This window comes from Dietzia sp. NPDC055343 (assembly GCF_053645265.1).
On record NZ_JBSHMJ010000021.1, the window covers coordinates 1 to 56384 of the forward strand.

Below are 56384 nucleotides of genomic sequence, written 5' to 3' on the forward strand. Positions count from 1 at the left end.
GGGCTGACCACCAGAAACGCCCCACCACCCAAGGCCGGCCACCCACCCACGCCAGGGGACTACGCCCCGGGAGGTGACAGACGGTATTGCACGCGTGAGCTGGCCCCAGAACACCCGCACCCGTCGGGCAAATAGTCGTTAAAAGCCCTGTTCACAGGCGATCCCCACGTATTCCACACCGATTTGTCTGGGGGGAGTACAGGTCATGCCGCTTGTGTCGGGGGGTGCCCTTAAACTGGGCGCGCTTCCTTCGATTGGGGGTTCGGCTCACTCATCCGGAGCCGTTGCCTAGATGGAAGGAGGTGATGTGATGGGAACCCGTCGAAATGGCGAGAAGCCGACCTTCTGGGTCGCTGTGGTAGGAGCCACGGCCCAGGTCGGTCGACTTCTCTTGGATCTCATCCGCTTCGGAACTGACACCTAGGTGCTAGTTCCGGGAAGGCGTCGGGGCTGCAACCCCGGCGCTTTCCTTGTGTGGTGATGTTATGTCTGGCCCACCGCCGTGTGCAATAAATCCGGGCCGAGTTCTTCCGCTGTGGCTGTTTCTACGCTGCGGGTCCGACAGTCGGGCTGGCTTAGGGGGTGACGGGCAGGGCCTCGGAGCGGATGCTGATGCCGAGGTTGCGTGCTTTGGCTCCGGTGAGCAGGGGGTGGTCCTGGCCGTTGCTGTCGGTGTAGATGGTGGCGGCGAGGTCGTGTTCGTCGGCGTCGATGATGACGTCGTCACCGATTGTCAGGCTGGCGTGGGCGTTCTCGGCGAGTTGCTTGCGTAGCTCGACGTCGTAGACGACCTGGCCGGTGAACTTGCGGGCGGTGGGGTTGTAGGCCCGGTGGAGGACTTTGATCGTGAGCACGTTCGAGCCGGACTTGAGCTGGTTCAGCGTGCCGATTTCGATCACGTTGCCGTCGATGACCATGTGGGGTCCTTTCTGGTTCGGGGTGACTGCGGTCGAGAGCCCAGCGTAGTCGGCCCTGAGCGCTGCGCCGTGGGCTGAGCTCGGCCGGGTCAGCATCTGGGGGGAGGGGTTGGAGACTGTGGAGATAGCGGGAAGGGTCACCTCCGGTCCCGGTGCTGGCTCGGCAGTTCAGTGTCCCGAGCGAAGCACCGCTCGAGGGGCCCATCAACGATGACGTGCATCGAGTGACTTAGGTGTCGTTAGGGTGTAGCCCGTGCCCCGTTTCCTCCAGCTCTTCCGTCACAGTCGCACGGGAGTGGATGACAGTGTCGACCAGCTCATGGGAATCATGGCATCAGTGCCAGCAGTTGATATAGAACTAGCTGTTCTTCTCGCCGCGGAGCAGCTGTGCAACACGACCATCACACTTTCCGAGCACCCAATGCCGCACGGTCACTACGGCGTTGTACTTCGCACCCGTCAGGGCCACCACATTCGAGTTGATCCCGACTTACCTGGCGATCTTCGGTTCCACACAGTCCTGCACGAGCTCGGACACGTTGTGCTGGGTCACACGGCGACATCGGAGCCGGGAGCGAACAGGCTGGCGCAGATCATGGGCGGTGGACCCCCCGTGTGCTCGGCGTCGCCCACGGCTGGGAAGGCGCCCTGCGAGGCCGAAGCCGAGATCTTCGCTTGCACGATGGCTCGGCGTCTTCGCCGTGGACTGACCACGCGCCACATGTCCCGCCTCGATGAGGCGTTCGGATGATCGTTCTCCTGGTCCTGTTGGCCCTGGAGATTATGATGGCGGGCTACATCGTCACTCGACTTCTGCGGTACCAGGTAGCGCCGACTCCAGTGCTACGGGCAACGACTTTCACGTCCGTAGCGGTCTTGATCGGGTTGCTGTCGGTGACAGAACCGATCGAGGCTGTCCTTCGGGCCGGGGGAGCGCTCGTCTGGCTGCCGACACTGCTGAAACACTTGAGCGTCCTCGGTTGCTGTGCGGGGGTGCTTCTGCTGGCGCTGGCAGAGAGGGGCCGGCTCAACGGTCGTTCCGAATCGGGAGTCTGGGCACTGCTGATCGTCGTCTCGCTGACCGTTGCAGGTCTGCACGTGAGCGCCGGTGGGGGAGGGTTGCTCACCAGCGTGGACTATGTCGAGTGGTCCCACTCCGTCGGTGCTCTACGCGTCGCCATGATCATTACCTACATCGGCGGACTGGGCGCATGTTCCGGTCTGTTGTTCGTGCTGTGGCCACTGGATCTGAGGACGGCGGCCGGGCGGGGCCTGACCATCTTGGCGTCGGCAACGCCCTTTCTGGCGGGCTGGTGCATCCTGCGGATGAGGTATGTCTGGGCTGCTTCCCAGTCGACGACCCTCCCCTCGGAACAGGAGCTGCTGGTAACTCAGCTGCTTTCGCTCGCCGGCGGTCTACTGCTCACTGTCGGACTGATCTGGTCCACAGCAGAGACCGACGTGTCCGCGCTTCGACACTGGCGGCAGTTTCGCAGCCTCAATCACCGTGCCCTGGACGTTGTTCCAGCTGTCCGCAAGCACTCCGACTTCCGTTTCGGAGTGGATATGTGGGTCCACGACCGCGCCATTGAAGTGTTGGATGCGTTGCACCAAATCCAGCGGACGACTGGACACCGCGACACGGGTTTTCCTCGGCCACCGGCCCAGGTGAGCGATTCAGAGCTGACCGCGGTCGTTGCAGACCTCGGCAAGCGCCACTCAGAGAGGACGAGAACGTGACTCCCGAAAAGGTCATCACCGAGGTCTTTGCACCGTGGGTGGTACTCGCTGCTGGAGCGACGCACCTTGGGAGGGCGGTGGACTCGCCCGGTTGGGGTGTGGCAACGGCGACGGGGCTCGGATTGGTTCCGCAGGCCGCGATTGCGTTGCGCGTTCTGCGTAAGAATCTCACCGATCATCACATCACTCGTCGCGAGGATCGACCGCTGGTCATCGCCGGAATCTCGGTATCAGTGACGACGCTGTTGATTGCGCAAAGCAAGCTCGAGGCGCCGGCGGAGCTGCGCCGCACAACTCGAGCAGCTCTGGTCTCATTAGGAGTCGCTGGCGCTGCCACGCTCAAAGTCAAAGTCAGCTTTCACACCGCGGTCCTGGCCGGCGTTGTCACGGTGTTGGCGCGGGAGCTGTCGCCCCGCTACTGGTGGGGCCTCAGCGCGGTCCCGGTCGTAGCCTGGGCACGGATCAAGATCAGCCATCACAGCCCGCTTGAGACAGCGCTCGGAACAGCGTTGGGATTGGCGGGCGGGTACTGGGGCGGCGGCCGGCGTTAGTCGAGACCGGCTCGGCGCCGTTCCTCTTCAACGGCCTTGCTTATCCGTTCGAGGGCATCGGAAGGCAGATCGACGGCCCGGGCCGACACCGCTAGAACTTCGCTGTCGCTGACTTTGCGCAGTAGAGCGATGTAGTCGTTGGTGCGTCGGTACTCGTCGTCATCGACGAAGTACTCCGGTGACACACCGAAAAAGGCTGCGAGATCTCGTACGACTCGCTCGGACGGCTCGTGGGTGCCGCGTAGGAGTTGTGAGAGGTAGGGCTGGCTGAGATCCCCGCCGAGCTCTTTGACTCCCGCGACGATTTCCATCTGGGTAAAGCGCCCGCGTCCCGGGGGATGGGCGGTGGACACGAGCGTCGACAGGCGTTCAGCGAACGTCTGCTTTGTGCTCGGTCGTGACCTCATGAAAGCCAATCTTACATTGATGCTGATGCGTCAAGACGGCGACAACGCCGACTGAGTCCACTCCGAAACTCCGCCGGCGAACCGGGTCTGAGCTGGGGGCAGCCTCAACACCAACACCCGCGTGCTCACTCATGCCTCGGTTGCGCTGACTATCGAGCGAGGTCAAAGCGATCATTCGCAACTGGTCCTCGCTGACGGCGTCGCAGAATCGAGCGGATGGCGTCCATGTGGCGCGACACCTGCTCGGGAGTAGCCGCGCGTTCATCGGCCGCGGCGGCGGCCTCGGCCCGTCGGCGCTGCTCTTCGAGGGTGCGCTGCCGGTGTTGCTCGGCCACCTCGCTAGGCGAAGGGCCGGCGAGCACGTCCCGGAGCCAGGAGAGGCGATGTCGCAGGAAACCGGCTGGATTCTGGATGGTGGAGGGCCAGTCGCGGGGGTTTTCTCGCGCATCCTGGTTGAGGACCGCCACTAGATCGCGGCCTGTCCAGCGGTCGCAGTCGACCATCTCGGCTACTACGTCGACGAGTGCGCCCAGATGCTGGCCGTTGTCGAGGCTCGTCGCTGCGGCGACGAGCTGGGCGGTGACGATGTGTGCCTGGCGAGGTCGCTCTCGCTCTTGGAGTCCTTGTGAGCGCCCGAAGGGCGCCGACGCGCGCTTGCGCGCGTGTGTAGGGGAACATTGCCTACGGGGAGTTTTACTCCCCGTAGGACCCCTACGGGGTAGATACGATTTTGCGTACCACCTGCGGGGAGTCGTCAGAGCCCACGTGGATGCAGCTCGAAGCTGCACGCCGTCGTGGTGCACGGCGGCCTGGAAACGCTCATCGACGGTGAGATACCGGCCCCTCGCGACCTCGACCGCGAGCTCGAGCTCCGCAAGGACGGCGCGGGCGTTGGAGACAACATCGTGGCAGAACGGCCGAGAACGGTCGGCTAGCTCGGCCGCGATACGACCGATGGTCTCGTTGGATGCGGTGACACGGCGACCGGTATCCGCGTCGGCGAGGCGAGCACAGGCCCGGGCGACGAGCAGGGCGGTGCGTGCGGAAACGCGCCACTTGCGGCACAACTGCCGGCCACGAATGCACGCCAGCTCGGCCGCGGTGCCGGCAAGCCACTTGGTACGGGATTGCCACACCAGGGCCGGCTGTCGGCCGTCGAGAGCCCACGAACGCCCGCGCTGACCGCGAAGCTGGTTTTCTTTTTCGGCGTCTTCGATCCGCGTACGGATCACGGCGCCGAGGTCGAGGTCTTCGGTGGTATCGAGGTCTGTTGGCGCACCCTGCGACGCGCCCAGCTTCGGCATGCTGGACACGGCATTTGGGTGTGCGCTACCCTCGGAACAGCTACGCAAGCTGGTTCCGCCTTTCGGGTGGGCACCAAAACCGGGGTTACGAGCGGCTAACTCGTCCCGGTCACACGTTCGCGATCGCCCTTCGGATTCGGCCCCGGGGGGCGATCGCTTTTTTGTGTGGGTGCGCTATGCGGTTGTCAACGACGCTGGTTGAGTCCCGTGCGCCTCCTATCTCTTAGAGTCAGTGATGGTCAGCCAGTGCGACCGAGAAGGTCGAGCGCACTGGGCGCCTCTGCTTCTCGCCGCTTGTACTCGGCGAGACCGTAGGTGACGACGTCTTGCAGCACCTCCCACCGCTTCCGGCCAGATCTGCGCCAGGTCGCGTTGAAGTCGGCCACTAGAGCCTTGTCGATCTCGCCGTTGAGCTGCGTGCGGTGATCGCGGGTCCGCGGGCGGCCGAAGGTCGTCATGGCCTTATTAATAACACGCGTGTAGTTCGGCGTCGAGCATTTGCCGCCACACGGGCGTGTCCGAATATAGCGTGGGACTAGACGAACTTCGCCCCGGACTGCCGTCGTCGGTCGTTTCGGGTGCGGTTCCAAGCCTCGAGGACGCGGGCAGGAGGGACACCATAAGCCGCGGCCAGGGCGTTGCAGAGCTCTTCGCGGGGCGCCGACACTCCCCGTTCCATCTTCGACAACTGCGGCTGGCGCAGGCCCGCCGCCTCGCACGCCTCCTGCTGGAGAAGGCCGGCGTGTAGCCGAAGATCGTGCAGCCGCTCCTCGCCCTCGCTGACCAGGGTGAGGTCCGCCGGCCGGAGACCCAAGGCTCGAGCCAGGCCAACGAGCAGGGGGGCGGATGGGGCGCGAGTGCCGTCCAACCAGCTGTGCACGGTGTTGGGGGAGATGTCCAGGTGGGCGGCGATGTCGTCGACGCTCACCCCTCGACGGGACATGGCGGCCCGGAGGGTGGTGGGGCTGATTTGCCCCGCACGGCGAGGCATCGGCTCCCCTTCGTCGGCGTGTCTTGCTCGACAAGTCTGTCCAACGAACGGCCCTAAACCTTCCACTAGCGGAATATATCGTGGAGTTATAGAGTGTTCTCATGCCGACAGCGGACCAGCCGCTCGCGGCGGGTCGAAGCCCTACGCCGGGATCGTTGGCGGTACCCTACCAATATTGGTACCAATATCGCGCCGGGGAGCAAGGAGCCGAAGTGACAGAAAACGACCAACGGTCCACAGCGGGCCCAGCTCTACGAGGAGCCCTCGTTGGGGCGACAACGGCCCTAATCGCGTTTGGGGGCGTATCGGTAGCCCTGGCTGCGACGCAGTCGGGAATCGAGGAAGCGACTGCGCCCGCAGCTCGCCCGTCGACCACTCAGGCCGGCGTGGACGTGGCCCAAAAGACCAGCGCGACTCCGCGTTCCGCGAAGGCCGCTCAGGCGACTTCGTCTCGGACGGCTACGCAGCAGCATTCTGCCCAGGCCAAACAGGCCGGCCTAGCGAAGGCGGTCCAGCCAACCCGTGAGGTGAAGAAGGAGAACGAGCCCGACGAGCGCCGAGAGTCGGCCCCCAAGGTCGAAACCGCTCCGGCGCCGCAGGCTCCCCCCACACAGCAGGTCCGCTCTCCGCAGCCCGCGCCGGTGCAGCAGTCACCGTCGTATCCCGTTCAGCAAGCCCCGACGTACCCGGTGCAGCAGGCTCCGGTTCGACAGGCACCCGCTCCTGCACCCGCTCCTGCACCTGCACCTGCACCTGCACCTGCACCGCAGGGAATCACGATCGACCTGGGTGGCCGCGCGCCCGTCGTGCCGCAGGCCCCGATCCCCCCGAAGGAACTCCGTATCGGCTGACGACCGCCCGGTCGCCGGTCCCACCCGTAGAGAAAGAGGAAACACAATGCTCACAGCCGCTTCTGCCATCTCCGGCGCGATCATCGCCGCGCTAGCGACCCTTGGCCCGATCGCTGCCCCCGTCATCGGAGCGGCCACCGCCGCCGGTCCAATTGCCACCGCTGGTACCGCGATCGCCGGACTGGCCGGCACCGGAAGCGCCGCCGGTGGTGCCGCCTCGCTCGGTGCCGGCGGGGCCGCGGTCAACGCCAACCCGCACGCCGCACTCGGCGTCCAGAACGGCATCAACGACTCGATCAACCAGGCCAAGGACCACGTTGCCGGGTCGATCAACAACCTGAACATCCCGGGCGTTCCCCCGGTCCACTTCAACTGATCCCGCGCACTGATCGCCGCACCGATCGAGGGGAGTGGAAATGAGCCGCGACGACGATCTGCCCGAGTGGTTCTCAGAGTCGTCAAATTCTGCTGACGACCGCAACGAACCCCGCCACCTAGAAGCCGTGGCCGGAGGCCCGGAGCCCGACGACGAGTGGTTCGACCAAGCAGAGGCCACCCCCTCGGCTGTCGAAACCCCGCCAGCGCGCGATAGCAGCCGGAAGCGGACCAAGCTCCTGTTCGGCGGCACGGTCGCGGCGGTACTGCTAGCGATCGGGGGCGGCGCCTGGATGCTGTCGTCGCTCCTGTCTGGCTCCGAGACGTCGGCCTCCCCGACGTTGACGCTCCCCACGACGGCGACCAGCGCACCGCAGAGCGGCGAGGCGGTGGTGGCCGAATCGGAGTGCGAGTCCTCCGACTCGGCCACCACAGTGTCGGGCAACGGCAAAGGCGACCGAGAGTCCGCCGCCGGCGTGGTCCTGGCCTTCCAGCACGCCTACTACGTCGCCAGAGACGCCGACGCCATCAAGCCGCTGTTGGCGAAGGATTCACCGATCACCAATCTCGATGCTCTTCAGGAGGGCATCGACTCAGTGGCCCGCGGGACAACGCACTGCCTGCATATCGAGCGCGACGGTGACGACGCCGTGGTCGAGCTGACCGAGACCGCTCCTGACGGCAGCGAAACGACCTACTACCAGCGCGTGACGACCACCCGTGAGAACGGGGAGGTCCGGATCGTCTCGATCGAAGAGAACTCTGAAGGAGCCAGCGAATGAAGCCGGGGAACGTGGCAAGGATCGGCGCTGTCATCACGGCGTCATCGTTGGCAGTAGTGGCCCAAGCGGGAGGGGTCCAGGCGCAAACCACGGCTAGCGCTACCCCCTCCGCCACCACGGCTCGACCTTTCACCTCAACCGCTACGGTCCCGACCTCGGCTCGAGGGACCTCGGAGGTGGCGTTGCCCGAGGGCGATGAGTGCCCGCTGGTGCAGCTCGTGGCGATCAACGGCACGACGGAGTCAACGAGAAACTCCAAGACCGACGCGGACACGGGATGGATGGCTCGCGTGGTGAGTCCCACCGTCAGAGCGGCTAACGCCGACGGCCAGGCGCGTATGAGCCGCACCTACGTGCCGTACCCGGCATCCTTCGGAGGCTTCGTCCCCTCAGAGGATCAGTCGAGTTATGCCGAGAGCGTCACCGTCGGAATAGAGAACGGGCGAAAGCTCATCGCCGAGACGGTCGAGCGATGCCCGGAGACCAAGATCTTCGTCTCCGGCTACAGCCAGGGCGCCCAGGTCGCCTCGGCGCTGGCTCGAGAAATCGGCGCCGGCTCCGGGCCGATCACTCCCGAGCAGTTCGCCGGTGCGGCACTGATGAGTGATCCCACCCGCGCTCAGGGCGCTCCGATCTTCCAGGAAGGCTCGTCCCGGACGACTCCGGGGGCGGTGCCGGGCACGGAGGGCGCCGCGGTGTCGGCGATCAACGTGGGTGAAGGTGCCCCGCGGCCGGAGGGGCGCGGAATCTCCCCGAACACGTCGGCACCGGATTTTGGTGCGGTGGCCGATCGAGTCGCCTCGTTCTGCGTACCCGGAGACCTGGCATGCGACACCCCGCCCGACTCCGATCTGTTCCAGGTCGTAGCCAACATCGCCGGACAGAGCGAGACCGGGGGAGACCCGATCCGTGCGCTGGTCAACGTCGCCACCGTGGCGGGGCAGTCGGTACTGTTCACGGCCGCAGAGACCATCGCCGAAGACGTGGAGTACTCCGACGGAAGTGGTTTCACCATCGCCCCGGCCAGCCGGGGCAACACCACGCTGTCGCGGATGGCGCGCTACTCCGATCCGACCCAGGTGCAGAACCCGACCGATCCGACCGCACTGCTGGTGGAGGCCGGGACCAAGCTGGCCGGGATGGCGCTCGGAGCGTCGATCACCGTGGCGAAGAAGACCCTGACGCCGGAGAACATCGCGCAGATCGCGGTGGCCGGCGCAGCGAGCCCGGCAGCGGCAGCAACGGTGCTGGTGGGCCAGCTCGCTGTTGCGGCGTCTGAGGTCATTACTCCCGCAACCGTGGACTCCGGTCTGCAGCGGGTGATCGGCGAGATCGAGCACACGGTGTCCGACACGACGGGCCTGGTCGACCTGGCGACCCAGACCCAGACCTGGAACGCGATCGACGCCCACGGCATGTACGACCGCACCCCGTTTACGGCATCAGGGCAGTCCCCGGCGGCGATCACCCAGCAGTGGGCGCTGGCCGCGGCCAACGACCTCGCCGTTGCCCGGGGGATAGAGCCGGTCAGCGAGATCAGCCACTCCACTGATGCCGACCGCATGTCCCTGATCCGGTCGGGAGCCGGGGACGACCAGCTGTCCAAGCTCCCGGCGACGTCGCAGACCGCCGACATCGCCGGACTCTCCGAGGCCCTGGCCTCGGTGACCGCGTGACGCCCGCAAGGGACAAGACGAAGGAGGCGAGCATGACCAGCGCCCACAAACTCCCACGCCCATCATCGAAGGCGGTTCCCGGGTGGCTGGCGGTGCCAGCCGAAGGGGACCGCGCACCGGTGTGGGACACACCCGTTCCTCGCCCCGCCGACAGTCGAACCCCGGTGATCTGGTTGCTCGGCGCCCACGGAGGGGCCGGGGTGTCGACGTTGGAATCCATGTGGGCGCCGGCCGCGGACAGTCAGCGAGGCTGGCCGTCCGCCGAAAAGGCACCGTTCGTCGTCGTCGTTGCTCGGATGCACACGGTCGGCCTCAATGCAGCGCACCGGCTGTGCCTTCAGCACCAAGCAGGAGAGGTCGGTGGCTGCTCGCTGCTGGGCCTGGTCACCGTTGCCGCCGCCCCCGGCAAACCGGACCTGACACTGTCCCGTCGCCGCGAGCTCGTCGCCGCCGCTGCCGGGGCGAGCTGGCACATCGACTGGGTTCCCGAGCTGCTGGCCTGCGAGCCAACCGAACTGGCGCAGTGGACCCCGGACTACACCCCGCCACCAGCAAAGCGCTTCGCCCGTCCGCTAGCGCCCACCGACGCGGTCCCGGGATCGGTCGCTACCGCTGCCGCAGAGATCTTCGCCGCGGCAGGCGAGCAGTGGCGCAACCGCCCTGGCAAGCCCTAACTCCATCTTCAACCGCATCACTTCACCACAAGGAGCACCACCATGATTGTCGAGACGATTCACGCCGCCGCCCCGGTGGCCGAGCAGATCATCGCCGTCGGAGAGAACCTGTCCCCGATGGAGATCCCCGGTGCCGGCGAGAAGGTCGACACCGCCCTGGCGTACTTCATGTGGGGCTGCATCGCGCTCGGCGTCATGGGCGTGATGGCCGCCGGGGCCTACTTCATCATGGCTCGCCGGTCCGGCAACGGCGACGAGGTCCAAAGCACGGTCGCACGGATCATCGGCGGCTGCCTGCTGATCATGCTGGCCGGCCCCATCGTCAACGCCCTGGTCTCCTAACCGCCATGCTCACCGACGTGGTGACCGTTCTGGCGCAGGACCCGGCGGTAGTGCTACCTCCGACCAGCCCTGTCGGCCCTCCAGCCGAGGCGATGACCCGGTTCACCCAGGCGGTCGGCTGGGTCAAGTGGGGAGCCACCGCCGTCGTAGTCGCCGGAGTAATGGCAATCGGGGCGCTGCTGACGATCGACAACCGCCTAGTCGACCAGTACGGCCCTTCGATCCAGGCCATCACGATCAAGGTCATCCTCGGCTGCGTGATCGTGGCCTCCGCCGGGCACATTGCCGACGTATTCATCTAGAGGGAGTTCCTGTTGTCCAAGATGCGACGCGTTCTCACCGCTGCGGCGGTAACGCTGCTGCTGACGGCGAGCACCGCCTGCTCAAACGATGAGCAGGTCGAGCAGCCGCCAGTTGTGGACACCGCTTCTGCCCCGGCCGATCTGACGTGGCGGAACGTAGCCGGGCTCAAGGTGCCGACCTCCCGCGCCGACGGGCCGGCGCGAACGTCTCCGCCCCAGGGGTACAGCCATACCCCGCAAGGCGCGGCTCTGGCGGCGGCGAACGGGCAGGCGGCTTTGGCCACGGCGCCCGACTCCACGTGGCCCGAAGTGGTGCGCACGGTCACCGCTCCCGGCCCCGGCCGGGATCAGTGGGCGCAAGCCCGCGTGCTGATGAGCGTGTCGGGTGCAGTCGATCCGTCGGTGGCCGCCACCTTCACCGCGTTCAAGGTCACCGACTATTCGCCCGAGAAGGCGATTGTCTTGCTGGCGACATCGACCCCGCCGGCGCCGGGAGAACAGGAGCCCCTGCTGACGGCCTATCCAGTGCAGGTGGCGTGGACAGGGGCGGACTGGAAGCTCGTGCTTCCGACACAGCAGGACGACATCGACGCGGCCGAGATTCAAGCACTCGACGGCTTCACGACCTGGGATGAGGACAGCAAATGACAAAGAAGGCATGGATCAGCGGCGCAGCGGTGCTGATCGTCGCTCTGACGGTGCTGGTCCTGGTCATCGCCATGAGCGGACGCGATGAGCAGAGCGACCAGGCGGCACCTGCGCCGGCCACGCCCACTGCGTCACAGAGCCCGGCGCCTGCGGAGCAGCCAGGGCGGGTGGTCAGCGACCTCGTGGGCCGGCAAGTGACGGTCGTGGACGCTCCCGAAGGCGAGCCTGTTGCACAGACCGGCCAGGCGGGCGCGTTTCCCGGCGGGACCGAGCCGGTCGCGGCGCCAGCGGGTCTAGCGCTTCAGCGTGTCCCGAGCGGGACCACGTTGATGGTCTCGTCCTCGGATGGCCCGACAGCGGTGGAGCGAGGCGTGATGACCGGGTACGCCCGTTCTCCCGTTGGCGCGGCGCTGCTCACGGCCAACTACATCGGTCTGGGGCTGGAGATGGGGCCGGTCTACGCCGACTTCATGCAGCGATACGCGCCTGATCTGGTCGCGGAAGATCCGGAGCTGCTCGAGGAGCTGCGCGCACGCGGCGCGGCAACCCAGGGGCGGGCGATGCAGGCAGCCGAGGGGTTTCAGGCACCCCGGTGGTTCCGCTTCAGTCACTGCTCGCCCGAATTCTGCACCGTGGAGGCGGCGATGCCGTCGGTGTCTGAGGCTGTCGGCCAGGTCGACACCATCGACGTCAGCGCAACAGAGCACCCGGTGATGCGCGTGTCCTTGTCGTGGACTGGCGAGCAGTGGGAGATCGTCTCCGGGCGCTCGCTGCCGCCCGTGGAGGAGCTGGATCGGTCGTGGGTTCTGTGGATCTGACACGCCTCAAGCGACTCGCGATCGCGCTCTTGGCCGCGGTCCTGGCCTCGGTTGCCTTCGCGGCACCGGCTGCTGCTCAGGACACGGACCAGAATGAGTTTCAGTCGTTTTATGAGGACTGCCGCAACGGCGATCTCGACGGTGATGTGCTCGACGGCGGATTGTTCGCCGGCACCGGCGCCCATCAGTGGTTGAGGGAGTCGGCTCAGGCCGGAGGTCTGCGTGAAACGCTCACCGCGCCCGCGCGCGGCGTCGTCTCTGGCGCATGCAACACCGCCGGTGCAGCCCTTCATCCGACCGATGCGATCGAGGCAGTGACGTCCGGCTTCTGGGGCGACCCGATCGGAGACTTCGTCAAGTCCCTCCTGGAGGGAAATGCTCAGGCGTTGTCGCTGATCATGACGATGTGGATTAAGGAGTCACCCTTCTCCGGAGCAGACTTCGAGTCGTCCGTGGCGGGAGTGTTCAACCTGACGCTGTGGGCGCAGGTACTGCTGTTCGTAGTGTCGCTGATCATTGCGGGGGCACGGATGGCGGTCGCCCGGAACCGCGGATTGGGTGATGGGTTCGAGGACGTCGGACAACTCGTCTTCAACTTCATCCTCGCCGGGGCCGCGCTTCCGGCGGTGATCATGTCGCTGCACATGGCCACCGACCTGGTCTCCACGCAGTGGCTCACCGACGGTCTGGGCGGGGATCCAGAGGCCAAGATCAACGCGGTCGCGCTCATCGACGAGGAGACCGGACTCGGGCCGGCCGCGGTATTGATCCTGGTGGTGTTCGCGCTGCTGGGTGCCCTGGCGCAGATGCTGGCGCTAGTGATCCGCGAGGGCCTTCTGGTGGTGGTGGTGGGCCTGCTGCCGCTGGCGGCAGCGTCGTTCGCGCTGAGCACCGGCAAGCAGGCCTTCAAGTCGATGATCGGGTTCGTCGTCGCGGCGCTGCTGTTCAAGCCGGTGGCAACACTGCTGTACCTGGTGGCGTTCTGGCTCAGCTCGGGAACAGAACAGCCGTCGATGATGGAGGCGGTCTCCTCGATGCTGCTGCTGGCCGCCGCCGGCCTCGTACTGCCCGCACTGATGCGCGTCGTCGCCCCGGCGGTGTCTGCCTCGGTGTCCGGCGGCAGCGCCGCAGGCATCGGCGCCGCCGCTGCCGGAGCCACGGGCGCTGTCGCCGGCGCCGCCGGCGCTGCGCTGGGCAACGCCCAGCAGAGCTTTTCCGGCGCAGCGTCATCCTCCGGCTCGGGAAACCAGAGTGCCGCGAACGGCGCGGCCTATCTCGGCCCGCACTCCTCAGGAGGCTCGTCGTCACCGCCGGCGGCCGGCTCTTCGGCTCCGACTCCGTCGGCACCTTCGGGGGGCGGCGCACCAGCTGGAGGCAAGAGCTCCTCGGGCACGGGCACCAGCTCGTCGGGCCGTGTCGGCGGGGCAGTAGCAAGTGCGGCCCGCGGCGCCGGCACCGTAGCGGGCTTCGCCGCCGCCGGCGTGGGCGCGGTGGCGACGGCAGCTCAGACAACGGCTCGAGCGACACAGACGACCGAGCAGATGATCGACGGTGCGCTGGCAGCTCACCCGACACCCCACCACTACCGCTGACGGCAAGGAGATAGCTGGTGTCTGCATCAGGTGAGCAGGCGGACCTTCGGCTCTACACGCTGGGTGAGAAGTCGCAGCGCACCGGCATGTTCGGCCTGCCGCTGCGGGCCACGATCATCGCCGGGATCGCCTTCATCGCGGCGATGTTGGTGCTGATGCAGGGCGGACTAGGCGCGGGAGCGCTCATTGCGGTGCTGGCGGTGGCGTACCTGGCCCCGGCAGTGCTGCGTATCGGTAATCGAACTCTCTACGAGGTGGCTCAAATGCGTTGGCAATTCTGGCGGGCACAGGCCGCTGGCTCCACGGTGTACCGGTCCGGACCCAACTCGCGGGTACCGGGAGGCCGCTACCGGCTGCCCGGTGCCCTGGCCAAGACCGAGCTGCACGTCGGCCGCGACGTGGCCGGCAACGATTTCGCGCTCATCCGAGACCGCGCGCTCAACCAGTACACCGTCCTGCTGGACGCGGCCTCACGCGGCCAGGAGCCGCTGACGGTGGCCGACCGCAACGACATGACCGCCGAATGGGGCGCCTGGCTCGCCGAGCTGTCGCTCAACGACGACGTCGTGGCGGCCACCGTGACCGTCGAGTCGTACCCGACGACCGGGCAGGACCTCATCGCCGCGGTGAAGGACTCGGTCAGCGAGTCCACCCCGGAGATCGCCCGCCGCATCCAGGCGGAGTCGGCGGTGGAGTTCGCTCGCGGCAAGCTCGTCACGCGGTCGTGGATCGCGGTCACCTTCAAGGCCGCCACCGCGATGCAGCGCAAGGACCCCGAGGCGATGGCCACCGATCTGGGTTTCCGGCTGCCCGGGCTGTACCAGCGGCTCGAGTACGCGGGAGTGTCTGCCACACCGATGAACCCGGAGGACGCGATCGGGCTGGCGCTGCGTTGCTACCGCCCCGACCTGGAGGAGACCATCAACAGCGCTCGCCTGTCTGGCGAGCCGCTCGGAGTGGACTGGGACGACGCCGGCCCGGCCGAGGCTGTGGCGAAGTGGAATCACTACCGCCACGAAGACTGGGTGTCCCGCTCGTTCGAGATGGCCGCCCCGCCGGCCGCCGCGTTCCCGGACCACGTCCTGCGGCCCCTGTTGGAGCCGAAGTCAGACATTCCCCGCAAGCGCGTGACACTGATCTACCGCCCGATCGCCGCCGGGGACGGGGTGAGGCAGGTCGAGAAGGAGCACACCGACGCGGTCAACGCTGCGAACAAGACCCGCTCGATCGGCAAGGCCTCTGCCGGCCTGCGCCTGGAGCGCACCGAGGCCGCGCGGCAGGCGCTGGCCCGAGGCGGCCAGCTCGGCGAGTACTCGCTGCTGGTGACGCTCACCCTGCGCAACCCTGAACTGCTCGACCAGGGCTCGGCGATCATCGGCCAGCTCGGCAACCGGTCTCAGCTTCGGCTGCACGCCACCAACGGCCAGCAGGATGCGGCGTTCGCCGCCGCGCTGGGTCTGGGCGTGTTGCTCGATCAGAAGTCCACGATTTCCTCGTTTGCGAAGGCGGAATGATGGCCAGGCGCACCAAGACCCCGGTCGGGCCGGCAGAGCTGGAAGAGCTGCACGCCCGTATCACCGCCGGCGATCAGCTCCCTCCCTGGCCGCACACACGAACCGGCCGTGCGTACAAGCGGTGGTGCGACGAGCACCCCGAGCGGGCCGAGCAGGCGCGCACCGCTCGCCAGGCACCGCAGCTCCGCTACGGAAAGCCCCGGTTCACTAATCGCTACGCCTCCCTCGATGGTCGCGGCTTCAAGGGCGCGTTCTCGGGGCGGATGGCAGTGGTCTCCGCCCCGGCCGCCACCCAGACCTCCACCAACTACGGCTGTGGTTTCAACCCGTGGGTGGTCGGGGCGACCGCCCCGGCGGTCGGCGTCCCTCTGGGGGTTCACGCACAGACCGGCCAGGACGTCTCCGGCGACGTGTTGTCGTGGTTCCGCGCCGGCATCATCGGCAACCCGTCGGCGTTCGTGCTCTCCTTGCCCGGGCTGGGCAAGTCCACGATCATCCGCAAGCAGTTCATCGGCGCGGTCGCCCAGGGCCATGTGCCGATCGTGGCTGGGGACATCAAAGGCGAGTACGTGGCGGTGACCGATGCGATGGTCACCCCGGCCGGAAAGCGCGGGCAGGTGATCCGTCTCGGACATGGGCACGGGCACCTGAACCCGCTGGCCGCCGGCGCTTTGGGCGAGGCGATCCCGGTGATGCAGGCCCATCTGGACGAGCTCCGCGACCGAGGCGAGGACAGCACGCGCCTTGCCGAGGCCATCACCGAAACCGAGGAGTCGGTGCACTCGCGGCAGGTCACGATGGTCGTGGCGCTGGCCGAGCTGATCCGCGGTCGGCCGCTGGCCGACTTCGAGGGTCTGGTCATCTCCACCTCGTTGCGGGAGATGCGCCAGGGCGGCAGGTTCTCCTTCGCCTCCCCGCCGCTGCTGCGGGACCTGGTCGACTACATCCGATCCGGAAACGCCGACCTGCGGCGAGCGCTGTTCGTCGCCGACGAAGCGGAGTACCGGCGCACGGTCCGAACCCTGGTCCAGACGCTGGAGTCGCTGACCGACGGCGTCATGGGCCAGGTGTTCGCCGAGCACACCACCACCAAGATCGACCTCGACGCCCCGGCGATCTGCATCGACGTCTCGGCGATCGCTCGAGGAGACCAGTCGCTCAAGGCGGGCGTGCTCCTGGCCTGCTGGTCCGATGCCTATGGAGCGATGGAGGCCGCGCACGTGCTGGCCGACTGCGGTCTGGCGCCGCAGCGCTACTTCCTGGCGATTCTCGACGAGATGTGGGCGACCCTGGGCGCCGGGGCGGGGATGGTGCAGCGCGTCGACGAGCTCACGCGCCTGAACCGCACGGACGGCACCGGATTGCTGATGATCACCCACACGGGCCGAGACCTGGAGACGCTGCCCAACGAGGTCGACGTCAAGACCGCGATGGGCTTCATCGAGCGGGCCGGCATGGTCATCTGCGGCGGCCTTCCCGCCGGCGAGCTGGAGCGACTCAAGGGCGTCCTCCAGTTCACCGACGCTGAAGCAGCGATGATCACCGCCTGGTCCAAGGGCGCGCCGATCGAGCGCACCGAAGCCCGCGAGCGTAAGAAGCCACCCCTGGGGCGAGGCAAGTTCATGCTCAAGTCCTCCAAGGACGGCACCGCCGGGATCCCGGTGCAGGTTCTGCTGACCGCGACCGAGCGGGAGACCAACATCCACGACACGAACGTGCGCTTCCGCGAACTGCTCGATGGCGTGCACTCCGGACAGGCGGTGCCAGCATGAGCTCAGCCGCGTACGACGCCGATTTCCGCGACCAGGTGGTCGCGCGGCTGGCAGAGCTCGAGCCCCAGTTCCCCTCGACCTCAGCAGCCGCCGAGGTCGTCGCCCGCGAGTTCGGCATCAGCCGCGACTCGGTGCGCCGCTGGTCGGTCGCCGCGGGGACGTGGCAGGCGCACAACTCGTCCACCCTGCGGGCGCTGCAAGCCGAGAACGCGGCCCTTCGAGCGCAGCTAGGGCTGTAGACGGATGCGGTCGGCCAAGCTCGTCGTGGGCATCGTCATCGGGATCATCCTGCTGTCGCTGGTGGTCGTGGTGATCCTCGGAGACGGCAGCGACGATCGGTGCCGCCCGAACGGGGCCATAACCGGCGGCGGGGGAGTGCCCGCCGGCGAGCTCAGCCTGCCGATCGCCGAAGGCGATTACGTCGTGTCCTCGACCTACAAGAGCGCAGACCGGCCCGGCCACCGAGGCATCGACCTAGCCGCCGCCGACGGCACGCCCATGTACGCGATGGCCCCAGGCGTGGTGACAGCCGCCGGCCCCGCCAGCGGGTTCGGCAACTGGATCGTCATCGACCACACCATCGACGGTCAGCCCTACTCGACCGTCTACGGCCATATGTGGGACGACGGAGTGGCCGTGCAGGTGGGCGACACCGTTGCCGCAGGACAGCACATCGGTGAGGTCGGCAACAACGGCCAGTCCACCGGCGCCCACCTGCACTTCGAAGTGTGGCAGGGCGGGCGCCTGACCGGTGGGAGCGAGACCGATCCGCAGCCGTGGCTCGACCGAGCGGCGAACCCGGGCTCGGGAGGCAGTGAGCCGCCCACCGACGAGTCAACGACCTCCCGCCAGCCGTCTCCGCGCTCGAGTGGGGAGATGCCCGATTCGGACAAGATCGCCTCCAAGGAGAACTTGCAGGTCGACTCGATCCGGGTGGCCCGGGCCGTGGCGCAGCGCTTTCCCGACGTGAAGACCATCGGCGGGTGGCGGCCTGTTGATGCCTACCCCGATCACCCGTCGGGCCGCGCCGTGGACATCATGATCCCGGACTACTCCTCGAGCGAGGGCCGCGAGCTGGGCAATCGCATCAAGAACTACCTGCTGACGCACCGCGAGTTCTTCAACATCGAGTACCTGATCTGGCGGCAGCAGTACATCCCCGCCACCGGGCAGCCCAACCAGATGGAGGACCGGGGCGACCCGACCCAGAACCACTTCGACCACGTGCACGTCACCGTCGCCGGCGGCGGAAAGCCCACCCCGGACCAGCGCTACGGCGCCGCCCCCACCGACGGTGCCGACGACTCCTCCGAGACCACCGGCGCCGCCGGGGGCGACGACTGCGCCCCGGATTTCGGGCATCGCAGCCTGAACGCGGGCGAGATCCCCGCCGAACTGCGCAAGTGGATCGACCTGGGAGGCCAGGTCTGCCGCGAAGTCGACTCTCCGCTGCTGGCCGGGCTGCTGTACCACGAATCAGCCGGCTTCCAGGCCACGGCGGTCTCGACGGCCGGGGCGCAAGGGTACGGGCAGTTCATGCCCGGCACGTGGGCGGCCAAGGGCGCCAAGGTCGACGACAACGGCCAGATCGCCGGACCTCCCGGCTCGGGCTCTCCGTCGGACCCGGCGGACGCGACAATGGCCGCCGCCCGCTACCTGTGCGAGATCGCCGAGGGCCAGCGAGAGGGCATCGCCTCGGGCGAGCTCAGTGGCGACCCGCAGACGCTGATGCTGGCCGGCTATAACGCCGGCCCCGGCGCCGTGCAGCAGTTCGGCGGGGTACCGCCGTATGCCGAGACGCAAAAGTACGTGGTCATCGTGCCGCAAGAGGCCGCAAGGTTCGCCGCCGCATGAACACCGCCGACGACAGGAGGAGACAGCGATGAACACCAAAGGCGTAGCCGTGGTCGCCGCGGCGGTGGTGGCGGTAGTGGTCGCCGCCGTCGCGATGGCTCTGACACTTGGCCGCGATGATGAACCGGGAACCGATGCGCACGTGCACATCGACCCGATCACAACCGCCGACGAAGTGGCGGTGGCGGTGATGGCAGGGATTCACACGTGGACCCCCGCGCAGCAGCAGTCCCCGTGGGATGCGATGCACGCAATCTCCGGCCAGCTCACCGGCCAATTGGCAGACGCGGCCACCACCCGCCCGGACCCAGATCCTGCCCCTAGGCAGTGGTCGGCATGGGCGCGCTCGGGTGACCGCGTGATCGGCGCCGCGCGCCTGGCCGGAGATCAGGACCCCGTCCCGCAGGACGCGAGCGAAGCTCGACGCCTGGTCACGGTGCAGCAGAAAGTGCTGCACCCCGACGGAGCAACGACCCCGCTCGAGCGCATCACCGCGACCGTCGAGCTCAAGCGCACCGGCGAGACGTGGAAGGTCGCCAGCTACCAATACCGATCTGTGGGCGAGTAACCGCGCACATCACACCAGGGAGGCAACAATGGCAGGCAAGGACCTGGCACGAACGTCCCAGACCCGCGAGCCCGGACCCACGATCGCGCTGGTCATGATGGGCGTGGTGGCGGCCGCAGTGATCGCGGTGTGGGGCAGTATCACCCTCGGCGAATCCATCGCCCCCACCGGTCAACAGGTTCCCGGTAACCCCGCGGTGGCGGTGATCGACCTGGCCCAGGGGCAGGTGCAGTGGACCACCGGCGCCACGGTCGTCGCCGTGGCCCTGGTGGTGATCGCCGTCGTGCTCGTGGCCGTGGTGGCGGCGCTCGTCGGGCGCCGGCAGGGCCGCAGGACCCGCGTCGATGGGATCACCAAGCACCTGGCGGGCCGCGCTGACGTGAAGTCACTGTCGGCCAAGAGCGTGGTCCGCGCCAACCGCGAGCGAGGCGACACCACCCAGACCCCGGGGGTGTACATCGGCAAGGAGGTCGCTACCGGCCAAGATCTCTGGGGCGGGTGGGAAGACCTGCATCTGGATCTGTGGGGTCCCCGCCAGGGAAAGACCTCCAGCCGCATCATCCCGATGATCCGCCGCGCACCGGGCATCTGCATCTCCACCTCGTGCAAGCGCGACGTCATCGAAGCCACGATGCCGTTCCGTCAGCAGGTCGGCCGCGTCTGGGTGCTCGACCCGCAGGACAAGGCGGTCGGGCTGGACACCTCCAAGTGGTACTTCGACCCGCTGGACTTCGTGCGCCGCGACCAGTGGTGGGACGGCAACGCCGAGGAGCTCGCCGAGATCTTCAACGCCGCCACCGCCCGCGGGGAGGCCGGCAGCGACCCCAACGCGTACTTCTACTCCCAGGCCGTGGACCTGCTCGCCTCGCTGTTCCTGGCAGCGGCGATGAAGAACCGTCCCATCACCGATGTCTACGGATGGGTCTCCAATCTCGAAGACGCCACCCCAGTCGACATCCTGGCCGACAGCCAGTGGAAGCCGCAGGCCGCGGACCTGGCCAGCAAGTACAACGCCGAGCCCCGCACCCGCTCCAACGTGTTCTCCGCGGCCAAGAACATGATCTCCTGCCTGGGGCGCAGGCAGATCGTGCGGTGGCTGACCCCCCAGGCCGGCGCCCAGCGTTTCGACCCGGTCGCCTTCGCAAACTCTGAGGCCGACACGCTGTATCTGGTCTCCGACGAAGAGAACCCGATCGGCCGGCCGGTGACGTCCATCCTGACCGTCGCGGTGTTCAAGGCCCTGGTCGACCGGGCCGACACCTGCCCCGGTTCGCGCCTGCCGGTGCCGGTGACCGCCGCCCTGGACGAGATCGCCAACATCGTGCGGTGGCCCAGGCTTCCCGACTACTACTCGACCTTCGGCTCCCGAGGCATCATCTGCTCGACCGTGCTCCAGTCCTACGCCCAAGGCGTGGAAGTGTGGGGCGAGCAGGGCATGAAGAAGCTGTGGTCTGCCGCCGCGATCGTCGTCATCGGCCCCGGCCACAAGGACTACCGATTCCTCGACGAGCTGGCCCATCTCATCGGCACCCACACCGAACAGCAACGCTCCATCTCCAGCGGCGGCGGCGATCGCGGGCGGTCCGTGTCGACCCAGACGGTCGAGAAGCAGACCATCACCGCCGCCGAGCTGGCCGCTCTGCCGTTCGGTCGGATGATCGTCCTGGCCACCGGCCGGCGCCCCATCCTGGCCCGGATGGTCCGGTGGGACCACCAGGACCTCCCCTCCGCACCTGAGAAGACCGAAGAGGCCGCAGCGTGAGCCACCTGTTCGACAAGAAGATCGTCGAGGCATTCGGTGAGACCCTCGCGGCGGTGACCAAAGAGTCGCTACCTGCTGCTGTAGAGGATGTTCTGGCAACACCCGGCCTCACCGACCACCTTGCCCGCACCGTGGAGAGGGAGGTCCAGCGGTTCGCCGAAACTGAGCTTGGCGTGCCGCCCATCCTGCGGTTCACCGACGAGTTCGCTTTCTTCGACGACTACCTGCGACTGGCCTACGAGTCGACGGGCATGAGCCAGAAGTGGTGCTCGCGCTGGTGGGCGCACCGCTCGGTCCGATTCCGTATCCGTTCGATGTGGCTCGCGTACGAGTCACTGGCCCGCCGGGACCCGGCCACCTGCGATGAGGTGTTCCTCCGCACGATCGGCGACCACCACATGCCGCTGCTCACGGGAGAGCGCTCGCCAATGGTCGCCTGCACGTCCGGTCACCAACCGGGCAAGCCCTTGAAATCGGACCCCATTGAGGAAGGCACGCTATGAGCTCGCATCCCAGCGACCCGGTGGTCGCCGATCTGATCCGTCACGCCCGCGTGGGCGCGGCAGCTAATCCGTACCCGCCGCGGACTCGCTCGCTCGGCGAGCACTCCGCCCGCCAACACTCGGTCGGATCGCTCGTTATGGAGACCGCTCGCGCAGACACCGGCGTATCCGAAGAGGTCGCTCAGGCGCGGCGAGAAGTGATCGCCGCCGAGCTGGAGCGCAGGCGGCTGGTGCAGGCCGCCCAGGAAGCGCGCCGGCAGGCAGAACTCGATCGGACCCAGGCCGAGCAAGAGCGCGATGAGGCCGTTCGCCGCGCACGCGAGCGGTCAGGACCGGACCCGGACTTCTTGACCCTGGCGGTGATCGCAGCGGTGACCCTGGAGATCACCGAGTACGAGCTGGCCGGCGTGTTCGATGCGGCGATCACCGACACCCCCGGCCTCTCGGCGGCCGATACCGCCGACCTCGCAGGCGAGCGCAGGGTCGGCCTCACCGAGGAGCTGCTGCACACCGAGGTGGCCGCCGTCGGCGGCTCGCCGGTAGTCGCAGACGTCATCGACACCGGCGTAGGGGCACAGACACCGTCCCAGCTCATCACCCAATCTGAGCAGGAAGCTCAGCCCGCCGCTGCCACCTTCGACAGCGCTGCGGTGTCCGTCGATACAGCGCCGGAGGTAGAAGAGCTATGAGCGCACAGGCGTTTGGCAACGACCAGATGAGGACCTACCTCGCCGATACCCTGGCAGTGGCCGACTCCCCGTTGACGGTCATGCCGCAAGACCCACAGGACCCGTGGGATGTCCGATTTCACGACGCACGGTTCGACTCGCACATGAGTATCAGGCAGGACCGCTTGATGGGCCTGCTCGACACCAGGTCTCCCGGAGCCGCCGCAAAGGGGGCTTGAGTACCGGTCCGCGGTCGGTGAGATCGCGATGGCGCTCACGGAATACCCCGATGATTGGTACACCGTCGACACGTACCGTGGCGCCGAGATAGCCATGTACTCGGGCCTGCTCAGCGTGTATCTGCACTCAGCCGATATGGAGATCGACGTTCCGATCGACCACATCGACCTCGATCGCCCCGACCTGATCGGTCCACGCGCAAGGGCCGCGATTGAGGACCGTCTCGACCAGACCACGGGCACCACCGCCGATTCCCGATGGGCCCTTACATACCCAGTCGGCGACGAGATCAAGATTGGGCAGCTTCCCCCGCCTGCGTGGTCTCCCGGTCCGGTTACCTCGGCCGATTCGCCGCCGACGGCGAATCCGTTCACGGAGTCGTACCTGAGCCACCGCGCTGATCGTACGTTCGAGGCCAGGGCCGCCGAAGTGACGGAAGCGGACTTTGCTGAGCCCCCCGTGATCGAGACGTAGCCAAGTAGGACCAGGACGCGTGTTAACTTATGCTTAGGCGGTGTCTAGCGAATCTGGTGCAGGCTGCGGATGTGCCGTTGCCATAGGTGTTGCCCTCTTGCTGGGGTTGGGAATGTGTTCGTCCTCTGACGACGACAGCACATCGCGCAGCCCCGGCAGCTCGAGCAGCGGCAGTTCAAGTAGTAGTGGCGCCCGTCTTAGCCCATTGGATTGTGAAGCGCTGAGGATGACGGCCCTGGACAACGAGAACCCCGAGCCGTGGAAGGCGATGGACAAGTACGACAAGTACTGCTGACAACTCCCTGTCGTCTCTGGCTCACCACGGGTCGGGGGAGGAATCGGTGGTGGTTCCCCAATCCCATTGCGGTCCGGATGTCGACTCGACGTCCGGGCCGCGTTCTTGTTCTGCGGCACGGTGGGCCAGATAGGACTCAGCGAAGTCGTCAGACGCCGCGGGTGCCGGCGCGGTGGTGAGCGAGCCGTACGTGGTCGCCAGCCACGCTGCCAGTTCGGTGTCGGTGGCCGGCGCGATTGGGGGAGGGGTGGGCAGGGCGTCCCGGTCCCGGTCCTCATTTGTCGCGTGACGTATCCGGTGCGCGATGACGGGCCCTGGATTGTCGGCGGTCTCCAGGTTCGCGGTGGCCTCGGCCCACAGCACGCGGGGGTCGTAGCCGGTCTTGGCGGCGTCGGTCCAGGCTCGGGCGAGAGCGTCGTATTGGTCGCCTCCGGGCTCGAGGTGTCGGCTGTAGAGGCGCGGCAGGGCGTCGATGTAGGTGGGCAGCGTGGAGCTGGTGAAGGATTCAGCAGCGAGGTCGACGCCGTGGCGGTACAGCGCTTCAATGCGCGCCGGGTCGGTGGCGTTATCCATCTCCTCGCGCAGGGTTGCGGTCGCGGAGGCTTGGTGGGTGTCGCGCCTGAGAATGGCGGCCAGTACCTCGGCGGCGGTGGGGGCGTCGTGGTCGCCGGCTGAGTGCATGTGGGCGTCTTCGGCTGACAGGTCGACCGTGGGTTCGCACACGGCGTAGGCGCGGTTCTCTCGTCTGCCGCGGGTCATTGCGACGTACAGGCCGGCACGGTCCACCGAGGTGTCGACGACTGCGTGGGTGGTGTCGACGGTGGCGCCCTGGGCACGGTGGATGGTCGTGGCGTAGCCCAGGTGCATGCTCCTGGTCGCGTAGCTGGCAGGCACGAGCATCTCGTTGCCGGTGTTGATGTCACGCACGCTTAGTGAGCCGTCGTCGGCGATGCCGGTGAGGGTGAATAGTTGGCCGTTGATCACCCGGCCGAGGTACTTGCTGTCGGAGGTGTAGAGCTTGGCGTTCTCACGGGCGATGATCGTGTCGCCGACGCCGACGGTGTCGCCTCGGGAAAGGCGCGTCGTGCGGGTGTCATCGACGTGTCCGTGGGCGATCCGGTCGGCGCGAATGACCTCGTTGAGCGAGTCGACGTCGCTGTTGTTCGAGGCGATGACCAGGCTCCTGCGGCCGGCCCTGGTGTCGTCGAGGAAGGCTTGAACGGCGTCGGTGAGCATCTGTTCGCGGTGCCCGCCACGGATCCAGCCACGGTGTGCGTAGAGGTCCAGGGCGTCGGTGTTGCCTTCGCGTAGGGCGAGCGTTGCCTCGGCCTGCTCGGTGTCTGCTCCCATGCGCATGACTTCGCGCAGTTCGACTGTTCCCGGGGTGCGGGTCAGGTCGGCGAACAGGCCGCCGGTCTCGACGGCGGCGAGCTGTTTCGGGTCTCCGATCAGGCGCAGGACGGCGCCGGATTCGGCGGCGATTTCGGTCAGCGCGGCGAGGTTTTCGGTGCTGGCCATGCCCGCTTCGTCGACTAGCAGCATGTCGCCGGGGCGGATGGTCACCGGCAGCGCCTCGAGGCTCCTTCCCGGGGCGCCTGGGTTGCGACCGAGCCAGGTGAAGGTCAGGGAGTCAATGGTGTGGCAGTCGGTGCCGATGTCGCCTGCCAGCACGCTGGCCGCTGCCGCGGAGGGCGCTAGACCGATGACGTGGCGGCCCGTGTTCTCCCATGCCTGCACGACCACTTTCATGGCGGTGGTCTTGCCGGTGCCGGCCGGTCCGACGCCGGCGGCGAGCAGGGTTCCAGCTCCGACGAGGTGGTGGGCCAGTTCGGTCTGGCCGGTGTTGAGCGGCCATCCTGTGGCCCTCGCGTGGGCGGCAAGAGCCTTTTCTAGCGTGGCGCGGGACGCGATCACTGCCACGGGTGTGCGAGCTGCGTCGAGGACGCGGGTCTCGGCGTCGAGCACGGCCTGGGTGGTGTACTTCTCGGCGTTGGCGTGCCGGTCTATACCTGCGCCGGTGTGACCGGTCAGGGGCTCGGGCAGGCTCAGCGGCTCGGGGGGCGTCAGCTCCACCATGAGCTCTCGGAGCGCGATGTCCATGACCGTGGCGTGGGCCTGGTCGAGAGCGCCTGAGGAGGCGAACCGGTAGCCCTTCAGGAGGGTGGATACGGCGGTGTCGACGTGCGACCGGCGGAACTGAGCGCGGCGTGACGACACCGATTGGACGGCCTGCGCGGCGACCTGTCGGGCGTGGCTTTCGGCGTCGAAAACCTCGCGCGGCGCATCGACGGTGGCCTGCTCGGTGACGTCCCGGACAACGGATGAGACGGCGTCGGCGCCGATGGTCTGCTCGGCCACCCGGCGCCAGGCGGCTCGGTGCTCATCGAGGGATTGGGCGGGCTTTTTGGCGTCGCGGGTGTCGAGGATCGCCTTCTGCCACAGGGCGTACGCCGCTCGCTGGGTGGGCTGGCGACCGTTCTTCTCTACGTACTGGGCAACGAGCTGCTCGTAGACCGGACGGGCTAGTGCTCGACGCGTGGAGAACACGTCAATGAGACGGCGGTCGATGCCCTTGATTTCCCAGATCGGCGCTTTGTCCGGGTGCGGGTAGTGCGCCTGGAAGTCCAGCCCCATCCGGCGGGAGAGCAGGTCGTGCAGGACCGCGTCGTAGCGTGCCGAGATCGCCTGGTGCATCTGGTGGATCGTCCGCGAATCCAGCGTGCGCCACCGGCCGTCGGGGCCTTGCACCTTGTTGGCGATCAACACGTGCGAGTGCAGGTCCGGGTCTCCGCCACGGGTGTCGAAGTGCGTGAACTCAGCTGCGACGATGCCCCTGGTTTTCACCTGCTCGATGCCGCCGGCGCCCACGCGGGTGTAGATCGCATTCTCCTCGGCCCATCGCAGGGCCTCGGCCACGGCCTCATGGTGTAGCGCCGCCACTTTCGAGGCCGTTTGCTTGTCGGACAGCGCCCACAGAACGCTGACACTTTTGACCGGTGAGAAGGTGAAATCGAACCCGGCGACGGCCTGGCGGACCTTGTCCCGTTCGCGGTTTACCCAGGCGATGACGTCCTTGCCGGAGGCGTGTTCGTAGCCGAACTCGCTCGTGTAGAACGGGCGGGCCACGCTCTCGGCAAGGTGGTTTCTCTCGTCGGGAGTGGGGCGGCGGCCCTCGGCGGCGAGGAACGACTTTTCGGCGGCGGAGATCGCGGCGAGGACCGGGACATCGCCGGAGTACAGGGGGTAGAAGCGGCCCAGCTTGCAGGAGGCCAGGCTCTTCCCTTCGGCCATCATCTGATCGGTGTCCGGGTGTAGCCCTTCGCCGTACAGGGCGGCCATTTGGACCTCGCCCACGACTGTGCCGGCGGTTGCTGTCTCAGACAGAAGGCCGGCCAATCCGCTGCCAATCCACCGCCCCGGCGGTGTGCCCTTGGCCGCGTAGTAGTCCGACAGCGACTTGCCTTCGGGGTCAGCGTCATGGGTGGCGACCGAGCGCAGCAGGTACTGGTATCCAGTACCGGCGTGCACCGCTCGGAGGCTCATCATGAGCCCCAGCGTAGAGGCGCCCCGGGGCGGCGTCTACGCACGCCGCGCCGTCGGCGCGCTGAGAAGGCATTTTCCGGACGTCACTAGTAGTGCCTACTGTGTGTGGCTGTTAGAGCGAGCAGCAGCGAGTGTCGAGTCTGGCCACGGCGGTGGCGGATCTACGGGGGCCAGCGTGAACGACGAGGTGGTCGGGTGGGGAGTGGTTGGTGCTAGCGGGTGTCGTAGGAGTGCTTTAGGGTTTGGTTTATGGCTGCTACGAAGACTGATTCGCGTTCACAGACCGCGCGGGCCCGTGCCCGCCAAGCGATGGCGGACGAGCTCGAGCGGGCGCGCAAGCGCGAGTCCAAGCTCGTGGCGGTGTTCTCCGCGATCGACGCCCGCGCCGACGCCGAAGCCGCACTCGGTGATGCGCTCATCGAGCTCAAAGACCTCGGCGTCGTCCAGGCCGACCTGGCCGAGATGACCGGACTGTCCGCTCGCGAGGTCGGCGCCGCCATTCGCGCGGCGAAGGAGCTCGTCGACGGCGAGCCCACTGAAACATCGCCCGACTCCTCCATCGACGCAGACGCTCGCGGTGAGGATTCCCAGTCGGACAACAACGGTGCCCACGATCACTGACCCCCACCACGACCCGGGGGTCGCCGACATTCCCTTGCCCGGAATGGACCTCGGGGCGGGGTCCCACACGTCGGTGCGGCCTTCTCGTCCGTACGATCCGACACTGCCTCCCACCAGAGCCGCAATCACCGCGTTCTGGTCCCGCGTCGTCAAGGCACCCGCCGGCGGGTGTTGGATCTGGACCGGAGCAATCTCCGATGGCTACGGAAGGATCAGCTGGCGATCAGGCGGAATCAGCCGCACCGAGTACGCCCACCGCTTCGCACTTGTCATCGCCGGCGAACTCGACGCGGGTGCAATCGGCGAGCACCGCTGCAACGAACCGCTGTGCGTGCGCGTCGACCCGGCTCACCTCATCGCCTCCACTCAGTCGGCGAACCTGCTCTACGCGGTGGCCTGTGGCCGCACCGGGATCATCCGCAGCCTGGCCGAGCGCCACGATCGCCAGGCCCGCTCACTGGCCGTCCGCAACGCCGTGGCAGACGGCTGGGACCCGGTCGCCTACGCACGGGCATCCGGCAACGCCGCACCGCTCGACACACCCCCACTGTTCTGAAGGCTGCAGTACAGTCGCCCCAAGAGATGGCCTCGCCGGGCGGCGGGGCCATCTGCCGTTGGCGGACCGGGCCAGGATGTGTCAGCGGGGCGCTGCTTGTCGGCGTAGCCGGCGCAGCTGCCAGTACCGCGGGACCGTCCACCGCAGCGGGGTCCTATCGATCACCCACAGCGCCAACCGCGACCGATAGTGCACGCCCGTGGCGCACCGCGAACGACCAATGACCGACAAACCACGCAAGTAGACCGAGCGCCGCTACCGCCGACCCCACGCGCAACCGGCGGCAAGGCCACCGCGCCGCCAGCGACGACAGCGATAGCCAGCAGCGCGGTCTCCAGATCCCACATTCCACACTCCTGTCGCTAACGCCTTCCCTCCGCGGCGCCACACGGGCCGCGGCGCTCCACAGACCTCACGGCCGGATCGGCTGTCAGTGTGGCTTTCCCCTCCGACAGTCAGTGCGTTTCGTGCTCTGGCGAGCTGGCTATGACTGGCCCGGTTGATCCGACTGGCCTGGCTTGCGAGCGGTCTCGCGCAGCGAGTCCAGGACCTCACGCAGGGTGTCCGAGGTGGCCTCAGCCCGGACCCGTGCCCGGTCGGACTCCTCGGCCTTGGCGCGCGCGACCGCGGCGTCCTGGCGCACGGTCTCGAGCTGACCGCGCAGCTGCTCAAGCTCGCCGCGCACTGCCTCGAGCTCGCCGAGTGCGCGGTCGCGGACCGCGACAGCCTCGTCGCGTTGCGACTCCGCTTGCTCGGCCGCCTCCAGTGCGGCGGCCTCGCCGCCGCGGGCTGCATCGAGCGCCACAGCGGCCTGCTCGTCCGCCTGCTCGGCGGCCCGCTTCCACGCCGCGGCCCACACCGAGGCCACCATCGCCGACATTGCCTCCGACAGATCTGGGGCCTCGGGCACATCCCCGGCAACGCCGGTGGCGTGCTCGCGCATCCATGCGGCCACCTCACCGATGCGTACCCCCGCTTCGCGCTGCACGCTGCGCACGGTGACCTTGTCCCCCCGTGCAACGAGTACCCCATAGGCTCGAGCGATCTTCTCCGGCGTCGACATGACAGCCCTCCAGTCAGGTAGCGGGTAACCGGTAACCCCTTTCGTTACCCACGTTACCACCGAGGCTGGACAGGGCCCAGCCATCCGCGCTTTCAGGGCCGGGGGCGGGCGCGAGCTGGCCGTCGACGGGGGCCGCCGGCGCGGCGAGGGAGAGCCAGATTCTGGCCACGCCGCTGTGGCCCCAGCCGCGGACGAGACAGCGGGCCGAGACCTAACCGCTATGCGGCCACTGGGCGCCCGCGGGCCGGCGTGGCCACCGGCAGGCCCGCGCCGTGCGGCGGCGCCGATCCGGCCATCGAGACCACGCCCAGAAGTGTGAGGACTCCCGCGCAGGAGCTCTCGACACTCCAACGCTGCGCCATCCGGCCGGGCTTTTGCATACAGGCGCGGGACGCGGGAAGTCACAATGGAGCACCAACTCGGCATCCTGTACACTTTTGCGTACAGGAGGGGTTGAGATGAAGACAATGAGCTACACCGAGTCCCGGGCCCGCTACGCCGAGGTCCTCGACGGGGTCACCAACGACCGCGAAGAGGTCATCATCACCCGCGCCGGCCACGAACCGGTGGTGATGGTCTCCCTCGACGACTACGAGTCCCTGCGCGAGACCGCCCACCTCATGCGATCACCGGCTAACGCCCGACGTCTGCTCGATGCGATGGAGCGGCTCGAGTCCGGCCGCGGACAGGCGCGCGACCTGCTCGACGCCGACTGACGTGCTGCTCGTCTGGGACGACAACGCCTGGCAGGACTACCTCTGGTGGCAACAACAGGACCGCAAGATCCTCAAACGCATCAACCTGCTCCTGCAGGACATCACCCGCAACGGCAATGAAGGAATCGGCAAACCCGAACCCCTCAAATACGACTTCGCCGGATACTGGTCCAGACGCATCACCGACGAGCACCGACTCGTCTACAAAGTCACCGAAACCGAAGTCCGCATCGCGACCTGCCGCTACCACTACGGATGACCTTGCTGCCCACGCGGCATGCGACCGGGATGCAGCCCCCAAGAGGCCCTTGGCATGAAGCGTCAACGAATGTTATTGCGCGTCATTTATCCGCCTCATGCATACTGTGATCCTGCAAAAGGCACGCATCACAATAGGGGAAGCAATGGCTCAGCAATTTCAGGTGAGATTCATCGACGATCTCGACGGAACCGACCTAGGCGAGAAGGCGAACATTATTTCTTTTGCCTTTGAGGGCAAGGAGTACGCCATTGACCTCAGTGATGACAACGCCGAGGCGTTCCGCGAGGCGGTAGCGCCGTACATCCAGGCCGGCCATCGGGTGACCGGGAGCAAGACCAAGGCCGCCCGCAGAACTGCGGCCCCGACCGGAAACACTAAAGCGATACGCGACTGGGCCCGCAACAATGGCTACGACATCTCCGACCGCGGACGGATTCCCGCTGACGTGGCCGACGCGTACGCAGCGGCAAACTAGGCCGACCGCCCGGTGCCCCCAGAAGTAATCGTTTCACCCGCTCAGGGCAGCCAATTCTGAAACCTGCCCTGAGTGGACATAGGGCCAGAAAAGTACTCCTGCCAGCCAAGATGTTAACGCCGATAATTTACCTTATGTAAAGTCAAAGGTGCCGGGTTGTCGGCCGAGCGAACTCAACCATTCCCCGGTTGCCCGTGCGCCCTGTCCGGAACCGCGCATGGTCGGACTGCGGGCCATTGCTTCGCGAGTCGTTCTGCGTTGGTCGCTAGCCGATGCAAAAATGCTCAAACGACTGTCACATGCGTGGAGCTTTCGACCGGCTGTGGTTCTTTGCTGAGCATGGCCAGGGCGAGCACGGCGGTTGCCAGTAGGACGCCCGCGCCGACGATCAAGGCTGTGCTGTATCCATCAATGAGCCCTTGTGGGCCAGAGTTACCGGCCCTGGCGGTGACGGTGGCGGCGACGCCGGCGAGGATTGCCAGGCCGAGGGCGACGCCGATCTGCTGTGCGGAGTTGAGCAGCGCTGAGGCAATGCCCGCCCGGTCGGGCTGGACGCCGTAGACGGCGGCTTGGGTCAGTGCGATCGTGCCCAGGCCGAAGCCCAGTGCGATGAGGAGCATCGCCGGTGCCATCAGCGACCAGTAATTGGTCTCCATCTCGATTAGCGAGAACCAGAACACGCCTCCCGCTCCCAGTGTCGCGCCGATGGCGGCCACGTAGCGGGGCCCGGTCTTGAGAAGTAGTTTTGGCGCGATTCCGGCGCCGAGCATGATGCCGAGGGCGAAGGGCAGCCAGGATAGGCCGGTGCGCAGCGGGCTGAAGCCTGCAACTTGCTGCATGTAGAGGGTGATTACGTAGAACGTGCCCATCGGCCCGATCGCCAGGCCCAGCATCGTCAGATATGCGCCGGCACGGTTGTGATCATCAAACAGGCTCAGCGGCACCAATGGACTGTTGGTGGAACGCTGCGTGCGGACGAACATTGCTAGCAGAACAACGGCGACCGCGATGAGGATGTAGGCGACGGCGTCGGTGAGCCCGTCCTCGCCGAAGCGGGTGATCGCGTAGACGAGACTGACCATGCCTGCGGTAGCTAGGGCGGCCCCGATCCCACCGAGGCGACCACCGTGGCGCCCGGCAGAGGCCAGGGTACGGGTACCCAGAAGCACCAGCACTCCGATGGGGACGTTGATGAAGAACACCCACCGCCAGTTGAGCACGTCGGTGAGCACACCCCCGAGTAGGAGGCCGAGGATGATTCCGAGGCCGGACATGGCCCCATAGAGCGAGAGCGCCTGATCGCGCATCTTCCGCTCGGAGAACGTCGTCGCGATCAGCGCGAGCGCGTTGGGAGCAGCCATCGCCGCCCCGATTCCCTGCACGGCTCGGGCAGCGATGAGCATCTCCACACTCACGCCGAGGCCGCCGAGAAGGGAGGCGCCGACGAAGACCGAGAGACCGAGTCGCAGCGTGCGCCTGCGGCCCCAGAGATCGCCAACCCTGCCGCCCAGGAGCAGAAGCGCGCCAAAGGCGAGGATGTAGGCGTTGACCACCCAGGGCAGCAGCGTCGGTGCGATATCGAGCTCGCGCTGGATGCTCGGCAAGGCGATGTTCACGATCGAGTCGTCGAGCACCACCATCAGCTGGGCCGAGGCAATCACCAGCAGTGGGATTAACCCGCCGCCGACCGGCTTTATGGACGTCATCAGGTGTCCCTCCTCCGCGCAGCCCGATGCCGCGCGAAACGCACCGTACAGTACCCCGGGGGGGTATCAACAACCCATATCCCCACCCCATACCTGACGCACTCGGGCCCCGACTGCCGAAATGCTGAAAGCCCCGTTGCCTATATACCCCTCAGGGGTATACAGTCTCATCATCCACATACCCCTGCGGGGTATATAGAAGGCAGGGCTCCGCCATGACGACCAACCCGCATCCCACATCCAGTTGCTGCAGCACCACAGCCACCGAACCCGCCAGCGGCCGGGAGAACTCGCCCGTTGTTAATGAGGCGCCCATCGAGCATCAGCACGGGTACATCAGCGACAAGCAGGCGTATCTCCGGCGCATGAGCCGCATCGAAGGTCAGGCCCGCGGCGTGTCCAAGATGATCGCCGATGAGAAGTACTGCATCGACATCCTCACCCAGGTCAGCGCCCTCACCCGTGCGCTCCAGAGCGTCGCCACCGGCCTCCTCGACGACCATCTCAAGCACTGCGTGCTGGACGCGGCCAAGCTCAGCGACGACGAAGCCGCAATCAAGCTCCAAGAAGCCAGCGACGCCATCGCCCGATTCATCCGCTCCTGACACGACTAGTAGTCCCACCTCTGCTGACCAGCAACGGATGCACACGCGAACCGGAAGGACACCCCTCGATGACCAGCAAAAAGATCTTCGTCTCCGCCGCCGTGACCGCCGTCGCCCTGGCGCTGTCCGCCTGTACCGATAGCGGTGACGACACGGCGGCCGCGCCCACCACTCCGGCCGGAACTACTACTTTCGCGACCGCCCCCGGCGAGGCCGCGCAGCACTCCGAGGTCGACGTGATGTTCGCGCAGATGATGATCCCGCACCACCAGCAGGCGATCGAGATGAGCGAGATCACCCTGGCTAAAGACGACGTCCCCGCCGACGTCGCGGCACTGGCAGAGGAGATCAAGGCTGCTCAGGGCCCGGAGATCGCGCAGTTGACCGACTGGCTCGAGCAGTGGGAAGAGCCCATCGAGGCGCAGGACGGTCACGGCGGTCACGACATGTCCATGATGGAGGGAATGCTCTCCGATGATGAGCTCCGGGAGCTGTCCCAGGCCCAGGGAGCCGACGCCGCCCGGATGTTTTTGGAGCAGATGATCGCCCATCACCAGGGCGCCATCGCCATGGCCGAGGACGAGGTCGAAGGTGGCCGTTACCAGCCTGCGGTCGAGTTGGCCCAGACCATCATCGACACCCAGCAGCAGGAGATCGACACCATGCGCGACCTGCTCACCTCGCTCTAACCACCCGATCGCCAGGGGCCACACCGGCCCGGCACGACACCCGAGACACCACACCACGCGGAGAGGAAGATCCATGTTGTCCACAACGCGCTCTGCGCTCCCACTCACAGCGGTCAAGGAAGCGTGTTCGTGCTGCTCCACGCCCACGGGCCTAGGACGGATCGCCGCCACCGGCCGTCCGCAGGCTGACGATGATGCCGCCGTGGCCGCCGGCGCTCACACGGAGACAGACAAATGAGTCAGCCACACGATCACCACCACCATGATCGCCGCGGCGGACCCGGTGACGGTTCGGCCGGGCGCCCCGACGAGATGGCCACCTCGGTAGCCGACCATCATCACTCGGGCGCGGCAAACGACGCGGCGGGCCACGGCCACACCGGGCAGCATCACGCCGGTCATGAAGACCATGGCGGTCATGCGGGGCACGCAGACCACGTCGGGCAGTTCCGACGGCTGTTCTGGATCATGCTCGTTTTGGCAGTGCCGGTGGTGGCGTTCAACGAGATGTTCGCCGACCTCATCGGCTACGAGCTGCCGGAGGCCGGCTGGGTGTGGTGGGTCTCCCCCGCCCTGGGCACGGTGATCTACCTCCGGGGTGGCCGGCCGTTCCTGACCGGCGCGCTGTCCGAGGTCCGCGCTCGCCAGCCCGGAATGATGCTGCTCATCGGCCTGGCGATCACGGTGGCGTTCATCGCCTCCTGGGGTGCCAGCCTGGGCGTGCTCGATCATGCGTTGAACTTCTGGTGGGAACTGGCCCTGCTGGTGGTGATCATGCTGCTGGGCCACTGGATCGAGATGCGCTCCCTGGCGCAGACCACGTCCGCGCTTGATTCACTGGCGGCGCTGCTGCCGGATGAGGCCGAGAAGGTCGACGGCGAGAACGTCATCACCGTCGCCCCGGCCGAGCTGCAGGTCGGGGATGTGGTGATCGTCCGCCCGGGGGCGTCGGTTCCCGCCGACGGGCGGATCATCGACGGCTCGGCCAGCATGGACGAATCCATGGTCACCGGCGAATCCCGGGCGGTCCGCCGCGAGATCGGCGACCAGGTCGTCGCCGGTACGGTCGCCACCGACTCGGGCCTGCGCGTCGAAGTTACCGCGATCGGTGAGGACACAGCGCTGGCCGGGATTCAGAAACTGGTCACCGACGCCCAGGCCTCGTCTTCTCGCGCCCAGCGGATCGCCGACACCGCGGCTGGCTGGTTGTTCTGGTTCGCCCTCGGTGCGGCTGCGATCACCGCCGCCGTCTGGAGCGTGCTCGGGTTGCCGGATGCGGCGGTGGTGCGCACGGTCACCGTGCTGGTCATCGCCTGCCCCCACGCTCTCGGCCTGGCGATCCCCCTGGTCGTGTCGATCGCCACCGAACGCGCCGCCCGCGGCGGCGTGTTGATCAAGGACCGCCTCGCGCTCGAGTCGATGCGCACCGTCGACGCCGTCCTGTTCGACAAGACCGGCACCCTGACCAAGGGCGAACCCACCGTCACCGGAATCGAATCGATAGACGGGCACACCGCCAACGAGGTGCTCGCTCTGGCTGCAGCCGCCGAGAGCGACAGCGAGCATCCACTCGCCAGAGCTGTGGTTGGGGCCGCACGGGCCCGGGACCTCACCGTGTCGAAGGCGACCGACTTCTCCTCCTCCCCGGCCGTGGGCGTCAAGGCCACGGTGGACGGCACCGTGGTCGAAGTTGGCGGCCCCTATCTGCTCGATCAGCACGGACGCGATGAACTCCCCGTCGCCGACCAGTGGCGAGGCGAGGGCGCGATCATCCTGCACATCCTCGCCGAGGGCCGGGTGATCGGCGCGCTGCGGCTGGCCGACGAGATCCGGCCAGAATCCCGCGAGGCCGTCGATGCCCTGCACGTCGCCGGAGCTCAAGTCGTCATGATCACCGGCGATGCTCGCGCCGTGGCCGACACCGTCGCCGCCGAGCTCGGCATCGACCGGGTCTTCGCCGGGGTCCGGCCAGACGACAAGGCCGCCAAGGTCGCCGAACTGCAGTCCGAGGGCAAGAAGGTCGCCATGGTCGGGGACGGGGTCAACGACGCGCCCGCACTGGCACAAGCCGATGTGGGCATCGCCATTGGCGCCGGGACCGATGTTGCGATCGGCTCCGCGGGGGTCATCCTGGCCTCATCGGATCCCCGATCGGTGCTCTCGGTCATCGAGCTGTCCCGGGCGAGCTACCGCAAGATGAAGCAGAACCTGTGGTGGGCCGCCGGCTACAACCTCGCCGCCGTGCCCCTGGCCGCTGGAGTGCTCGCCCCGATCGGCTTCGTGCTCCCCATGAGCGTCGGTGCCATCCTCATGTCCGCCTCCACCGTCGTCGTCGCTCTCAACGCCCAACTGCTGCGCCGCCTCGACCTCCGCCCGTCCGCGTTCTCCGACTAGTGGTCGTTGCCCCGGCCCCTGCGGTCGCCGAAGTCTGGGTGATCGGCGTTGGCCTTCGTCCCGCTCGGGCCCGCACTACCCGTGTGGAGCCCACCGTCCCGGCCTCCCCCAGCCGCACCTACACGCCCACCCACGCCTGACCTCGCCACCTCGGCATCCGCGCCTCCGAACCGGCTCCGGTACGACGTCGGGGTGGTCGAGAACGCCCGGACGAAGTTCTGCCGAAACGTCACGACACTGCCGAAGCCGCACTCCGTGGCGATCGCCTCGATCGGCCACGTGGTGGTCTCCAGCAACATCCGCGCGTGATCGAGCCGACGGGAAAGTACCCACCGCCCGGGGCTCGTGCCCGTGACCTCGACGAAACGGCGGGCAAAGCTCCGACGACTCATACATGCTCGACGCGCGAGCTCCTCCACCGAGAGGTTCGCGTCGAGGTGGGCCAGTGCCCACTCGATAGTCTCCCCGATCGCGCCGCCATCCCCGTTCTCTGGCAGGGGCCGCTGGATGTACTGCGCCTGATCCCCCTCGCGGTGGGGCGCCACCACGATGTGCCTGGCCACCGCGGCCGCCGCCGTGGCCCCCAGGCGCATCCGGACGATGTGGAGGCAGGCATCAAGCGAGGACGCTGTACCCGCCGAGGTGATCACGTCCCCGTGGTCGATGTACAGGTCCGAGGAGCGGACCTGAACTGCGGGGTACCGGAGGGCCAGCTCGTCAGCCCCGCCCCAGTGCGTCACCACGGTCCGGCCGTCGAGCACACCACTGCCCACGACCGGGTAGGCACCGAGGCATAGCCCGGCGACACCCCCACCACGCTCGTGGACGTCACGCACCAGGCCGAGCAACTGCGGGTCCGGCACCGGCAGTTCCGCCGGCCACGCGGGAAAGACGAGTAAGTCGGCGTCTTCCACCGATTCAGGTCCCGCCAGGTCGTCCAGCACGACTCCCTCGGTGGTGCGGACCGCGCGGCCGTCCATGCTCCAGGTGACCACCTCCCACCCCTGGGCGAGCCCTAGGCGGGTGACCTCGCCGAACACCAGCAGCGGCGCCGCGAGGTGGAACATCGTCATGTCGTCGAAGACGTGGATCGCGATACGCACCGCTGTTGGCCTCAATCCATCGAAAGCGTTCCTTTGTGCCGCTCACGGTAGTCGACCAGGACCGCGCAGAATAGGTACACAGCTCGACTGAGCACCGACCCCACCCCTTACCCTCGGAGGTTTCCCATGTCCAAGCCGAATCGCGCCCTCATCGTCGTCGACGTCCAGCAGGAATACTTTTCCGGCCCGCTCGAGATCCAGTACCCGCCCCGCGATCAGTCCTTGGCACAGATCACACGCGCTATCGACGTGGCCGACGAGGCCGGCATGCCCATCGTGATCGTCCAGCACGAACTCCCGACTGAAGCGCCGGTCTTCGGCAAGGGCGGCGCGGGCTGGTCGCTCCACAGCGGCATCGAGAACAAGGTGAAGCCCGAGTGGAAGCGGGTCTCCAAGCAGTACGCCAGCGTCCTCGAGGGCACCGGGCTCGCCGACTGGCTGCGTGAGAAGAACATCGACCGGGTGACCCTGGCGGGTTACATGACCAATAACTGCATCATCGGCACCGCGGTCACCGCCGAGCCGCTCGGTATCACCGTCGAGGTGCTCTCCGACGCCACCGGTGCAATCCATATCGCCAACGCCGCCGGTTCGATCCCGGCCAAACAGGTGCACGAGACCCTGATGGCGGTCCTCAACTCCAACTTCGCGCGGGTCGCTACCACCGACTCCTGGGTCGAATCCGTCCCGACCGGCGCCGACCTTCCCGGCAGTGACCTCGGCAGTTCCGCGATGCAGGGCCGCGAAGAGCACTGACCCGGGCGATCCACCACAGACCAGGAGAACAATGACCCCCGCCCCGCAGCCGAACGGCCCGTCCCCGACACGCGCCCGGGCCACGGGCAGCAACCCCGCCCCAGGGACCGCGGGGTTCGCGCTGTCCGTGCTCGACAATGCCCACACCGCCGTCGGACAGTCGGCCAGCGAAGCCTTCGAGGAGGTGATCTCACTGGCCCGACTCGCGGACCGCCGAGGGTTCCGTCGGTTCTGGATGTCGGAACACCACGCGATGCCGGGGGCGTCCACGTCATCTCCGCAATTAATGGTGGCGCGACTGATCTCGGAGACCGAACGGATCCGGCTCGGTGCGGGCGGGGTCATGCTCCCCAACCACGCGCCACTGCTCATCGCCGAGCAGTTCGGCATGCTCAACGCGCTCGCGCCAGGCCGGATCGACCTGGGCGTGGGACGAGCCCCCGGAACAGACCCTGCCACCGCCGCCGCCCTGCGGCGGCATCACGAGGCCAACGACCAGTTCCCCCAACAGGTGCTGGAACTGCTCGGCTTCCTCGGTGACGACTTCCCCGACGGCCACGGCTACCGCGACGTCCACGCCGTCCCGGGCCCGTGGCAGGCCGACCAAAACCGCGTGCCACGCCCCGAGACCTCCCCCGAACTGTGGATCCTGGGATCCTCCCAGTACTCAGCCGTCCTGGCCGGCCAGCTCGGGCGCCCCTACGCCTTCGCCCTGCAGTTCGGCGACGCGGACGTGGACTCGGCGATGAGGCTCTACCGCGAGCACTTCCGCCCCTCCCACGTCCTGTCCGAGCCGTACAGCCTGATCAGCGTCCCAGTGGTCGCGGACAACGATCCCGTGGAAGCACGCCGGCAAGCCGCGACCGGCGCCATGGCGATGCTGCGCATGTTCCAACGCAAGGGCTACAGCCTCCTGCCGCCGGACGAGGTCAAAGCCTACCCGGCCACGCTGCAAGAACGGCAGATCCTCGATACCTACACCGAACTGTTCCGCAACGGGACCGCAGCAGACGTCGCCAGCGCACTCGATCAGCTCCACGCGCGGACCAAAGTCGACGAGGTGATGCTCGTGGTGATGGGGCACTCCCGCCGCTCCCAGTACCAGACGGTCGAACTGCTCGCCAATCACTACGGACTCCCCTCACACTGACTGCGACATGCAGCGACCCAAAGCCTCGACCCGAGTCGGCTTCGATCCTGCGCCGCACGAACTTCTAGGGGCCGTCCGCGCCGCCGCCGGCGAAAGCGCACTCTCCCACCTTTGCAGCGACCCTTATGGGCCGACTGCGGACACCGCAGTCAAGACTCACCGATCGAGAGAGCGACGTACTCAAAACCGTGGCCGCGGGAGAGACCAACCGCCAAGCAGCAGCGGCGCTCCACATGTCCGAGGCGACGGTGAAGACACGCCTCGCACACAGCTTTCAGAAGTTCGGTGCCTCATCCCGAACGGCCGCCGTAGCCAAGGCGAACGGGCTAGGAATGATCTAACGCCCTCGGGCACAACGGCTGGGCCGTTCCAGTATTGCTGTCTTGAAGAAGCTGCCAACCCCTCGGCTCTAACGATTCGCTTAGCAAGTTCGACTGGCCCCTTCATTGCCGACGACCCTAACTGATTCACGTTCCAGCGGACCGCTCCGGAGGTGCTGAGTGGCACTCCTCCGGTAGCTAGAAGGGGCTCATGCCAGGGCCCGCAGACGCGGTTCGAGGTCGGTCTTGAACAGGCCCAGGAACCGCTTCTGATCGTGGCCGGGGGCGTGGAAGACCAGGTGGTTGAGGCCGGCGTCGACGTACTTCTTGACCTGCTCCACGGCGTCGTCGGGGTCGGAGGCCACGATCCAGCGCTTGGCCACCTGCTCGATGGGCAGCTCGTCGGCCAGGCGCGCCATCTCCCGCGGAGAGTCCACGGAGTGCTTCTGCTCCGGGGTCAGGGACAGCGGCGCCCAGAAGCGGCAGTTCTCCAGCGCGGCCTCTGGGTCCGGGTCGTAGCTGATCTTGATCTCGATCATCCGGTCGATGGTCGACGAGTCGCGGTCGCCCAGCTTCGCGCCCTCCTCCACGGCCGGCAGCAGCTTGTCGGTGTACAGCTCCATGCCCTTGCCGGAGGTGCAGATGAACCCGTCGCCCACGCGGCCGGCGTACTTGGCCACCACGGGACCACCCGCTGCCACGTACACCGGCACGCCGTCCTCCGGCACGTCGTAGAGGAAGGCGTCCTTGGTGGAGTAGAAGTCGCCGGAGAAGCTGGTGGTCTCGCCCGTCCAGAGCTCGCGCATGAGGCGCACCGACTCGCGCAGGCGGGCGAAGCGCTCCTTGAACTCCGGCCACTCGCCCTGGTGGCCGGTGGCGATCTCGTTGAGCGCCTCACCGGTGCCCACGCCGAGGAAGACGCGGCCCGGGTAGAGGCACGCCATGGTGGCGAACGCCTGGGCCAGCACGGCGGGGTTGTAGCGGAACGTCGGGGTGAGCACGGAGGTGCCCAGCTGGATGGTGCTGGTCCGCTCCCCCACGGCCGTGAGCCAGGCCAGGGAGAACGGGGCGTGGCCGCCGTCATGGCGCCAGGGCTGGAAATGGTCGGAGACCGTGGCCGAGTCCATCCCCGCCTGCTCCGCCAGCACCGCGAACTCCACGAGGTCGCGAGGGCCGAACTGCTCGGCGGAGGCCTTGTAGCCGAGCTTGAGAGGGGCTTTGTCAGTCATTTTCGGGCTCCTGAGTGGTGGGAGGGAGGGGTGGTCACGCGGTGATGTACTTCTCGCCGAAGCGGGCGAGGGACTCGCGCTTGACCTCCAGCGGGGCGTCGTAACCGTGGCCCTCGATCAGCCACGGGATCACGATGACGTCGGTGACGCCCGCCTCGGCGAGCTCGGCGAACCCGCGGGTGCCGTACTTGTCGATGCAGGCCACCTGGATGGCGAACGGCTGGCCGTCCCCGCGGTCGGCCAGCGAGCGCCCGTCGGCCTCGAGCAGCTCGCCCAGGCGTCCGATGGTGGTGACGATCTCGTCGAACCCCATCATCGCCGAGGTCCACCCCTGGCCGATGCGGACGGCCCGCCGCAGCGCCGGGCCGGTGTGCCCGCCCACATAGAAGGGCACCTGGGCCACGGGGGCCGGGTCGAGCGTCAGGCGGTCGAAGTCGAAGTGCTCGCCGTGGTACTCGAACCAGCCACCGTCGCCGGCCAGGCGGAGGATCTCCAGCATCTCGTCCACCCGCTTCCCGCGACCGGGAAAGGGCACGCCACACCAGGCGAACTCGTTGGGGTCCCACCCGATGCCGACACCCAGGTCCACCCGCCCGCCGGTCAGGTGGGACACCGTGGACAGCTGACGGGCCAGGAGCAGGGGCTGCCGCGGGCCGAACTTGAGCACCTGCGGGCAGAACCGGATGGTCGAGGTGACCGCACCCATGGCCGCGATTGCGGTCAGCGGCTCGACCCACGGGGTGGTCTCGTCCCACATCCGCGACCCGTCGGGCGTGTATGGGTAGTCGGTGTCCTGGCGGTGCGGCAGGAACAGCGAATCGGGAAGTGTGATCCGCGCGAAGCCGGCGTCCTCCGCCGCACGGGCGAGGTCGAGGATCTGGTCGATGGGGCTGAACGCGATGGGGGTGGAGAACTGCACTGGCCTGCCTCGGGGTCTCGGGTCGGGGTTCGGAATCGGGTCTCGGGACGGAGCCCGGTCGGGGGTTCGGGGTTCGCTGAGCCGGGATCGGGATCGGGATACGGAGCGCCTCTCAGCCCCAGCGGGACTGTCCGCCGTCGAGGGGGATGGTGGCGCCGGTCAGGTAGGAGGCCTCCTCGGTGCACATCCACGCCACCGCCCGGCCGATGTCCGCCACGGGGTCTCCCACCCGCCCGGCCGGGATCGCCGCCACGAACTGCTCGGCCTCTTCCGGATTGTGGCGCATCCACCAGTCCAGGCCCGGGCTGTGTGCGTGGGGAGCGACGTTGAGGGCCCGGATGCCCTCCGCGCCCCACTCGTACGCGGCCGCCCGCGTCAGGGACCGGATGGCCTCCTTGACCGCGGCGTAGACGCCGTACCCGCCCGCATCCCACCGCACCCCGGCGGAGGAGACCAGGTTGATCACGACCCCGCCCCCACGCGCCGCCATGTGGGGTCGGGCGCACTTCATCAGGCTCAGTGAGGCCCGCGGTCCGGCCTCAAAGGCCGTGCGGAAAGCCTCGTCCGAGTAGTCTTCCAGCGGCAGCGGCTCAGCCAGGTTGGCGTTGTTGACCAGGATGTCCACCGCCCCCAGCCACTTCACTGCGGTCGAGACAATCGCCTTCGCTGCTTCGTTTTCGGTGATGTCGGCGACAAGGGAATCCGCAGAGCCGCCGAGGGCCCGGATCTCCTCTGCGACCGACTCGAGCTTGCGCATAGTGCGGCCCACCAGCAGCACCGCGGCTCCGGATTCAGCGAGGGCGAGCGCGATACCCCGGCCGACACCCTGACCGGCGCCGGTGACCACGGCCACTTTTCCGGCCAGGCGGGTCGCGGTGGGCACCGGACTGGGAACGGTCGTGTCCGAGTTCATCTCGAGGCCTCTCACGGGTGACGCCACCGGACCGGGCAGCCCGCCACCGTCACTGTAGTCATTTGTGTACAGGAACTGTAGTCACATGTGTACACCACGGTAGGGTCGACTCGACGACCTCCCCTCCCTACCCGGAAGGACAGTCGTTGTACTGCCCCGACACCGTCATCAGCACTACCGGCCAATGGCGGGTCATCGAATCGCTGGCGCCGTCGATCACCGAGGCCTTCCTGTGCGCGCTGGAATGAGAGGACTGCCCACAATGACCACTTCGCCTCCGCACGGCCCCTCGTGGCAATCCCTGGTCCAACATCACAGCTCGGTGCGATCCCTCAGTCTGACCGACCTCTTCGCCTCCGATCCCGCCCGAGGCCGGGACCTCACGGCGACCGCGGCGGGTCTCTACATTGACTTCAGCAAGCACCTGGCAACCAGGGAAACCCTCTCCTTGCTGCTGGATCTTGCCCGCGAGCGCCAAGTCGAGAATCGCCGCGACGCCATGTTCGCCGGCGCCCACATCAACACCACCGAGGACCGGGCCGTCCTGCACACCGCCCTGCGGCTACCCGCAGATCACCGCCTCACCGTCGACGGCCAGAACATCACCGCCGACGTCCACGAGGTACGCGACCGCATGGGCGACCTCGCCGAACGCGTGCGCAGCGGCGAATGGGCCGGGGCAACTGGTCGGCCAATCCGAGACGTGGTCAACATCGGGATCGGCGGCTCAGATCTGGGCCCGGCCATGGCCACCCGGGCTCTGCGTCACTACTGCGACGGCCCGACAGCGCATTTCGTCTCCAACGTCGACCCTGCAGACCTGACCTCGGTACTGGCCAAACTCGACCCGGCCAGCACCCTCGTTGTCGTCGTGTCGAAAACTCTCACCACCCTGGAGACGATGACCAATGCCGCGGCAGCAAGGGCCTGGATCTCTCATGCCCTAGGCGAGGCGGCTGTCCCCTGCCACTTCGTGGCGGTCTCCGCCGATACTGACCGCGCCGCCGAGTTTGGTATCCCCGCCGAGAACGTATTCGGGTTCTGGGACTGGGTGGGCGGGCGTTACTCGGTCGGCTCCGCGGTCGGCCTCAGCCTGATGATCGCGATCGGGGTTGAGCGGTTCGGGGAGTTCCTCGCCGGCATGCGCAGCATTGACGAGCACTTTCTCACCGCACCCGCGAACAAGAACGCGCCCATCATTCTGGGACTGCTCGGCGTCTGGTACTCCAGTTTCTTCGAGGCCGACTCGCGCGTCGTCCTGCCGTACTCACACGACCTCGCGCGGCTGCCTGCCTACCTGCAGCAGCTGTTCATGGAATCTAACGGAAAATCTGTGCACACCGACGGCAGCACGGTCATGGTGGGCACCGGGGAGATCGTCTGGGGCGAACCCGGCACCAACGGGCAACACGCCTTTCACCAACTACTCCACCAGGGCACAAGGCTCGTCCCCGTCGACTTCATCGGCTTCGCGCAACCCACCAATGACCTACCGTCCCTCGACGGCCGAGGCACCATGCACGACGTGCTGCTGGCCAACATGCTTGCCCAGTCCAAAGTGATGGCGTTCGGCCGCACCGCCGAGGACGTAGCGCGCGACGGCACACCCGAGCGCCTGGTCGGCCATAAGACCATGCCCGGCGACCAACCGTCCACAACGATCATCGCCCCTCGCTTGACTCCCTCAACGCTCGGTCAGCTCATCGCCCTCTACGAACACCAGGTCTTCGTCCAAGGCGTGGTCTGGAATATCAACTCGTTCGACCAATGGGGCGTCGAGCTCGGCAAGGCCTCGGCGCTCGAACTCGGTGATGCGATCACGGGGACCACGCCGGCCTCGACCGGCGACACTTCCACCGACGGGCTCGTCACCGCGCTCCGACGCGCCCGCTCGAGCATCTAGAACCACAACGTGGATTCGCATCCGCATCGACACTCCCGAGGACATATGACCGACTCCACTGCCCGCGCTCACATCGGCGTCACCGGACTGGCGGTGATGGGATCCAACATCGCTCGAAATTTTGCACGTCACGGCCACACCGTCGCGGTCCACAACCGCTCCCGCGCCAAGACCGACGCGCTCATCGACGCCCACGGCCACGAAGGCGACTTCATCCCCGCCGGCACGGTCCGCGAGTTTCTCGACTCGCTGCAGACACCGCGCCGCGTCTTGGTCATGGTCCAAGCGGGAGCCGCCACCGACGCCGTGATCAACGAACTCGCCGACCTCATGGACCCCGGCGACATCATCATCGACGGCGGGAACTCGCTATATACCGACACCATCCGCCGAGAAGCCGCGATGCGCGAGCGCGGTCTGCACTTCGTCGGAGCCGGCATCTCCGGCGGCGAAGAGGGCGCGCTCAACGGTCCGTCGATCATGCCGGGCGGGCCCGCGGAGTCATACGAGCACCTCGGTCCGCTGCTGGAGTCGATCTCCGCCCGCGTCGACGGTCAGCCGTGCTGCACCCACGTCGGGCCGGACGGTTCCGGGCATTTCGTCAAGATGGTGCACAACGGCATCGAGTACGCCGACATTCAACTAATCGGCGAGGCGTTCGACCTCATGCGCACGGGGCTGAAAATGCCGATCGCGGAGATCGCCGAGGTTTTCCGGAAGTGGAACACCGGCGACCTCGAGAGCTATCTAGTGGAGATCACCGCCGAGGTGCTGCGCCAGGTCGACGCCCGAACCGGTAAACCTCTGGTCGAGGTGATCGTCGATTCGGCCGGGCAGAAGGGCACCGGCCGCTGGACCGTGAAGTCCGCACTGGATTTGGGGGTTTCCACCACCGGCATCGCCGAGGCGGTCTTCGCTCGAGCGCTATCCAGTGCAACAGGCCAGCGCGAGCGTGCCCGCGGGCTGAACGGCGGCGTCACGGCCGTCGCACCGACGGACAAGGCCGCGTTCATTTCCGCGATCTACGAGGCACTGTACGCCTCGAAGGTCGTGGCCTATGCCCAGGGCTTCGACCAGATAATGGCCGGCAGCGCGGAGCACGGCTGGAAGATCGCCCCCGGTGACCTGGCGACGATCTGGCGAGGTGGCTGCATCATTCGCGCCACGTTCCTCGACCGGATCCAGGAGGCCTACACTGAGGACCCAGACCTGCCCAGCCTGCTCCTGGCCCCCTACTTCCGCGCTGCGGTCGAACACGCCGTCAGCAGCTGGCGACATGTGGTCGCCACCGCGACGCTCATGGGCATACCGGTTCCCGCGTTCTCCTCATCCCTGTCCTACTACGACGCGCTCCGCGCAGAGCGGCTTCCTGCGGCCTTGACGCAAGGACTGCGCGACTTTTTCGGCGCCCATACCTACCGCCGCGTCGATATGGAGGGTGACTTCCACACTTTGTGGGGCGGGGACCGCACCGAGGTCCAGGTGTGACAGACCACTAGGGCCGTATAGCGAGAAGTCGGGCGCCAAAGCCTAACTGCCGATGTCCGGGTTCACTGAGAACCCAGGCCCGAGTGGGCTCGCCCGCCCAGCGGAATGATGCGCCCATACGCCATACGGCGGCTCCACACAACACAGATGTACACAGATGACTGCAGTCAGGCTGCGGGCTCGATATCGGGCCCCGCCCGGACGAGACCTGCGGCGAGCGATCGTCGACGTGATTTGGAGGAATAACGATGATTCAGAACGAGCGGCTTGACGACTTGTCCCGGTCCGGGGTGTCGGTATGGCTTGACGACTTGTCCCGGGATTTGATTTCGTCTGGTCGCCTGGCAGAGCTGGTGGAGACGCGGTCGGTGGTGGGGGTGACGACCAATCCCGCGATCTTCCATGCGGCATTGACGACGGGGGCGGCCTATGACGAACAGATCGGCCACCTCGACGGCGAGGGCCATGGCGTGGACGCCGTGATCCAGACTGTGACCACTGATGATGTTCGTGCCGCATGCGATGTCTTGGCGCCGGTCTATCAGGCCAGTGGGACTATAGACGGCCGGGTGTCGATCGAGGTGGATCCCCGACTGGCCCACGATGTTGATGCCACGGTGGCTCAGGCGATTGAGCTGTGGCGACTCGTGGATCGCCCCAACCTACTGATCAAGATCCCAGCGACCACCGCCGGGTTGACCGCGATCACCGACGTCCTGGCCGAGGGCATCAGTGTGAATGTCACGCTGATTTTCTCAGTGGAGCGCTACATACAAGTTGTGCAGGCCTACCTTGACGGCTTGGACGCGGCATCCCGGGCCGGCCGGGACCTAGCGTCTATCCACTCGGTGGCATCGTTTTTCGTCTCCCGGGTCGATACCGAGGTCGATGCCCGACTCGAGGCCATCGGCACACCGGCGGCGCACTCGTTGAAGGGCCAGGCGGCACTGGCCAACGCCCGGTTGGCCTATACCGCGTTCCAGCAGGCATTCGAGCGCTCCGACCGGTTCCAAGCACTTGCCGCGGCGGGCGCTCGTCCGCAGCGACCCCTGTGGGCATCGACCGGGGTGAAGAACGACCAGTACCCCGACACTCTGTATGTCAGCGAGCTCATCGCCCCCGCAACGGTCAACACCATGCCGGCGGCCACCCTCGAAGCTTTTGCCGACCACGGGACCATTCCATCCCCCCGGGCGAGAACCGGAAAGTTCGAGGAGCCCGCCGCGTTGTTCGAGGCCCTTGGCGAGGTCGGCATAGACCTCCGTGATGTCTTCCACCAGCTCGAGCATGAAGGCATCTGCAAATTCCAGTCGGCTTGGAGCGAGCTACTCACGGCCGTGGCAGCCCGACTGACTCACCACTGACAGGGCGGGCCACCACCGGTGACAACCCGGTGGTGGCTGCTGCCCTTTACAGCGGCTCCCCGGACAAAAGCAGCTAATGGAAGCTGACATTTCTCGTCATTAGTGCCGGTCACCGCGCATTTCGGCCGTTTCTGCCAGACGTCTGGGCGAGGGGTATGCCGCTGCGGCGCACCCGGTACGTGCCGCACGGACAGGATTCGTAGCTGATGAGACCTTCACTGGTTGGGTGCGTCGAGCTGACCTGCCACTGGTGGTCACCGCTGGGGCCGCGATTCATCGTTTCCGAGTGGGTTTGGAGTGTCGACCGCATGTTATTTCCGTGTCTCATACCCCGACCATGATGCAATGGGTTGATGCAGTTCAACCATGACAACATGTTGGGGCCGCTCCTGGCGGCGGAGTTGGTCTCGCTCGTGGGCCGCGGATGGGAAACCGGCGCAGCAGTGGCCGCGCTGCACCGGTTCGAGGTCCGCGACCCGCACCTTTCCGAGGTGCAGTCCCAACAGCTGCGTGAGTGGTCCACCATGTTGCGGGCGCCGTTCGAGGCCGGTGATGTCGAATCGATCTGCGCTTCGCTCAACGGCCTTCTGGAGGCGGCGACCTCGAGAGCGTTCCTGAGTACCCATGACGGCATGAAACCCCACCTGCACTTCACGGCCGACCACGATGACGTGCTCGCGCGGACCAGGGCGATCACCGCCGGCGGTCTGGCGATCTTCGCCGTCGAGTCCGCGGGGGCTCAGCTCGGGGCCTGCATGCGGAGAGGGTGCCCGGAGGTCTTCGTCGATACCAGCCGCAACGGGCGGCGCGCCTACTGCAGCGCCCGATGCGGCAACTATGAAGCCGTCCGCAGACATCGCTGCGCTACTTCGAAGATCAGGTGATGGTCTCGACCGTTGTGGCCCGTTGATCAGCCCGTCGATGGTTATCGGCGCCGGCGTCCAGACTTTCCGGGCCGAGCGAAGCTGTACACATTCCGGAGGATTTGGGTCCACGCCGGTAACCAGGGCTTATGTAACGTAAGTAGTCACTCGTCCTACCCGCCGATCTATGGGTCCGCCGCGAATCGAGATGCCTCATCAGTGTCCGCATAGCGGCGTCTCGAGACGTCGATCGCTGACTGCGCTCGCGTGCGCGGCGCAGGGATCACAACTAGGGCATCGGGCCTAACTGGAACGTTGCGAATCGAAGGTGCGGTCAGTATTGTGGCATGGCCAGATGTGACGTGGTGTTCACCCCCAGCGAGATTGACCGCCGTCGAGCGGGATTGTGACACCGGTCAGATAAGACGCTTCGTCTGAGCACAACCAGGCCACCGCGTCACCAATGTCCGATCGAGGGTCGCCTGGTCGTCTAGCTGGGATGGCCGAGAGAAGTTCTTCGGCCTCCTTCGGGTTGTGGCGCATCCACCAGTCCAAGCCGGGGTTACGAGCGTGCGCTGCCACATTGAGTGCCCGTATGCCCTCTGCTCCCCATTCCCAGGCCGCCGCTCGGGTCAACGCTCTGATGGCTTCATGCACTGCCGCGTATACGCCATAGCCGGCGGCGTCCCATCGAGCTCCGGCCGAGGAGACAAGATTGATCACCACTCCCCCACCTCGTGCAGCCATGATTGGGTAGGTCAACTTCATCAAGCTCAGCGAGGTTCGGGGTCCCGCTTCGAAGGCCAGGCGAAAGTCGGCGTCCGAATAGTCCTCAAGTGGCATCGGCCCGGCGGGAGTGGCGTTGTTTACCAGAATGTCCACGCCTCCCAGCCACTGAACAGCCGTCGCGAAGACCACCTCTGGTGCCGAACTTTCTGTGATGTCGACCGCCAGGGAGTCCGCGCTGCCCCCAACCGCGCGGATCACCTCCGCTACCCGCTCGAGCTTGTACAGCTTCCGACCGACGAGCAGCACCGCGGCCCCAGAGGCGGCGAGAGCCAAGGCGATACCTTCACCCACCCCCTGGCCACCATCAGTGACTACAGCTACCTTCCCGCTCAGTCGGCCGCCCACGATGTCGGCAGAAAGGCCAGTATCGTTCATCTTGACCTTCCGTCGACAACGTGACGGCCCGTCTAGCTGCATTCGTCACACTCCGGTTGTGCACTAACGTACTGCAGCGGCCCAGCAAGCGGCAGCCTCAGGAGGTGGTCGCGACCTGGCGTGCCCACCTGTAGTCCGCCTTGCCTGCGGGCGAGCGCACCACGTGGGAAACGAGGGTGATGGAGCGCGGAATCTTGTACCCGGCGATCAACGCCCGGCAATGCTCCACCAGGTGATCCTCGTCGAAGTCGCGGGCACCATCCCGTAGTTGGATCACAGCGGCGACCTGCTCCCCGTATCGCTCGTGAGGAATGCCGGTGACAACGGCATCCATGACGGTCGGGTAGCTCTTGAGTGCCGCTTCAACCTCTTCGGGGAACACCTTCTCTCCGCCGGTGTTGATGCAGCCTGAACCTCGACCGAGCAAAACAATCGCGCCGTCTGACTCAATTCGTCCCATGTCACCCAAGACCGACATGCGGACACCGTCGACGATGGGAAAAGTCTTGGCGGTCTTGATCGGATCGTTGAAGTACCCCAGAGGGACGTGGCCGCTACGCGCGATGAACCCAAGCTCGTCGGACCCCGGCGGGATCGGCTGCAGCTCAGCGTTGACCAACGTCATGTTCGGGTTGCCGCGCACCCGGGTTATGCCGTTCTCATCTGTTTCGAGTGTGCCGTCGACGCCGGACTCGGAGGCGCCGAACCCGTCGCGAAGGTACAGATTGGGCAATTGCTCAAGGAGCTGAGCTTTGGAGCTACGAGACCACAGCGCCCCCCCAGAACTGACCATAACCAGTGCACTGAGGTCGAACGATCCTCCGTGGCGCTCGATCTCGTCGGCTAGCGGCCGCGCCATCGCGTCGCCAACGATGATGAGGCAGGACACATGCTCGTCTTGGACGAGGCGGAGGGCCTCGTGCGGATCGAAAGCTGGCATCAACACCTGCTTCCAGCCTGCGAAGAAACCACTGAAGAGCGAGTAGACGGCCGCCCCGTGCATCAACGGAGCGGGCAGCAACGTGACCATAGGCTGGGTATTTGATGCAGCGGAGGCGGCGAGCTCGCCGCTATCGGTGAAGGGCGGGCCGTTGTGATTTCCACCGGCAAGTGCTGCCATAAAGAAGTCCTCCTGGCGCCAGACGACACCCTTGGGCATACCTGTCGTGCCCCCGGTATAGATGATGAACCGGTCATCGGCACTGCGGGAGGCGAAGTCTCGTGTGGTGGATTGCGCGGCCAGCGCGAGTTCGAAGTCGAAGAGCTTGGCTGCTCCACTGCCCTGCGCGTCGATCGATCCCAGGCAGAACAGTGTCGTGATGCTGGGACACGATGTCAGCGCGGCCTGGATGACGGGCAAGTACTCGCTATCTGCGATCACGGTCGTCAGCTGCGCGTCGGTGTACAGGTAGATGAGTTCAGCTTCGGTGTAGCGGTAGTTGATGTTGACCGGAACTGCCCGGATTTTCAGGCAGGCCAGTATCGACTCCACGAACTGGACGCTGTTGCGCATGTGGATGCCGACATGCTCCCCGGCTTCCACACCCGAGGCCTCAAGTGCGTGGGCGAGCTGATTGGCACGGTGTTCGAGCTGCAGATAGGTTCGTCGCTCGTCACCGCAGACGATGCAACTGCGCTCGGAAACAGCGTCGACGACGGCTTCGAAGAGGTCGGCGAGATTGAGTGTCATACGAGTTGTCCTTGATCTGTATCGGGCAGCGACAGATAGCTCGATGGAGCGGTTGTACGTACACCTGTAGATCGCGAATGGTCAGGTGAGTCGAAGCAGCGGCGGGATGAGGATGAGCACACGCAGCGCTGGACCAGACAGCAGCCGGGAGTCAGGTCAGCGGATCGACAGGCGTGGGCACTGGTTGGAGCCGGGCCGGGAGCGCGTGACTACTTCTGAGCGAGGTGCCGATCAGAGCCGGAAACGACGTCCGAGCGTCGAATGCGCCGACACACATGTTGACCAGATCGGCGACGATCGCGTCACATTCCTCGATCGTTCGCTCGTAGCCCTCTTGTGCCGCGAGAGCGGTCATGAGGAGCATGTTGACGTTCTGCGCACGCCACCGCCCGACCTCGGGCGAGACTTGGGACAGATCGGTCAACAGCTTCATTGTCGCCAAGTAACTATCAGCGTGGAGATGGCCGCGCAGGACGGCCTCCAGTGCGGGGTCGAACACGGCCTGAACCAGAAATCGGGCACAGCGACTCCCTTCCCGATAGACGGTCTCCGCGGCTAGTGGAAGAACCAACACTTCCATGGCCTGACGCACGGATGGGCTCCGGCCTGATTGTTCGAGTTCGTCGAGCATCTCCTGCCGGCGAATATGGACACGCGCCATTCGAGATTCCACCACGGCGCCGAGCAGATTCTCCCGAGAACCAAAATGGTACTTCGCGGCCGAGTTATTCAGTTGATTCGCCGCGGCTTGAACTTCCGTGAAGGTGAGCGCAGGCATTCCTCGCTCGGCGACAATTCGCTCAGCAGCGTCAATCATCGCCTGTCGAGAAGTGGCTCCAGTCACATTTATGCACTGTAAGGGTTGCCCCTTACGGTGTCAATGCTTCGCCCATAACTGCTGGTAGACGGTCCGCTATGCTCGATTTCGACGCGTCGAGATACAGGCGTCAACGAGACGCCTCAGCGCGAAAACTCGGTCGCCTCACCCATCTCGCCACGCCATCAGGTCGCCATTTTTAGCTATTGACTAGTTGTCCACAGTTCGTGATACTCGTCACGCAGAGTCGAGTCGTCGGCTCCTCGTCTCGTACTACGAACCCCTCTAACTCACCTTTTGGAGCGCAATGAAATACGCCAATGCTGCGGCAATTCTCACGGCTGCGACTGTTGTCCTGAGCGCGTGTGGAAGTAGCGAGGGGCCCGTCGATCAAGTCGACGCCGGCGCGCTGGTGCCGACCATGGGTGAGGAGTGCACCCCGGACAAGGTCGGTGGGACGATCACCATGGGTGAGTACGTCATGCTGCCGTCGTTCGCCCCGGGACAGGGTCAGTTCGGTGTGCGCGGTGGAGCTCAGTCCGCGGCCATCTACGACCGTCTCATGCGCTGGGACAGTCAGGCTGGAGAGTTCGTCCCACAACTGGCGGAGTCGCTGGAGTCGAACGAGGACAACACCGTGTGGACGTTGGCACTCCGTGAGGGCGTGAACTTCTCCAACGGTGATCCGCTGACCGCGCAGGACGTTGCGTTCACCGTTGGGCTGCATCAGAACCCGGCTACTCGGTCGGTCGCGATGACCGACGCCATGCAGATCGACGACGTCAAGGTGGTTGATCCGCGAACCGTGCAGATGACTCTCTCCGAACCGTGGGCGGGCTTCCCGGCATTGCTGTCAGGCACGGTCGGGGAAGTCATCCCGCAGAAGGCGTACGAAGCCAGTAGTCCGGAGGAGTGGGCGCGGGCGCCCATCGGTGCCGGTGCCTTCGTCATGGATGAGTACATCCCAAATCAGAAGGTGGTCCTGCAGCCCAATCCCGACTACTACGGTGGCCCCGTCTGCCCGACCTTGAGATTCGTGCAAATTCCGGGTTCACAGGGCACCTTTGACGCCTTCCAGAATGGTGAACTGCAGGCGGGGTTCCTTCGGGGGCCCAAGTTCGTCAACGCCGCTCAGGATGCAGGGGAGAAGGGTTTCCTCGAGGTGGTCAGTTCCGGTGCTGTGGTCAACATGAACTCCGGCACGGGCGGGTACGACGGCGTGTTTACCGATCCGCGTGCCCGCCAGGCGGTGGGATTCGCCCTGGATCGCGAGCTGATGGACCAGCGGCTCAACGGTGGCGAGGGGCAGCCCAACTCGGCCATCCTTGCCGAAACGTCGCGGTTTGCCGGCGGTGCGCAGGGGCCGGCGTTCGACAAGGACCGGGCGGCTGCGCTCGTGACCAAGCTCAAGCAGGAGAAAAGCTGGGACGGCAAAGTCACGCTGTTAATCTCAGACGCACCGGAGCTGGTCGAGTCAGGAGTCGTGGTCAAGGCACTGCTGGACGCGGCAGGTTTCGACGTGACGATCGAGAACGCGCCAATCTCGCAGGTGACGGCGCGCCAGTTCAAGGGCGACTACGAACTGGTGCTGGGAGGACTTGCCGTATCCGACGCCGACCCGGCGTCCACGTTTGCCTCTGGCATGACCCCGGGTGGTGCCACAAACCTTACCGGGATTGACGACCCCCGACTCACCGCAGCCATCACCGAGCTCAAGGCCGCAGCCGACATCGACTCTCAGAAGGAAGCGGCCGCCAGACTCCAGGAAGTCCACAACGAGGTGCTCCCCTACACCGTCTTCGCTAACGGCGTGGAGTACGTGATCATCGACGAGTCCCTGCACGGGGCCAAGTCAACGACGCACTCGGTAGTTCTTTTCGACGACGCCTACCTCGAGGATTGAGCCGTGACCGACACGACCACCTCCCCCGCATCACCGCCTGCCGTCTCCGCGCACCGTGACGCGGTCAGCTTGGCTGCGGAAATCCGCTCAGGAAATACCAGCGCCCGTGAAGTCGCCGAAGAGGCCTTGCGTCGCATCGAGGCGCTCAACCCAGAACTCAACGCCGTGGTGTCCACGCGAGCCGATGACGCTCTCGCCGAGATCGACGCCGGCTTGCCGGACGGTCCGCTGCGGGGCGTGCCTATTCTGATCAAAAACCTCGGAGCTGATGTGTGCGGCCAACCCGCCACCGACGGCTCCCGGTTATTCGCGGACGTTATCGCCGAGGCCGACTCGGCCATAGTCCGACGCTACAAAGCTGCTGGCATGGTGGTCCTGGGTACCACCAACGTCTCCGAAATGGGCAAGATGCCCACGACCGAGTCACTGTTCTACGGACCGTGCCGTAACCCGTGGAACACGGGCTACTCTACCGGCGGGTCCAGCGGCGGGTCGGCGGCAGCCGTCGCCTCGGGAATGGTTCCGGTCGCGCACGGCACCGACGGCGGTGGGTCCATTCGGATCCCCGCCTCGGCGTGCGGGTTGGTCGGCCTCAAGCCCAGCCGGGGCCGGATCCCGACCTGGCCCCACCCGGCGGGCTTTGCCTCCCCAGTGACCACGCACCACGCACTTACCACGACCGTCCGGGATTCCGCGGCGCTGCTGGACGTAACCTGCGGACACCTGCCCGGCGACGCCTTCGGAGCTCCGACTCCAGTCCGGCCGTTCCTCGACGAAGTCGGCATCGATCCGGGGAAGCTACGGATCGGAATCGTTCGGGCAGCACCCGAACCCTTCCCCACAGACTCCGTAATCACCGAGGTCGTGGACCGCACAGCTGCGCTGCTGGAAGAGCTCGGTCACGAGCTCTACGAAGTCGACCTAGGCATCGACGTCGTCCATGCGATCACAGTCAGTGGACGGATCATGATGGCACAGATGTCGGCAACCGTCGACAAACGACTAGCCCAACTCGGCCGAGAACTCCGTGACGACGACCTCGAACCATTCACCCGTACCATCCTCGACAATGGGCGCGGACTGACTGCGGCCAACCTCAACCTCGACCTTCAGGCCGCGCAGCGCATCGGCTGGCAACTCGGAACTCTGTTCGGCGATGACGGCGTCGACGTCCTGCTGTTGCCGTCGGTACCTCTCAGCGTCCCCGAGATCGGGTATCTCGACGTGACAGACCCAAAGACTCTCTGGACCCGTGCTGCCACCTATTCCACTACTACCTCCCTGTTCAACGTGTCGGGTCAACCCGCGATCTCCCTACCCGCTGGGGCAGACGACAACGGGCTACCTGTCGGGATTCAGCTCGCCGCTGACTACGCCCGCGAAGACATACTCCTGCGTCTGGCCGGACAGATCGAGACCAAAACGCCGTGGTCGGCAGTCGCTCCGGGTTACTCCAGCTGGTGATCGACGCTCATATCGAGCGACGGAGCAGTCTTAGGACATGACCGTGCCCGCCCTGATCTTCCAGCTATACGTGCCCCCGGCCCACCCGGGCCGGGGGCACAGGCGGCAGTAGCCCATCATCGGAGATAGAACTCGAACTGCGGCCATGCCTCATATCCACCATCTGTGTTACTCGCGTTCTCGGGCACGGGAATTGATCTAGAGCGTTGACCCAGCCACCGCGAGCGCGTTCACCTCGCACAACTACAACCCTCATCACGTCAGCGCTGAACTTCACAGAGACAGCCCGATGGGGTCGCTACCAACCTGACTGGAATACGAACCTGTTCGCTAAGAGAAAGAGCGTGGCCCACCCATGACCGAGGCATTCATCTACGACGCCATCCGGACACCGCGAGGTAAGGGCAAGCCCGGCGGTGCCCTACACGGGGTCAAGCCGATCGACCTGGTGGTCGGCCTCATCGAGGAGACGCGTCGTCGGTTCCCCGATCTCGACGAGAACCGCATCTCGGACATCATCCTCGGCATCGTCACCCCGCTCGGGGACCAGGGGATGGATCTGCCCCGCATCGCGGCCCTGGCCGCCGGCATGCCCGACACGGTCGCCGGCGTGCAGATCAACCGCTTCTGCGCCTCGGGGCTGACGTCCATCAACATGGCCGCCCAGAAGATCCGCTCCGGGTGGGACGAGGTCGTCTTCGCCGGTGGGGTCGAGTCCATGTCGCGCGTCCCCATGGGCACCGACGGTGGCGCCTGGGCGATGGACCCCGCCACCAACTACGACACCTACTTCTCGCCCCAGGGCATCGGCGCCGACCTCATCGCCACCCTCGAGGGCTTCACCCGCGAGGACGTGGACCGCTACGCCGAGCGCTCGCAGCGCCTCGCCGCCCGCGCCTGGGAGGAGGGCCGGTTCGCCAAGTCGGTCGTGCCCGTCAAGGACATCAACGGCATCACCATCCTCGACCACGACGAACACATGCGCCCCGGCACCACCGTCGAGGCCCTCGCCGGCCTCAAGCCCTCCTTCGCCATGGTCGGTGACATGGGTGGCTTCGACGCCGTCGCGCTGCAGAAGTACCACTGGG

The 56384-nt window shown here is 66.5% G+C and carries 54 protein-coding genes (1 of these 54 running past the window's edge); 38 read left to right on the forward strand and 16 right to left on the reverse strand.

Features of this window, described 5'->3' with window-relative positions; genetic code table 11:
* Positions 1–575: 575 nt before the first annotated feature.
* Positions 576–917: a hypothetical protein gene (locus tag ACWIE7_RS11265; RefSeq protein WP_119192483.1), complete on the reverse strand. Its 342-nt coding sequence runs from the start codon at positions 915–917 to the stop codon at positions 576–578.
* A gap of 747 nt (positions 918–1664) precedes the next feature.
* Between ACWIE7_RS11265 and ACWIE7_RS11270 the strand changes: the two genes are divergently transcribed.
* A complete protein-coding gene (locus tag ACWIE7_RS11270) occupies positions 1665–2657 on the forward strand; it encodes a hypothetical protein (RefSeq protein WP_378002052.1) in 993 nt (330 codons plus the stop codon).
* Positions 2654–3208, forward strand: a complete 555-nt coding sequence (locus ACWIE7_RS11275) for a hypothetical protein (protein WP_378002053.1) — start codon at positions 2654–2656, stop codon at positions 3206–3208. The genes ACWIE7_RS11270 and ACWIE7_RS11275 overlap by 4 nt, the downstream gene beginning before the upstream one ends.
* Here the strand turns inward: ACWIE7_RS11275 and ACWIE7_RS11280 are convergent.
* The 4 genes from ACWIE7_RS11280 to ACWIE7_RS11295 form a co-directional block, all read right to left on the reverse strand.
* Positions 3205–3615 carry a helix-turn-helix domain-containing protein gene (locus ACWIE7_RS11280; protein ID WP_378002054.1) on the reverse strand — a complete coding sequence of 137 codons (411 nt, stop codon included), beginning with the start codon at positions 3613–3615 and terminating at the stop codon, positions 3205–3207. The genes ACWIE7_RS11275 and ACWIE7_RS11280 overlap by 4 nt on opposite strands.
* Positions 3616–3764: 149 nt before the next feature.
* Positions 3765–4928, reverse strand: coding sequence for a hypothetical protein (locus ACWIE7_RS11285; protein WP_454058736.1), 1164 nt, complete (start codon positions 4926–4928; stop codon positions 3765–3767).
* Between the two features lie 230 nt (positions 4929–5158).
* Positions 5159–5377, reverse strand: coding sequence for a hypothetical protein (locus ACWIE7_RS11290; protein ID WP_259823378.1), 219 nt, complete (start codon positions 5375–5377; stop codon positions 5159–5161).
* A 77-nt stretch (positions 5378–5454) separates the two neighbouring features.
* Positions 5455–5910 (reverse strand): helix-turn-helix transcriptional regulator, encoded by a 456-nt coding sequence (locus ACWIE7_RS11295; RefSeq protein WP_378002056.1) that lies wholly within the window; start codon positions 5908–5910, stop codon positions 5455–5457.
* 897 nt (positions 5911–6807) lie between these two features.
* Between ACWIE7_RS11295 and ACWIE7_RS11300 the strand changes: the two genes are divergently transcribed.
* The 18 genes from ACWIE7_RS11300 (at position 6808) to ACWIE7_RS11385 (ending at position 23325) form a co-directional block, all read left to right on the forward strand.
* Positions 6808–7137, forward strand: coding sequence for a hypothetical protein (locus ACWIE7_RS11300; RefSeq protein ID WP_378002057.1), 330 nt, complete (start codon positions 6808–6810; stop codon positions 7135–7137).
* Between the two features lie 40 nt (positions 7138–7177).
* A complete protein-coding gene (locus tag ACWIE7_RS11305; RefSeq protein ID WP_378002058.1) occupies positions 7178–7918 on the forward strand; it encodes a hypothetical protein in 741 nt (246 codons plus the stop codon).
* A 176-nt stretch (positions 7919–8094) separates the two neighbouring features.
* A complete protein-coding gene (locus ACWIE7_RS11310; protein WP_378002059.1) occupies positions 8095–9594 on the forward strand; it encodes a cutinase family protein in 1500 nt (499 codons plus the stop codon).
* A gap of 32 nt (positions 9595–9626) precedes the next feature.
* Positions 9627–10268 carry a hypothetical protein gene (locus tag ACWIE7_RS11315; protein WP_454058737.1) on the forward strand — a complete coding sequence of 214 codons (642 nt, stop codon included), beginning with the start codon at positions 9627–9629 and terminating at the stop codon, positions 10266–10268.
* A 42-nt stretch (positions 10269–10310) separates the two neighbouring features.
* Entirely contained in the window at positions 10311–10610 is a 300-nt protein-coding gene (locus ACWIE7_RS11320; RefSeq protein WP_378002061.1) for a hypothetical protein, read from the forward strand.
* Positions 10611–10615: 5 nt separating this feature from the next.
* On the forward strand, positions 10616–10912 hold the full coding sequence (locus ACWIE7_RS11325) for a hypothetical protein (protein ID WP_061229512.1): 297 nt from the start codon (positions 10616–10618) through the stop codon (positions 10910–10912).
* Between the two features lie 21 nt (positions 10913–10933).
* Entirely contained in the window at positions 10934–11560 is a 627-nt protein-coding gene (locus ACWIE7_RS11330; protein ID WP_372502717.1) for a hypothetical protein, read from the forward strand.
* Positions 11557–12378: a hypothetical protein gene (locus tag ACWIE7_RS11335; RefSeq protein WP_378002063.1), complete on the forward strand. Its 822-nt coding sequence runs from the start codon at positions 11557–11559 to the stop codon at positions 12376–12378. The genes ACWIE7_RS11330 and ACWIE7_RS11335 overlap by 4 nt, the downstream gene beginning before the upstream one ends.
* Positions 12360–13970 (forward strand): hypothetical protein, encoded by a 1611-nt coding sequence (locus ACWIE7_RS11340; protein WP_378002064.1) that lies wholly within the window; start codon positions 12360–12362, stop codon positions 13968–13970. The genes ACWIE7_RS11335 and ACWIE7_RS11340 overlap by 19 nt, the downstream gene beginning before the upstream one ends.
* A gap of 17 nt (positions 13971–13987) precedes the next feature.
* The gene (locus tag ACWIE7_RS11345) at positions 13988–15484 is read left to right on the forward strand and encodes an SCO6880 family protein (RefSeq protein ID WP_182639396.1); all 1497 of its coding nucleotides are present in this window, start codon (positions 13988–13990) and stop codon (positions 15482–15484) included.
* Complete coding sequence (locus tag ACWIE7_RS11350) at positions 15484–17256, forward strand: ATP/GTP-binding protein (protein WP_378002065.1); 1773 nt, start codon at positions 15484–15486, stop codon at positions 17254–17256. Before ACWIE7_RS11345 ends, ACWIE7_RS11350 begins: the two co-directional genes overlap by 1 nt.
* Positions 17253–17495 carry a transposase gene (locus ACWIE7_RS11355; protein ID WP_131886296.1) on the forward strand — a complete coding sequence of 81 codons (243 nt, stop codon included), beginning with the start codon at positions 17253–17255 and terminating at the stop codon, positions 17493–17495. The genes ACWIE7_RS11350 and ACWIE7_RS11355 overlap by 4 nt, the downstream gene beginning before the upstream one ends.
* A gap of 4 nt (positions 17496–17499) precedes the next feature.
* Positions 17500–19110 (forward strand): peptidoglycan DD-metalloendopeptidase family protein, encoded by a 1611-nt coding sequence (locus ACWIE7_RS11360; RefSeq protein WP_454058738.1) that lies wholly within the window; start codon positions 17500–17502, stop codon positions 19108–19110.
* A 28-nt stretch (positions 19111–19138) separates the two neighbouring features.
* A complete protein-coding gene (locus tag ACWIE7_RS11365) occupies positions 19139–19678 on the forward strand; it encodes a hypothetical protein (protein WP_378002067.1) in 540 nt (179 codons plus the stop codon).
* A gap of 28 nt (positions 19679–19706) precedes the next feature.
* Complete coding sequence (locus ACWIE7_RS11370; RefSeq protein ID WP_063935022.1) at positions 19707–21440, forward strand: type IV secretory system conjugative DNA transfer family protein; 1734 nt, start codon at positions 19707–19709, stop codon at positions 21438–21440.
* A complete protein-coding gene (locus tag ACWIE7_RS11375; RefSeq protein ID WP_378002068.1) occupies positions 21437–21943 on the forward strand; it encodes a DUF4913 domain-containing protein in 507 nt (168 codons plus the stop codon). Before ACWIE7_RS11370 ends, ACWIE7_RS11375 begins: the two co-directional genes overlap by 4 nt.
* Positions 21940–22632, forward strand: a complete 693-nt coding sequence (locus tag ACWIE7_RS11380) for a hypothetical protein (RefSeq protein WP_454058739.1) — start codon at positions 21940–21942, stop codon at positions 22630–22632. Before ACWIE7_RS11375 ends, ACWIE7_RS11380 begins: the two co-directional genes overlap by 4 nt.
* Before the next feature lie 246 nt (positions 22633–22878).
* Positions 22879–23325: a hypothetical protein gene (locus ACWIE7_RS11385; protein ID WP_378002070.1), complete on the forward strand. Its 447-nt coding sequence runs from the start codon at positions 22879–22881 to the stop codon at positions 23323–23325.
* A 316-nt stretch (positions 23326–23641) separates the two neighbouring features.
* Here the strand turns inward: ACWIE7_RS11385 and mobF are convergent, their stop codons facing one another.
* Positions 23642–27166, reverse strand: a complete 3525-nt coding sequence (mobF, locus tag ACWIE7_RS11390; RefSeq protein WP_378002071.1) for a MobF family relaxase — start codon at positions 27164–27166, stop codon at positions 23642–23644.
* 246 nt (positions 27167–27412) lie between these two features.
* On the opposite strand from mobF, the gene ACWIE7_RS11395 reads away from it, so the two are divergent.
* Together ACWIE7_RS11395 and ACWIE7_RS11400 are read left to right on the forward strand one after the other, a co-directional pair.
* Positions 27413–27784, forward strand: a complete 372-nt coding sequence (locus ACWIE7_RS11395) for a hypothetical protein (RefSeq protein ID WP_378002072.1) — start codon at positions 27413–27415, stop codon at positions 27782–27784.
* On the forward strand, positions 27768–28340 hold the full coding sequence (locus tag ACWIE7_RS11400) for a hypothetical protein (RefSeq protein ID WP_378002073.1): 573 nt from the start codon (positions 27768–27770) through the stop codon (positions 28338–28340). Before ACWIE7_RS11395 ends, ACWIE7_RS11400 begins: the two co-directional genes overlap by 17 nt.
* A gap of 484 nt (positions 28341–28824) precedes the next feature.
* Here ACWIE7_RS11400 and ACWIE7_RS11405 read toward each other — a convergent pair whose 3' ends face one another.
* Entirely contained in the window at positions 28825–29403 is a 579-nt protein-coding gene (locus ACWIE7_RS11405) for a hypothetical protein (protein ID WP_378002074.1), read from the reverse strand.
* 458 nt (positions 29404–29861) lie between these two features.
* Between ACWIE7_RS11405 and ACWIE7_RS11410 the strand changes: the two genes are divergently transcribed.
* From ACWIE7_RS11410 to ACWIE7_RS11420, 3 genes are all read left to right on the forward strand, one after another.
* Positions 29862–30119, forward strand: coding sequence for a type II toxin-antitoxin system Phd/YefM family antitoxin (locus ACWIE7_RS11410; protein WP_017836490.1), 258 nt, complete (start codon positions 29862–29864; stop codon positions 30117–30119).
* A gap of 1 nt (position 30120) precedes the next feature.
* On the forward strand, positions 30121–30378 hold the full coding sequence (locus tag ACWIE7_RS11415; protein WP_017836491.1) for a Txe/YoeB family addiction module toxin: 258 nt from the start codon (positions 30121–30123) through the stop codon (positions 30376–30378).
* 97 nt (positions 30379–30475) lie between these two features.
* Positions 30476–30856, forward strand: coding sequence for a histone-like nucleoid-structuring protein Lsr2 (locus tag ACWIE7_RS11420; protein ID WP_454058740.1), 381 nt, complete (start codon positions 30476–30478; stop codon positions 30854–30856).
* A gap of 284 nt (positions 30857–31140) precedes the next feature.
* Here ACWIE7_RS11420 and ACWIE7_RS11425 read toward each other — a convergent pair whose 3' ends face one another.
* Positions 31141–32562 (reverse strand): MFS transporter, encoded by a 1422-nt coding sequence (locus ACWIE7_RS11425; protein WP_378002076.1) that lies wholly within the window; start codon positions 32560–32562, stop codon positions 31141–31143.
* 215 nt (positions 32563–32777) lie between these two features.
* Between ACWIE7_RS11425 and ACWIE7_RS11430 the strand changes: the two genes are divergently transcribed.
* On the forward strand, positions 32778–33167 hold the full coding sequence (locus ACWIE7_RS11430) for a metal-sensitive transcriptional regulator (RefSeq protein WP_378002077.1): 390 nt from the start codon (positions 32778–32780) through the stop codon (positions 33165–33167).
* Between the two features lie 68 nt (positions 33168–33235).
* A complete protein-coding gene (locus ACWIE7_RS11435) occupies positions 33236–33856 on the forward strand; it encodes a DUF305 domain-containing protein (protein ID WP_378002078.1) in 621 nt (206 codons plus the stop codon).
* 216 nt (positions 33857–34072) lie between these two features.
* Here ACWIE7_RS11435 and ACWIE7_RS11440 read toward each other — a convergent pair whose 3' ends face one another.
* The gene (locus ACWIE7_RS11440) at positions 34073–34276 is read right to left on the reverse strand and encodes a hypothetical protein (protein WP_454058741.1); all 204 of its coding nucleotides are present in this window, start codon (positions 34274–34276) and stop codon (positions 34073–34075) included.
* A gap of 48 nt (positions 34277–34324) precedes the next feature.
* On the opposite strand from ACWIE7_RS11440, the gene ACWIE7_RS11445 reads away from it, so the two are divergent.
* Positions 34325–36250, forward strand: a complete 1926-nt coding sequence (locus ACWIE7_RS11445; RefSeq protein ID WP_454058742.1) for a heavy metal translocating P-type ATPase — start codon at positions 34325–34327, stop codon at positions 36248–36250.
* Here ACWIE7_RS11445 and ACWIE7_RS11450 read toward each other — a convergent pair.
* On the reverse strand, positions 36247–37353 hold the full coding sequence (locus ACWIE7_RS11450; protein WP_378002080.1) for a GlxA family transcriptional regulator: 1107 nt from the start codon (positions 37351–37353) through the stop codon (positions 36247–36249). The genes ACWIE7_RS11445 and ACWIE7_RS11450 overlap by 4 nt on opposite strands.
* A gap of 126 nt (positions 37354–37479) precedes the next feature.
* On the opposite strand from ACWIE7_RS11450, the gene ACWIE7_RS11455 reads away from it, so the two are divergent.
* From ACWIE7_RS11455 to ACWIE7_RS11465, 3 genes are all read left to right on the forward strand, one after another.
* Complete coding sequence (locus ACWIE7_RS11455; protein WP_378002081.1) at positions 37480–38109, forward strand: isochorismatase family protein; 630 nt, start codon at positions 37480–37482, stop codon at positions 38107–38109.
* A 31-nt stretch (positions 38110–38140) separates the two neighbouring features.
* The gene (locus ACWIE7_RS11460; protein WP_454058743.1) at positions 38141–39259 is read left to right on the forward strand and encodes an LLM class flavin-dependent oxidoreductase; all 1119 of its coding nucleotides are present in this window, start codon (positions 38141–38143) and stop codon (positions 39257–39259) included.
* A 125-nt stretch (positions 39260–39384) separates the two neighbouring features.
* Positions 39385–39600, forward strand: a complete 216-nt coding sequence (locus ACWIE7_RS11465) for a response regulator transcription factor (RefSeq protein ID WP_378002083.1) — start codon at positions 39385–39387, stop codon at positions 39598–39600.
* A gap of 188 nt (positions 39601–39788) precedes the next feature.
* Here the strand turns inward: ACWIE7_RS11465 and fgd are convergent, their stop codons facing one another.
* The 3 genes from fgd to ACWIE7_RS11480 form a co-directional block, all read right to left on the reverse strand.
* A complete protein-coding gene (gene fgd / locus ACWIE7_RS11470) occupies positions 39789–40808 on the reverse strand; it encodes a glucose-6-phosphate dehydrogenase (coenzyme-F420) (protein ID WP_378002084.1) in 1020 nt (339 codons plus the stop codon).
* 34 nt (positions 40809–40842) lie between these two features.
* On the reverse strand, positions 40843–41727 hold the full coding sequence (locus tag ACWIE7_RS11475; protein WP_378002085.1) for a TIGR03619 family F420-dependent LLM class oxidoreductase: 885 nt from the start codon (positions 41725–41727) through the stop codon (positions 40843–40845).
* Positions 41728–41839: 112 nt separating this feature from the next.
* A complete protein-coding gene (locus ACWIE7_RS11480) occupies positions 41840–42640 on the reverse strand; it encodes an SDR family NAD(P)-dependent oxidoreductase (protein ID WP_378002086.1) in 801 nt (266 codons plus the stop codon).
* A 262-nt stretch (positions 42641–42902) separates the two neighbouring features.
* On the opposite strand from ACWIE7_RS11480, the gene pgi reads away from it, so the two are divergent.
* The 4 genes from pgi (at position 42903) to ACWIE7_RS11500 (ending at position 48279) form a co-directional block, all read left to right on the forward strand.
* On the forward strand, positions 42903–44543 hold the full coding sequence (pgi, locus tag ACWIE7_RS11485) for a glucose-6-phosphate isomerase (protein WP_378002087.1): 1641 nt from the start codon (positions 42903–42905) through the stop codon (positions 44541–44543).
* 45 nt (positions 44544–44588) lie between these two features.
* Positions 44589–46031 (forward strand): NADP-dependent phosphogluconate dehydrogenase, encoded by a 1443-nt coding sequence (gndA, locus tag ACWIE7_RS11490; protein ID WP_378002088.1) that lies wholly within the window; start codon positions 44589–44591, stop codon positions 46029–46031.
* Positions 46032–46279: 248 nt separating this feature from the next.
* The gene (gene tal, locus ACWIE7_RS11495; protein WP_378002089.1) at positions 46280–47395 is read left to right on the forward strand and encodes a transaldolase; all 1116 of its coding nucleotides are present in this window, start codon (positions 46280–46282) and stop codon (positions 47393–47395) included.
* 353 nt (positions 47396–47748) lie between these two features.
* Positions 47749–48279, forward strand: coding sequence for a CGNR zinc finger domain-containing protein (locus ACWIE7_RS11500; RefSeq protein WP_378002090.1), 531 nt, complete (start codon positions 47749–47751; stop codon positions 48277–48279).
* 348 nt (positions 48280–48627) lie between these two features.
* Here ACWIE7_RS11500 and ACWIE7_RS11505 read toward each other — a convergent pair whose 3' ends face one another.
* The 3 genes from ACWIE7_RS11505 to ACWIE7_RS11515 form a co-directional block, all read right to left on the reverse strand.
* Entirely contained in the window at positions 48628–49422 is a 795-nt protein-coding gene (locus tag ACWIE7_RS11505; protein WP_378002091.1) for an SDR family NAD(P)-dependent oxidoreductase, read from the reverse strand.
* A 97-nt stretch (positions 49423–49519) separates the two neighbouring features.
* The gene (locus ACWIE7_RS11510) at positions 49520–51112 is read right to left on the reverse strand and encodes an acyl-CoA synthetase (protein ID WP_378002092.1); all 1593 of its coding nucleotides are present in this window, start codon (positions 51110–51112) and stop codon (positions 49520–49522) included.
* Between the two features lie 151 nt (positions 51113–51263).
* Positions 51264–51956 (reverse strand): TetR/AcrR family transcriptional regulator, encoded by a 693-nt coding sequence (locus ACWIE7_RS11515; protein ID WP_454058744.1) that lies wholly within the window; start codon positions 51954–51956, stop codon positions 51264–51266.
* 454 nt (positions 51957–52410) lie between these two features.
* Between ACWIE7_RS11515 and ACWIE7_RS11520 the strand changes: the two genes are divergently transcribed.
* From ACWIE7_RS11520 to ACWIE7_RS11530, 3 genes are all read left to right on the forward strand, one after another.
* A complete protein-coding gene (locus tag ACWIE7_RS11520) occupies positions 52411–53832 on the forward strand; it encodes an ABC transporter substrate-binding protein (protein ID WP_454069289.1) in 1422 nt (473 codons plus the stop codon).
* A 3-nt stretch (positions 53833–53835) separates the two neighbouring features.
* Positions 53836–55296, forward strand: a complete 1461-nt coding sequence (locus tag ACWIE7_RS11525; protein ID WP_378002095.1) for an amidase — start codon at positions 53836–53838, stop codon at positions 55294–55296.
* A 355-nt stretch (positions 55297–55651) separates the two neighbouring features.
* Positions 55652–56384, forward strand: the 5' portion of a protein-coding gene (locus tag ACWIE7_RS11530) for an acetyl-CoA C-acetyltransferase (RefSeq protein ID WP_378002096.1). Its footprint extends 479 nt past the window's final position; 733 of the gene's 1212 nt are visible here — the first part of the coding sequence; the start codon lies at positions 55652–55654; its stop codon lies beyond the right edge, outside the window.

Coding starts and splice junctions, on each gene's coding strand:
- ACWIE7_RS11265 (WP_119192483.1), bottom strand. CDS start 917: ATGGTCATCGACGGCAACGTGATCGAAATCGGCACGCTGAACCAGCTC.
- ACWIE7_RS11270 (WP_378002052.1), top strand. CDS start 1,665: ATGATCGTTCTCCTGGTCCTGTTGGCCCTGGAGATTATGATGGCGGGC.
- ACWIE7_RS11280 (WP_378002054.1), bottom strand. CDS start 3,615: ATGAGGTCACGACCGAGCACAAAGCAGACGTTCGCTGAACGCCTGTCG.
- ACWIE7_RS11290 (WP_259823378.1), bottom strand. CDS start 5,377: ATGACGACCTTCGGCCGCCCGCGGACCCGCGATCACCGCACGCAGCTC.
- ACWIE7_RS11295 (WP_378002056.1), bottom strand. CDS start 5,910: ATGCCTCGCCGTGCGGGGCAAATCAGCCCCACCACCCTCCGGGCCGCC.
- ACWIE7_RS11300 (WP_378002057.1), top strand. CDS start 6,808: ATGCTCACAGCCGCTTCTGCCATCTCCGGCGCGATCATCGCCGCGCTA.
- ACWIE7_RS11305 (WP_378002058.1), top strand. CDS start 7,178: ATGAGCCGCGACGACGATCTGCCCGAGTGGTTCTCAGAGTCGTCAAAT.
- ACWIE7_RS11315 (WP_454058737.1), top strand. CDS start 9,627: ATGACCAGCGCCCACAAACTCCCACGCCCATCATCGAAGGCGGTTCCC.
- ACWIE7_RS11320 (WP_378002061.1), top strand. CDS start 10,311: ATGATTGTCGAGACGATTCACGCCGCCGCCCCGGTGGCCGAGCAGATC.
- ACWIE7_RS11325 (WP_061229512.1), top strand. CDS start 10,616: ATGCTCACCGACGTGGTGACCGTTCTGGCGCAGGACCCGGCGGTAGTG.
- ACWIE7_RS11330 (WP_372502717.1), top strand. CDS start 10,934: ATGCGACGCGTTCTCACCGCTGCGGCGGTAACGCTGCTGCTGACGGCG.
- ACWIE7_RS11335 (WP_378002063.1), top strand. CDS start 11,557: ATGACAAAGAAGGCATGGATCAGCGGCGCAGCGGTGCTGATCGTCGCT.
- ACWIE7_RS11350 (WP_378002065.1), top strand. CDS start 15,484: ATGGCCAGGCGCACCAAGACCCCGGTCGGGCCGGCAGAGCTGGAAGAG.
- ACWIE7_RS11355 (WP_131886296.1), top strand. CDS start 17,253: ATGAGCTCAGCCGCGTACGACGCCGATTTCCGCGACCAGGTGGTCGCG.
- ACWIE7_RS11360 (WP_454058738.1), top strand. CDS start 17,500: ATGCGGTCGGCCAAGCTCGTCGTGGGCATCGTCATCGGGATCATCCTG.
- ACWIE7_RS11365 (WP_378002067.1), top strand. CDS start 19,139: ATGAACACCAAAGGCGTAGCCGTGGTCGCCGCGGCGGTGGTGGCGGTA.
- ACWIE7_RS11370 (WP_063935022.1), top strand. CDS start 19,707: ATGGCAGGCAAGGACCTGGCACGAACGTCCCAGACCCGCGAGCCCGGA.
- ACWIE7_RS11380 (WP_454058739.1), top strand. CDS start 21,940: ATGAGCTCGCATCCCAGCGACCCGGTGGTCGCCGATCTGATCCGTCAC.
- ACWIE7_RS11385 (WP_378002070.1), top strand. CDS start 22,879: ATGGCGCTCACGGAATACCCCGATGATTGGTACACCGTCGACACGTAC.
- mobF (WP_378002071.1), bottom strand. CDS start 27,166: ATGATGAGCCTCCGAGCGGTGCACGCCGGTACTGGATACCAGTACCTG.
- ACWIE7_RS11395 (WP_378002072.1), top strand. CDS start 27,413: ATGGCTGCTACGAAGACTGATTCGCGTTCACAGACCGCGCGGGCCCGT.
- ACWIE7_RS11405 (WP_378002074.1), bottom strand. CDS start 29,403: ATGTCGACGCCGGAGAAGATCGCTCGAGCCTATGGGGTACTCGTTGCA.
- ACWIE7_RS11410 (WP_017836490.1), top strand. CDS start 29,862: ATGAAGACAATGAGCTACACCGAGTCCCGGGCCCGCTACGCCGAGGTC.
- ACWIE7_RS11420 (WP_454058740.1), top strand. CDS start 30,476: ATGCATACTGTGATCCTGCAAAAGGCACGCATCACAATAGGGGAAGCA.
- ACWIE7_RS11425 (WP_378002076.1), bottom strand. CDS start 32,562: ATGACGTCCATAAAGCCGGTCGGCGGCGGGTTAATCCCACTGCTGGTG.
- ACWIE7_RS11430 (WP_378002077.1), top strand. CDS start 32,778: ATGACGACCAACCCGCATCCCACATCCAGTTGCTGCAGCACCACAGCC.
- ACWIE7_RS11435 (WP_378002078.1), top strand. CDS start 33,236: ATGACCAGCAAAAAGATCTTCGTCTCCGCCGCCGTGACCGCCGTCGCC.
- ACWIE7_RS11440 (WP_454058741.1), bottom strand. CDS start 34,276: ATGACCGCCATGGTCTTCATGACCGGCGTGATGCTGCCCGGTGTGGCC.
- ACWIE7_RS11445 (WP_454058742.1), top strand. CDS start 34,325: ATGCTCGTTTTGGCAGTGCCGGTGGTGGCGTTCAACGAGATGTTCGCC.
- ACWIE7_RS11455 (WP_378002081.1), top strand. CDS start 37,480: ATGTCCAAGCCGAATCGCGCCCTCATCGTCGTCGACGTCCAGCAGGAA.
- ACWIE7_RS11460 (WP_454058743.1), top strand. CDS start 38,141: ATGACCCCCGCCCCGCAGCCGAACGGCCCGTCCCCGACACGCGCCCGG.
- ACWIE7_RS11465 (WP_378002083.1), top strand. CDS start 39,385: ATGGGCCGACTGCGGACACCGCAGTCAAGACTCACCGATCGAGAGAGC.
- fgd (WP_378002084.1), bottom strand. CDS start 40,808: ATGACTGACAAAGCCCCTCTCAAGCTCGGCTACAAGGCCTCCGCCGAG.
- ACWIE7_RS11480 (WP_378002086.1), bottom strand. CDS start 42,640: ATGAACTCGGACACGACCGTTCCCAGTCCGGTGCCCACCGCGACCCGC.
- pgi (WP_378002087.1), top strand. CDS start 42,903: ATGACCACTTCGCCTCCGCACGGCCCCTCGTGGCAATCCCTGGTCCAA.
- gndA (WP_378002088.1), top strand. CDS start 44,589: ATGACCGACTCCACTGCCCGCGCTCACATCGGCGTCACCGGACTGGCG.
- tal (WP_378002089.1), top strand. CDS start 46,280: ATGATTCAGAACGAGCGGCTTGACGACTTGTCCCGGTCCGGGGTGTCG.
- ACWIE7_RS11500 (WP_378002090.1), top strand. CDS start 47,749: ATGCAGTTCAACCATGACAACATGTTGGGGCCGCTCCTGGCGGCGGAG.
- ACWIE7_RS11505 (WP_378002091.1), bottom strand. CDS start 49,422: ATGAACGATACTGGCCTTTCTGCCGACATCGTGGGCGGCCGACTGAGC.
- ACWIE7_RS11510 (WP_378002092.1), bottom strand. CDS start 51,112: ATGACACTCAATCTCGCCGACCTCTTCGAAGCCGTCGTCGACGCTGTT.
- ACWIE7_RS11520 (WP_454069289.1), top strand. CDS start 52,411: ATGCTGCCGTCGTTCGCCCCGGGACAGGGTCAGTTCGGTGTGCGCGGT.